The sequence below is a fragment of the Arthrobacter sp. THG-b23 genome, assembly GCF_059091265.1.
Genome location: NZ_JBNHGM010000001.1, coordinates 281098 through 336897 on the forward strand (window position 1 = coordinate 281098; position 55800 = coordinate 336897).

The 55800-nt window shown below is 69.3% G+C and carries 53 protein-coding genes, 1 pseudogene and 2 riboswitches (1 of these 56 only partly in view); of the genes and pseudogenes, 22 read left to right on the forward strand and 32 right to left on the reverse strand.

Annotated elements, in window-relative coordinates; all coding sequences use genetic code 11:
- Window positions 1-592: the start of an MFS transporter gene (locus AC5RVD_RS01360; protein WP_494125701.1), read on the reverse strand. 713 nt of this gene lie to the left of the window's left edge; the window shows 592 of its 1305 coding nt (coding positions 1-592); it begins with the start codon at window positions 590-592; its stop codon lies off the left edge, out of view.
- 345 nt (window positions 593-937) lie between these two features.
- Entirely contained in the window at window positions 938-2284 is a 1347-nt protein-coding gene (locus tag AC5RVD_RS01365; protein ID WP_494125702.1) for an NAD(P)/FAD-dependent oxidoreductase, read from the reverse strand.
- Window positions 2285-2540: 256 nt separating this feature from the next.
- Between AC5RVD_RS01365 and AC5RVD_RS01370 the strand changes: the two genes are divergently transcribed.
- On the forward strand, window positions 2541-3206 hold the full coding sequence (locus tag AC5RVD_RS01370) for a hypothetical protein (RefSeq protein ID WP_494125703.1): 666 nt from the start codon (window positions 2541-2543) through the stop codon (window positions 3204-3206).
- Here the strand turns inward: AC5RVD_RS01370 and AC5RVD_RS01375 are convergent.
- From AC5RVD_RS01375 to AC5RVD_RS01405, 7 genes are all read right to left on the reverse strand, one after another.
- On the reverse strand, window positions 3187-4614 hold the full coding sequence (locus AC5RVD_RS01375) for an L-serine ammonia-lyase (RefSeq protein ID WP_494125704.1): 1428 nt from the start codon (window positions 4612-4614) through the stop codon (window positions 3187-3189). The genes AC5RVD_RS01370 and AC5RVD_RS01375 overlap by 20 nt on opposite strands.
- A 79-nt stretch (window positions 4615-4693) precedes the next feature.
- Entirely contained in the window at window positions 4694-5845 is a 1152-nt protein-coding gene (gene gcvT / locus AC5RVD_RS01380) for a glycine cleavage system aminomethyltransferase GcvT (protein WP_494125705.1), read from the reverse strand.
- A 15-nt stretch (window positions 5846-5860) separates the two neighbouring features.
- Entirely contained in the window at window positions 5861-8740 is a 2880-nt protein-coding gene (gcvP, locus tag AC5RVD_RS01385; RefSeq protein ID WP_494125706.1) for an aminomethyl-transferring glycine dehydrogenase, read from the reverse strand.
- A 170-nt stretch (window positions 8741-8910) separates the two neighbouring features.
- Window positions 8911-9010: riboswitch (glycine riboswitch) on the reverse strand.
- Window positions 9011-9110: 100 nt separating this feature from the next.
- Window positions 9111-9623, reverse strand: a complete 513-nt coding sequence (locus AC5RVD_RS01390; protein WP_494125707.1) for a mycothiol transferase — start codon at window positions 9621-9623, stop codon at window positions 9111-9113.
- Window positions 9624-9741: 118 nt separating this feature from the next.
- Window positions 9742-10794, reverse strand: a complete 1053-nt coding sequence (locus AC5RVD_RS01395; protein ID WP_494125708.1) for a S66 family peptidase — start codon at window positions 10792-10794, stop codon at window positions 9742-9744.
- Between the two features lie 36 nt (window positions 10795-10830).
- Entirely contained in the window at window positions 10831-12330 is a 1500-nt protein-coding gene (locus tag AC5RVD_RS01400) for an MFS transporter (RefSeq protein WP_494125709.1), read from the reverse strand.
- 57 nt (window positions 12331-12387) lie between these two features.
- Window positions 12388-13071, reverse strand: coding sequence for a GntR family transcriptional regulator (locus tag AC5RVD_RS01405; protein WP_494125710.1), 684 nt, complete (start codon window positions 13069-13071; stop codon window positions 12388-12390).
- A 149-nt stretch (window positions 13072-13220) separates the two neighbouring features.
- Between AC5RVD_RS01405 and AC5RVD_RS01410 the strand changes: the two genes are divergently transcribed.
- The gene (locus AC5RVD_RS01410; protein WP_494112778.1) at window positions 13221-13457 is read left to right on the forward strand and encodes a hypothetical protein; all 237 of its coding nucleotides are present in this window, start codon (window positions 13221-13223) and stop codon (window positions 13455-13457) included.
- 69 nt (window positions 13458-13526) lie between these two features.
- Window positions 13527-15416 (forward strand): glycogen debranching N-terminal domain-containing protein, encoded by a 1890-nt coding sequence (locus AC5RVD_RS01415; RefSeq protein WP_494125711.1) that lies wholly within the window; start codon window positions 13527-13529, stop codon window positions 15414-15416.
- A gap of 109 nt (window positions 15417-15525) precedes the next feature.
- Here AC5RVD_RS01415 and AC5RVD_RS01420 read toward each other — a convergent pair whose 3' ends face one another.
- Together AC5RVD_RS01420 and AC5RVD_RS01425 are read right to left on the reverse strand one after the other, a co-directional pair.
- Window positions 15526-16683 (reverse strand): baeRF2 domain-containing protein, encoded by a 1158-nt coding sequence (locus AC5RVD_RS01420; RefSeq protein WP_494113174.1) that lies wholly within the window; start codon window positions 16681-16683, stop codon window positions 15526-15528.
- A 256-nt stretch (window positions 16684-16939) separates the two neighbouring features.
- Complete coding sequence (locus tag AC5RVD_RS01425) at window positions 16940-18124, reverse strand: TerC family protein (RefSeq protein WP_494113175.1); 1185 nt, start codon at window positions 18122-18124, stop codon at window positions 16940-16942.
- Between the two features lie 328 nt (window positions 18125-18452).
- On the opposite strand from AC5RVD_RS01425, the gene AC5RVD_RS01430 reads away from it, so the two are divergent.
- Window positions 18453-18791 (forward strand): hypothetical protein, encoded by a 339-nt coding sequence (locus AC5RVD_RS01430; protein ID WP_494113176.1) that lies wholly within the window; start codon window positions 18453-18455, stop codon window positions 18789-18791.
- Here the strand turns inward: AC5RVD_RS01430 and AC5RVD_RS01435 are convergent, their stop codons facing one another.
- Genes AC5RVD_RS01435 through AC5RVD_RS01445 form a run of 3 tightly spaced genes read right to left on the reverse strand, consistent with a single transcriptional unit; the run spans window position 18792 to window position 22590 of the window.
- Complete coding sequence (locus AC5RVD_RS01435) at window positions 18792-19649, reverse strand: glycosyltransferase (RefSeq protein ID WP_494125712.1); 858 nt, start codon at window positions 19647-19649, stop codon at window positions 18792-18794.
- Window positions 19646-21196, reverse strand: a complete 1551-nt coding sequence (gene rfaE2 / locus AC5RVD_RS01440; RefSeq protein WP_494125713.1) for a D-glycero-beta-D-manno-heptose 1-phosphate adenylyltransferase — start codon at window positions 21194-21196, stop codon at window positions 19646-19648. The genes AC5RVD_RS01435 and rfaE2 overlap by 4 nt, the downstream gene beginning before the upstream one ends.
- Window positions 21193-22590, reverse strand: coding sequence for an aldehyde dehydrogenase family protein (locus tag AC5RVD_RS01445; RefSeq protein WP_494125714.1), 1398 nt, complete (start codon window positions 22588-22590; stop codon window positions 21193-21195). Before AC5RVD_RS01445 ends, rfaE2 begins: the two co-directional genes overlap by 4 nt.
- Before the next feature lie 369 nt (window positions 22591-22959).
- Here AC5RVD_RS01445 and AC5RVD_RS01450 point away from each other — a divergent pair, with 369 nt between their 5' ends.
- The gene (locus tag AC5RVD_RS01450) at window positions 22960-24150 is read left to right on the forward strand and encodes a glycosyltransferase family 9 protein (protein WP_494125715.1); all 1191 of its coding nucleotides are present in this window, start codon (window positions 22960-22962) and stop codon (window positions 24148-24150) included.
- On the opposite strand, the gene AC5RVD_RS01455 is transcribed toward AC5RVD_RS01450, so the two are convergent.
- The 7 genes from AC5RVD_RS01455 to AC5RVD_RS01485 all read right to left on the reverse strand — a co-directional run bounded on the left by AC5RVD_RS01455 (window position 24116) and on the right by AC5RVD_RS01485 (window position 30890).
- Complete coding sequence (locus AC5RVD_RS01455; RefSeq protein ID WP_494000785.1) at window positions 24116-24817, reverse strand: SDR family oxidoreductase; 702 nt, start codon at window positions 24815-24817, stop codon at window positions 24116-24118. The two genes, AC5RVD_RS01450 and AC5RVD_RS01455, sit on opposite strands and share 35 nt — an antisense overlap.
- Before the next feature lie 72 nt (window positions 24818-24889).
- A complete protein-coding gene (locus AC5RVD_RS01460; protein ID WP_494125716.1) occupies window positions 24890-26251 on the reverse strand; it encodes a PfkB family carbohydrate kinase in 1362 nt (453 codons plus the stop codon).
- Window positions 26248-27030, reverse strand: coding sequence for a D-sedoheptulose-7-phosphate isomerase (locus AC5RVD_RS01465; protein WP_494125717.1), 783 nt, complete (start codon window positions 27028-27030; stop codon window positions 26248-26250). The genes AC5RVD_RS01460 and AC5RVD_RS01465 overlap by 4 nt, the downstream gene beginning before the upstream one ends.
- A complete protein-coding gene (locus tag AC5RVD_RS01470; protein WP_494125718.1) occupies window positions 27027-28289 on the reverse strand; it encodes a glycosyltransferase in 1263 nt (420 codons plus the stop codon). Before AC5RVD_RS01470 ends, AC5RVD_RS01465 begins: the two co-directional genes overlap by 4 nt.
- Window positions 28286-29290: a glycosyltransferase gene (locus tag AC5RVD_RS01475; protein ID WP_494125719.1), complete on the reverse strand. Its 1005-nt coding sequence runs from the start codon at window positions 29288-29290 to the stop codon at window positions 28286-28288. Before AC5RVD_RS01475 ends, AC5RVD_RS01470 begins: the two co-directional genes overlap by 4 nt.
- Window positions 29287-30354 carry a glycosyltransferase family 9 protein gene (locus AC5RVD_RS01480; protein WP_494125720.1) on the reverse strand — a complete coding sequence of 356 codons (1068 nt, stop codon included), beginning with the start codon at window positions 30352-30354 and terminating at the stop codon, window positions 29287-29289. The genes AC5RVD_RS01475 and AC5RVD_RS01480 overlap by 4 nt, the downstream gene beginning before the upstream one ends.
- Window positions 30351-30890, reverse strand: a complete 540-nt coding sequence (locus tag AC5RVD_RS01485; protein ID WP_494125721.1) for a D-glycero-alpha-D-manno-heptose-1,7-bisphosphate 7-phosphatase — start codon at window positions 30888-30890, stop codon at window positions 30351-30353. Before AC5RVD_RS01485 ends, AC5RVD_RS01480 begins: the two co-directional genes overlap by 4 nt.
- Before the next feature lie 153 nt (window positions 30891-31043).
- On the opposite strand from AC5RVD_RS01485, the gene AC5RVD_RS01490 reads away from it, so the two are divergent.
- Window positions 31044-32060, forward strand: coding sequence for a glycosyltransferase family 9 protein (locus AC5RVD_RS01490; protein WP_494125722.1), 1017 nt, complete (start codon window positions 31044-31046; stop codon window positions 32058-32060).
- Here AC5RVD_RS01490 and AC5RVD_RS01495 read toward each other — a convergent pair.
- Window positions 31993-32769, reverse strand: coding sequence for a sigma-70 family RNA polymerase sigma factor (locus AC5RVD_RS01495; protein ID WP_494125723.1), 777 nt, complete (start codon window positions 32767-32769; stop codon window positions 31993-31995). The genes AC5RVD_RS01490 and AC5RVD_RS01495 overlap by 68 nt on opposite strands.
- 187 nt (window positions 32770-32956) lie before the next feature.
- Window positions 32957-33697, reverse strand: a complete 741-nt coding sequence (locus AC5RVD_RS01500; protein ID WP_494125724.1) for a DUF427 domain-containing protein — start codon at window positions 33695-33697, stop codon at window positions 32957-32959.
- Window positions 33698-33779: 82 nt separating this feature from the next.
- On the opposite strand from AC5RVD_RS01500, the gene AC5RVD_RS01505 reads away from it, so the two are divergent.
- On the forward strand, window positions 33780-34250 hold the full coding sequence (locus tag AC5RVD_RS01505) for a carboxymuconolactone decarboxylase family protein (protein WP_494113190.1): 471 nt from the start codon (window positions 33780-33782) through the stop codon (window positions 34248-34250).
- Between the two features lie 79 nt (window positions 34251-34329).
- Here AC5RVD_RS01505 and AC5RVD_RS01510 read toward each other — a convergent pair whose 3' ends face one another.
- A complete protein-coding gene (locus AC5RVD_RS01510; RefSeq protein ID WP_494125725.1) occupies window positions 34330-34728 on the reverse strand; it encodes a RidA family protein in 399 nt (132 codons plus the stop codon).
- Window positions 34729-34889: 161 nt separating this feature from the next.
- Between AC5RVD_RS01510 and AC5RVD_RS01515 the strand changes: the two genes are divergently transcribed.
- The 7 genes from AC5RVD_RS01515 (at window position 34890) to AC5RVD_RS01545 (ending at window position 39962) form a co-directional block, all read left to right on the forward strand.
- Window positions 34890-36128, forward strand: coding sequence for a pyridoxal phosphate-dependent aminotransferase (locus AC5RVD_RS01515; RefSeq protein WP_494125726.1), 1239 nt, complete (start codon window positions 34890-34892; stop codon window positions 36126-36128).
- Between the two features lie 177 nt (window positions 36129-36305).
- Window positions 36306-36968 carry a septum formation family protein gene (locus AC5RVD_RS01520; protein WP_494125727.1) on the forward strand — a complete coding sequence of 221 codons (663 nt, stop codon included), beginning with the start codon at window positions 36306-36308 and terminating at the stop codon, window positions 36966-36968.
- A gap of 68 nt (window positions 36969-37036) precedes the next feature.
- A complete protein-coding gene (locus AC5RVD_RS01525) occupies window positions 37037-37408 on the forward strand; it encodes a glyoxalase superfamily protein (protein WP_494125728.1) in 372 nt (123 codons plus the stop codon).
- A gap of 430 nt (window positions 37409-37838) precedes the next feature.
- On the forward strand, window positions 37839-38087 hold the full coding sequence (locus AC5RVD_RS01530; RefSeq protein ID WP_494125729.1) for a hypothetical protein: 249 nt from the start codon (window positions 37839-37841) through the stop codon (window positions 38085-38087).
- 191 nt (window positions 38088-38278) lie between these two features.
- Window positions 38279-38668, forward strand: coding sequence for a VOC family protein (locus tag AC5RVD_RS01535; protein WP_494113196.1), 390 nt, complete (start codon window positions 38279-38281; stop codon window positions 38666-38668).
- 51 nt (window positions 38669-38719) lie between these two features.
- Window positions 38720-39016, forward strand: a complete 297-nt coding sequence (locus tag AC5RVD_RS01540; protein WP_494125730.1) for an acylphosphatase — start codon at window positions 38720-38722, stop codon at window positions 39014-39016.
- Between the two features lie 403 nt (window positions 39017-39419).
- Complete coding sequence (locus tag AC5RVD_RS01545) at window positions 39420-39962, forward strand: AMIN-like domain-containing (lipo)protein (RefSeq protein WP_494113198.1); 543 nt, start codon at window positions 39420-39422, stop codon at window positions 39960-39962.
- Between the two features lie 110 nt (window positions 39963-40072).
- On the opposite strand, the gene AC5RVD_RS01550 is transcribed toward AC5RVD_RS01545, so the two are convergent.
- A complete protein-coding gene (locus AC5RVD_RS01550) occupies window positions 40073-41953 on the reverse strand; it encodes a penicillin-binding transpeptidase domain-containing protein (protein WP_494125731.1) in 1881 nt (626 codons plus the stop codon).
- 174 nt (window positions 41954-42127) lie between these two features.
- On the opposite strand from AC5RVD_RS01550, the gene AC5RVD_RS01555 reads away from it, so the two are divergent.
- The 7 genes from AC5RVD_RS01555 (at window position 42128) to AC5RVD_RS01585 (ending at window position 47659) form a co-directional block, all read left to right on the forward strand.
- Window positions 42128-43054: a diacylglycerol/lipid kinase family protein gene (locus AC5RVD_RS01555; RefSeq protein WP_494113200.1), complete on the forward strand. Its 927-nt coding sequence runs from the start codon at window positions 42128-42130 to the stop codon at window positions 43052-43054.
- 165 nt (window positions 43055-43219) lie between these two features.
- Window positions 43220-44038, forward strand: coding sequence for an amino acid ABC transporter substrate-binding protein (locus AC5RVD_RS01560; RefSeq protein WP_494125732.1), 819 nt, complete (start codon window positions 43220-43222; stop codon window positions 44036-44038).
- A 43-nt stretch (window positions 44039-44081) separates the two neighbouring features.
- On the forward strand, window positions 44082-44741 hold the full coding sequence (locus AC5RVD_RS01565) for an amino acid ABC transporter permease (RefSeq protein WP_494113234.1): 660 nt from the start codon (window positions 44082-44084) through the stop codon (window positions 44739-44741).
- On the forward strand, window positions 44728-45534 hold the full coding sequence (locus AC5RVD_RS01570) for an amino acid ABC transporter ATP-binding protein (protein ID WP_494125733.1): 807 nt from the start codon (window positions 44728-44730) through the stop codon (window positions 45532-45534). Before AC5RVD_RS01565 ends, AC5RVD_RS01570 begins: the two co-directional genes overlap by 14 nt.
- Before the next feature lie 152 nt (window positions 45535-45686).
- The gene (locus AC5RVD_RS01575; RefSeq protein ID WP_494113203.1) at window positions 45687-45899 is read left to right on the forward strand and encodes a hypothetical protein; all 213 of its coding nucleotides are present in this window, start codon (window positions 45687-45689) and stop codon (window positions 45897-45899) included.
- Between the two features lie 86 nt (window positions 45900-45985).
- The gene (locus AC5RVD_RS01580) at window positions 45986-46855 is read left to right on the forward strand and encodes a prephenate dehydratase (RefSeq protein ID WP_494125734.1); all 870 of its coding nucleotides are present in this window, start codon (window positions 45986-45988) and stop codon (window positions 46853-46855) included.
- Between the two features lie 130 nt (window positions 46856-46985).
- Window positions 46986-47100: riboswitch (SAM riboswitch) on the forward strand.
- Window positions 47101-47152: 52 nt separating this feature from the next.
- Window positions 47153-47659 carry a flavin reductase family protein gene (locus AC5RVD_RS01585; protein ID WP_494125735.1) on the forward strand — a complete coding sequence of 169 codons (507 nt, stop codon included), beginning with the start codon at window positions 47153-47155 and terminating at the stop codon, window positions 47657-47659.
- 33 nt (window positions 47660-47692) lie between these two features.
- Here AC5RVD_RS01585 and AC5RVD_RS01590 read toward each other — a convergent pair.
- From AC5RVD_RS01590 to AC5RVD_RS01620, 7 genes and pseudogenes are all read right to left on the reverse strand, one after another.
- Window positions 47693-48754 (reverse strand): annotated as a pseudogene (locus AC5RVD_RS01590) (aldo/keto reductase).
- Between the two features lie 211 nt (window positions 48755-48965).
- Window positions 48966-49982, reverse strand: a complete 1017-nt coding sequence (locus AC5RVD_RS01595) for an alpha/beta hydrolase (RefSeq protein WP_494125736.1) — start codon at window positions 49980-49982, stop codon at window positions 48966-48968.
- Window positions 49983-50103: 121 nt separating this feature from the next.
- Entirely contained in the window at window positions 50104-50481 is a 378-nt protein-coding gene (locus AC5RVD_RS01600; protein WP_494125737.1) for a hypothetical protein, read from the reverse strand.
- A 112-nt stretch (window positions 50482-50593) separates the two neighbouring features.
- On the reverse strand, window positions 50594-51526 hold the full coding sequence (locus AC5RVD_RS01605) for a cytochrome b/b6 domain-containing protein (RefSeq protein ID WP_494125738.1): 933 nt from the start codon (window positions 51524-51526) through the stop codon (window positions 50594-50596).
- 144 nt (window positions 51527-51670) lie between these two features.
- Window positions 51671-52378: a FadR/GntR family transcriptional regulator gene (locus AC5RVD_RS01610; protein WP_494125739.1), complete on the reverse strand. Its 708-nt coding sequence runs from the start codon at window positions 52376-52378 to the stop codon at window positions 51671-51673.
- Entirely contained in the window at window positions 52375-53685 is a 1311-nt protein-coding gene (locus AC5RVD_RS01615) for an MFS transporter (RefSeq protein WP_494125740.1), read from the reverse strand. Before AC5RVD_RS01615 ends, AC5RVD_RS01610 begins: the two co-directional genes overlap by 4 nt.
- 198 nt (window positions 53686-53883) lie before the next feature.
- On the reverse strand, window positions 53884-55107 hold the full coding sequence (locus AC5RVD_RS01620; RefSeq protein WP_494125741.1) for a glycerophosphodiester phosphodiesterase family protein: 1224 nt from the start codon (window positions 55105-55107) through the stop codon (window positions 53884-53886).
- Between the two features lie 200 nt (window positions 55108-55307).
- Between AC5RVD_RS01620 and AC5RVD_RS01625 the strand changes: the two genes are divergently transcribed.
- A complete protein-coding gene (locus tag AC5RVD_RS01625; RefSeq protein WP_493989720.1) occupies window positions 55308-55691 on the forward strand; it encodes an RNA-binding S4 domain-containing protein in 384 nt (127 codons plus the stop codon).
- Window positions 55692-55800 lie beyond the last annotated feature (109 nt).

The following is a 55800-nucleotide window of genomic DNA, read 5'->3' on the forward strand; positions in this document are numbered from 1 at the left end:
CGGGAGGCGCCTTCGCCGCCGTCGTTTCGGTGCCCCGTCTCGGGAGTTGGCGCAGGCCGTAGAGCAACAACCCGACGGCGACGACGGCCGCCAGGGCGGTGGCGCCTTGCCAGCCGGCCCACAGCGCGGCGACGGGGAAGAACAAGCCCGAGAACAGTTGGCTGCCCTGGACGCCGGACTGCTTGACCCCGATCCAGCCCGGGCGCTTGGGCGCAGGAACCTGGGTCATGATGATCCGGTTCGTGGTCGGGTTGGAAATGGCCTGCGTGGGGCCCGCCAGCAGCGCGGCGATCACCAGGACCAGGTAATGGTGGGACAGGGCGGCGACCACCAGGGCCACCGCCGTGCCGGCGAAGATCAGGACCAACTGGGAGCGGCTGGAAATCCGGTCGCTGAGTTTGCCCAGCCACATGCTGGAGACAGCGGCGCTGGCGAAAATGGTCGTGGCCAGCAGGCCGAATTGGCCCTCGCTGATGCCCAGGTCGTCGATGACCAGCGGGCTGACGGCGCTCAGGCCGTAGTTCAGCAGCGGGCCGACGCCCATGGCGCAGGTCAGGACGAAAAGCAGTGCGCCACTGGGGTGTTTGGACATACTGCTCTCCTCGCTGCCCGGGTCGGGCTCCGTCCAGCAGGCTACTCCCCGCGCGGGCCTTCCGGCGGCAGGCTTCGCAGCAGAACGGTCTCCCACCGTAACAATGGAGAGCTGGCTCACGTTTGGCCGCGCCGGCTGGACTCCGGCCGCCCTGGTGGTGCACGGACGGGCGCGGGAGGGTGCGGATTCGGGGGCTCCGCTGGCAGCCGGTGGGCAGCCGCTGTGCTGGCGGCGGAGGCCCTGATATCAGCTCAGCCGGCAGCCCGGGCCAGGGCCCTGCCTGCGGCCTTGCCTGCTTGCCCGGGGCCTGCCTGCTTGCCCGGGGCCTGCCTGCTACCCGGGGGCTTACGTCCGGCCCTTCTGCGTGTCGGCATGCGCCTCGACGAAGGCGCGCCGCGGATGCTGGGTGGCCCCCATCGACGTGATGTCCCGGCCGCCGAACACCAGCGGGCTCCAGCCTGCCAGCAGGCGCCATTTGTGGATCCAGGTGGGCAGCGCCATGCCGTGGTAGCCCATGGCGACGTACCAGGCGGGCTTGCCCTTCAACTCGTAGCCAAAGATCTTCGCGGCGCCCCGGCCGACGCCGTAGGTCGCGACCGTGCCCAGCGATTTGTGCCGGTACTCGGCCGGCGGCTGGCCCTGCACGGCGTTGACCACGTTTTGGGCGAGCAGCTTGGCCTGGCGGACCGCATGCTGGGCGTTCGGCGGGCAGTAGGCCGGCTGCTTCTCCGCCGCCAGGTCGGGTACCTGGGCGCAGTCGCCGGCGGCCCACGCGCCTTGCACCACCTGGCCGGCATCGTCGATCACCTGCAGCCGGGCGTTCGCGTTCACGTGTCCCTTCGGGCCGCGCGGCACGTTCGTGTCGTCCAGCACGGGATTGGGCTTCATGCCGGCCGTCCAAATAATGAGGCCGGCCGGGATGCGTTCGCCGGTGCTCAGCTCGGCCACCGAGTCCTCGCAGGACGGCATGGTGGTGTTCAGCCGCACATCGATGCCGCGCTTGCGCAGCTGGCCCAAGGTCCACTCCGAGAGATTCGGTCCGACCTCGGGGGCTACCCGATCCAGTGCCTCGACCAGCACCCAGCGCAGTTGCGAGCGGTCCAACTCCGGATGCGCGTCCACGGCCAGCTTGGACAAGTCGCTCAACTCGGTCAGGGCCTCGACGCCGGTATAGCCGCCGCCGACCACCACGAACGTGAGTGCCCTGGCCCGTTCCTCCGGGTCGCTGGTGCCGGCAGCCAGCGCCACGTTGTCGAGCACCTTGTCGCGGCAGTAGATAGCCTCTTCCACGGTCTTGAACCCGATGCCGTGCTCTTCCAGCCCCGGCGTGGGAAAGGTTCTGGTGACCGCCCCGACGGCGAACACCACGTGGTCGTACGCCACCGCAAATTCGTCACCGCCGATCTCGCGCACCTGGGCGTTCTTGGCCTGGACGTCCAGTGAAACCAGCTTGCCGCGGACGATGTCTACCTTCTTCAGCGCGCTGCGCAGGTTGACCGTGACGATTCGCGGTTCGATCTCCCCGCCGCCTACCTCCGGCAGCAGCGGCTGGTACGTCATGTACGAGTTGGGCTCAACAACGGTGATCCGTGCGTCCGACGGTCCCAGCCGCTTGCGTATCCCCCAGGCTGTGTAGAGGCCGACGTAGCCGCCGCCCAGGATGAGTACGTGAGGCGTCGCTGAAGTGGTCATGGTCCAGGTTTCCTCCCTGTTTGTCGACAGTGATTGAGTGGTCCTGGTGCATTCCTCGCCGGCAATTTCAGGGCCGGCCTGCGGCCAGACTAGCACCGCCCCAGACGCAGCTGAACCCTCGGTCCGGCCCGGCTTCCGGCAGGGCCGCATTCGCCGGCCCGTTCCTCCGGCGTGCCCTCCGCGCCCGGGGCGGGCGGCGACCTACAATGTGCTCAGGTGCCCCGATTAGTGGGGCTGTCGTTGGGGAGTAGGAAGCGTGGAGGCGGCTAAGCACACCGTGCGCGGGCGGTCGCTCCGTACGTATCGCCAGGCCCGGACCACGCTCTGTGGCGTCATGGTTTTCTGGATCTGGTTGCTCCTGGGAGCCGCGGCCTTCGTCGCCGGCATGTTTGATTCCCCCGCCAAGGTCTTCCTGGCCATGTACGCCGGCGCCGTTGCCGTGCTGGTCTCCATCCCGGTCGCCTTGCTCGCCGCCATCCTGATGGTGCTCAACCGGCCCGCGGCGGATGGCCGGCGCCCGGCCATCCGCCGGCTTACAGCCGCGGCACGCACCGCCGGCGCGGCGATCTCCGCGCTGCCGTGGGGTGAGGCCGCCGGTCGTGCCAGGGATCTAGGCAGTAAGATCGCCCCGGCCGCCCGCAGGATCGGCGCTGCCGCCAAGTCCGGCGCCGGGCAGCTGGGCGCCGGCTCCGGACAGTGGCGCGACGCCGTGGGGCGCCGGCCGGGGACGCCGCTCAGCCGCCGCCCGCACCTGCCCGGTCGCAGGCTGCCGAACGTCCTGCCTCAGTCTTGTCCGGCGCCCGAAGGCCGGTCGCCCCGCGCCGGCCTCCGATGCCGCCGCGGCGTCCCGCCGGCCCGCCGGCCGTCGACCGGTCGGGACAGGACCTGGAGGATGTCGCTTCCTAGCACTCCACGACGTTGACGGCGAGACCGCCGGTGGCGGTTTCCTTGTACTTGTCGCTCATGTCGCGCCCGGTCTCGCGCATGGTCACGATGACCTGGTCCAGCGACACCCGGTGCGTGCCGTCACCCATCAGCGCCATCTTGGCCGCGTTCACGGCCTTGGCCGCGCCGATAGCGTTCCGTTCGATGCACGGGATCTGCACCAGTCCGCCGATCGGATCGCAGGTGAGCCCCAGGTTGTGCTCCATCGCGATTTCGGCCGCGTTTTCCACTTGGGCCGGGATTCCGCCGAGGATTTCGGCCAGTCCTGCGGCAGCCATCGACGACGCGGAGCCGACTTCGCCCTGGCAGCCGACCTCGGCACCGGAAATGGATGCCTGCTCCTTGTAGAGGACCCCGACGGCGCCGGCGGTCAACAGGAACTTCACGACCACCTGCTCCTTGTCCTCGCGGGTGGCCTGTTCCATGCCGGGTGCATAGTGCGTGGCATAGAACAGCACGGCGGGGATGATGCCGGCGGCCCCGTTGGTGGGCGCGGTGACCACCCGCCCGCCCGAGGCGTTTTCCTCGTTGACGGCCAGCGCCACCAGGTTGACCCATTCCTGCCAGTACTTGTGGTCCCGGTCCGGGTCTTCCTTGCGCAGCCGTTCGTGCCAGGCGGGGGCCCGACGACGGACGTTGAGTCCGCCGGGCAGGTCGCCTTCCCGGCGGATGGCCGAGTCCTTGCACTCTTCCATGACGTTGTAGATGTGCAGCAGCCCGGCCTCGATCTCCTCGCGCGGGCGTGAGGCCTCTTCGTTGAGCATCATGATGTCGCTGATGGCCAGGCCGGTGTTGCGGCAGTGCTCCAACAGCCCTGCCGCCGTGCGGAACGGATAGGGCAGCTGCTGCTTGGAGGACTCCAGTTCCTCGCGGGCGGCTTCCTCCTCGCCGCCGCGGACAATGAAGCCGCCGCCCACCGAGAAGAAGGTGGCTTCGTGCAGGAGGCGGGACTCGCCGCCGTCGGCCGATTCCAGCACCTGGAACGTCATGCCGTTGGTGTGCCGGGGCAGCACGGTCAGCGGGTGCAGCACCATGTCCTGCACGCCGTAGTCAAGCGTCCGGCCGGCGGCGCCGGGCAGTTCCGCGCCCAGCCGCAGCCGGCCGGAGGCGGCGATGTCCGCCAGCCGCTCTTCCACCTGGGCGGGCAGGATCTGCTCCGGTTCGAAGCCCTCCAGCCCCAGCAGCACGGCGGTGAACGTCCCGTGTCCGCGTCCGGTGGCAGCGAGCGAGCCGTACAGGTCCACGCGCAGCCCGTCCACCCTGTCGAGCAGGCCGGCCTCGGCCACCTCCCGCACGAACACGGAGGCAGCCCGCATCGGGCCCACCGTGTGCGAACTGGAGGGACCGATGCCCACGGAGAAAAGGTCGAAAACGCCTACAGCCATGTCATCCCTTTCCTTATTCACGCAGCTCTCTGGCACAACGGGTCCGCAGTGCCGCGGCTGTTTGCCTGCCGGGACGCGGTTACTTGTCCCGCCGGTAGAAGGGCAGCTCGACGACGTCGAACGGCTCCGGTTTGCCGCGCAGGTCCACCTCCACCCGGGTCCCGGGTTCTGCGTACTCGGCGTCCACGTAGGCCAACGCGACCGGGTAGCCGAGGGTGGGGCTGGGCTGGCCGGAGGTGACTTCGCCGATGGTCCGGCCGTCTTTCAGGACCGGGTAGTGGGAGCGGCCGGCGCGCCGTCCGGCGCCCTTGAGCCCCACGAGCTTGCGGGCCGAGCCCTTCTCCTTCTGCGCCTCGAGCGCCTCGCGGCCCACGAAGTCGCCGTCCTTCTTCAGCGCCACCACGCCGCCCAGGCCGGCGTCGAACGGGCTGGTCTCGAGGGTGAGCTCGTTGCCGTAGAGCGGCATGCCCGCTTCCAGCCGGAGCGAGTCGCGGCAGGCCAGCCCGGCCGGCAGCAGGTCGGAGCCCCGCCCTGCTGCCAGCAGGGCGTTCCAGAGCGCGGCCGCGTTGATGTTGGGAACGTAGATCTCGAAGCCGTCTTCGCCGGTGTACCCGGTCCGGGCCAGCAGCAGCTTGAGCGGCGCCCCGGACACGGTGAAGTCCACCTCGTCGGCGGCGTAGTACTTCATGTCCCGCACCGCGGCGTGCTGGTTGGCGGGCACCAGTTGGAGCAGGATCTCCACGGACTTCGGTCCCTGCACCGCCACCAGCGACGTTTCGGCCGTGGCGTCTTCCACCGTGGCGTCGAAACCTTCGACCCGTGCGGCGAGTTCCGCGGCGACCGTCGGGGCGTTGCCGGCATTGGGCACCACCAGGTAACGGTCCCCGTGCTGGTTGGCGGGACGGCGATAGATGATCAGGTCATCGATGATGCCGCCGTCGGCGTTGCAGATCAGCGAATACTTGGCCCGGCCCTCGGTGACGGCGGAGAGCTTGCCGACGAGTGCGTAGTCCAGGAACTTCCCGGCCTCCGGGCCGGTGACCCAGACTTCGCCCATGTGCGAGAGGTCGAACAGGCCGGCGCTGTTCCGCACGGCGCGGTGCTCGGCCAATTCGCTGCTGTACTTCAGCGGCATCATCCAGCCGCCGAAGTCGGTGAAGGAGGCACCCAACCGCTCGTGTTCCTCGTAGAGCGCGGTGTGCCGGGGCATGGTGGTGGTCTCGGTAGTCATGCGGTGCTGACCTCTCTAGTTCTCGAAGGCTTCGGGCGGCGGGCAGCTGCAGATCAGGTTGCGGTCGCCGCCGGCGCCGTCGATCCGTCCGACCGGGGCGAAGTATTTGTCCACTTGCAGGCCCGGTACCGGGAAGGCGGCCTGTTCGCGGGTGTACGGCCGGTCCCAGTCGGAGCTGACCACGGCCGCGGCGGTGTGCGGCGCCAGGCGCAGCGGGCTGGCGTCGAGCGGGAAGTCGCCGGCGATCACCTGGTCGATTTCGCCCTTGATCGCGATCATCGCGTCGATAAACCGCTCAATCTCCGCCAGGTCCTCGGACTCGGTCGGCTCCACCATCAGGGTGCCTGCCACGGGGAAGGACAGCGTGGGCGCGTGGAAGCCATAGTCGATCAGGCGCTTGGCCACGTCCTCGGCGGTCACCCCCGACTTGGCGGTGAGTTCGCGCAGGTCCAGGATGCACTCGTGCGCGACCAGCCCGTCGTTGCCGGTGTAGAGCACCGGGAAGTGCTCGTTCAGCCGGGCGGCGACGTAGTTGGCGGCCAGCAGGGCGCTCTTCGTTGCCTCGGTCAGGCCCTCGGCGCCCATCATGGCCACGTAGGCCCAGGAGATCGGCAGCACGCCGGCGGAGCCGTACTCGGTGGCCGAGACCGGCACGCCCTTGCCTTCGTGTTCGGCCAGCGCGGCGTTGCCCGGCAGGAACGGCACCAGATGCTCGGCCACCGCCACCGGCCCGACGCCGGGGCCGCCGCCGCCGTGCGGGATGCAGAAGGTCTTGTGCAGGTTCAGGTGGGAGACGTCGCCGCCGAACTTGCCCGGCTGGGCGAGTCCGACCAGCGCGTTGAGGTTGGCCCCGTCGATGTAGACCTGGCCGCCGGCTGCATGGACCGCCTCGCAGACGTCGCGCACGTCGGCGTCGTACACACCGTGCGTCGACGGGTAGGTGATCATGATGGCCGAAAGCGCGTCCGCGTGCTGGTCGATCTTCGCGCGCAGGTCGGCGTGGTCGATGGTGCCGTCCGGTGCCGTGGCGACCACTACAACCTTCATGCCGGCCAGCACGGCCGAGGCCGCGTTGGTGCCGTGCGCGGAGGCGGGGATCAGGCAGACGTCGCGCTTGTCGTCGCCGTTGGCCAAGTGGTAGCGGCGGATGGCCAGCAGCCCGGCATATTCGCCCTGCGAACCGGCGTTGGGCTGGATGGAGACGCCGGCGTAGCCGGTGATCGCCGCGAGGCGTTCCTCCAGGTCGGTAATCAGTTCGCGCCAGCCGGCGGTCTGGCTGGCCGGGGCGAACGGGTGGATGGAGGCGAATTCCGGCCAGGTCATCGCTTCCATTTCCGCGGTCGCGTTCAGCTTCATGGTGCACGAACCCAACGGGATCATGGTCCGGTCCAGCGCCAGGTCGCGGTCGGAGAGCCGGCGCAGGTAGCGCAGCATCTGGGTCTCGGAGCGGTGGCTGTGGAACACCGGATGGTCCAGGTAGGACGAGCTGCGCAGCAGGTCGTCCGGCAGCTCGAAGCCGGCGCTCCCGGCCGTTTCGGCGGTCTTGCCGGCGGCGTCCTCCACACCGAAGGCCTCCGCGACCAGGGCGAGGTGCTCCGCCGTCGTTGTTTCGTCGGCGGAAATGCCCACGTGGTCGGCGTCGATGCGGCGCAGGTTCACGCCCTTGGCCTCGGCGGCGGCGGCGATTTCCGCGGCCTTGCCGGGAGCCTTCACCGTGAGGGTGTCGAAGAACCGGTCGGCCACCAGCGAGTAGCCGGCGCCGGTGAGCACGCCGGCCAGGGTGCGGGCGGCCTCGTTGGCGTGCTGCGCAATTGCCTTCAGTCCCTCGGGTCCGTGGTAGACGGCGTACATGCTGGCGACGACGGCCAGGAGGGCCTGCGCGGTGCAGATGTTGGAGGTGGCCTTCTCGCGGCGGATGTGCTGCTCGCGGGTCTGCAGGGCCAGGCGGTAGGCGGGGCGGCCGGCGTCGTCCTTGGACACGCCCACCAGGCGGCCGGGCAGCGAGCGCTCCAGCCCCTTGCGCACGGCCATGTAGGCGGCGTGCGGGCCGCCGAAGAAGAGCGGCACGCCGAAACGCTGGGTGTTGCCGACGGCGATGTCCGCGCCCTGCTCGCCCGGAGGCGTGATCAGGGTCAGGGCCAGCAGGTCGGCGGCCACGGTGACCAAGGCGCCGCGCTCCTTGGCCTGCGCGATCACCGGAGCGTGGTCGAACACGCGGCCGGAGGCTCCCGGCTGCTGCAGCACGATGCCCGAGATGTCGCCGTCGGGCAGGCCGGCGGAGAGATCGGCAACCACTACGTCAAAGTCCAGCGCCTCGGCCCGGCCCTTGACGACGGCGATGGTCTGCGGCAGCAGGTCCGCGTCCAGCACGGTCTTGCCGGCGGACTTGGACTTGTTGGACCGGCGCATCAGCAGCACGGCTTCGGCCACTGCGGTGGCTTCGTCCAGCAGCGAGGCGTTGGCGATCGGGAGCGCCGTGAGGTCCTGGACCATGGTCTGGAAGTTCAGCAGCGCCTCCAACCGGCCCTGCGAAATTTCCGGCTGGTACGGGGTGTAGGCGGTGTACCAGGCCGGGTCCTCCACCACGTTGCGGCGGATCACGGCCGGAGTGATGGTGTCGTAGTAGCCTTGGCCGATCATTTGTACGGCCTTCACGTTCTTCGCGGCGAGGGCGCGCAGGTCCCCCAGGACCTGGGACTCGCTGCGGGCGGCGGGCAGGGCCAGCGGTTCCTGCTGGCGGATGTCTGCGGGCACGGCCGCGTCCACCAGGTCGTCGATACTGCCATAACCCAGCTGCTTGAGCATGGTTTCCGCGTCGTTCCGGCGCGGACCGATGTGGCGGTCGGTAAAGGAAGCGCTGCCGGGCCGGGTAGTGCTGGTGGACTTAGCCGTCATGTGAGGAACTCCAGTTATCCCCGGCTGGGCGGACCATGCCGGTAGTGAAGGGTTCCTCCCCGCTCTGTGACTGAACCTGAGAGATTCCGCAGGGGTGGCCCAAGGGGCCGACTCCTGCTTGCACCGTCGGTGAGCCGGTCCTGAACGGTCCGGCTGCTTTCCAGAGTTGCCTCTCCGCGGCGGTACAGGGGCCTGAGAGATTCCTGGGGAGGTATTGCTCCTACGGCGCCTGCTGACTGAAACCCAGCAGGACTCTCCCGCCGCATGTCGAAGGCTGTATTCAGTTGTTTCTGACTCCTTGAATGGTAGTCGAGCGGCTGGCGGGCAACAAGGCGGCGGCGGCCATGGCCCGGTTTAGCGGCCGCGGCCGCTAGGCTTTCGCGCGCGAGAGCATGCCCTTCACGTACGCGGCCTGCCCGACGTGCTCCAGGCAGTCGTCCAGGACGCTGACCAGCCGGACCCCCAGGCTGACGTGCGGGTCCCACCGGGTGTCCACGATCCGGTCCAGGTCGTCCTCGGTCAGTCCGGCCAGGTACTTCAGGGTGCCCGCATGGACGTCGTCGTAATAACCGCGCAGCAACTCGGCCGATTCGACCCGCACGGCCGCTACCTGCTCGGACGTGTGGCCGTAGCCATGGTCTTTCCGGGGCAGCGGCAGGTCGAACCGCTCCGCCCAGCCGGTCAGCCAGTACTGGTCCGTGCCGGCGACATCGGCAATATGGTCGTCCTGGATGCGCGTCAGATGCCAGAGGAGCCAGGCGATCGAGTTGCTGTCGCCGCCTGGCCGGGCGGCCAACTGTCCGGCGTCCAGCCCGTCCAGCACGGTGTGGACGCGTTCCTGGATCCTGCCGTAGGCATCGGCGAGCAGGTCATTGAACTTCATGGCGCCTCCTCGTGGTCGATTGTGGCGCCAGCCTACCGTCTGGTGCCACAGCGAGGAATGCGTGCCCCGCGTGAAGGCGTGGGGACGGCGCATCCCCGCCCGAACCGCCTCGAAGCCGTCAGCTGTAATCCGCCGTGATGGTTCGGTTCCGGCCGTCGAGCCGCATCGTTCCGCCGTAGGGGACGATCCATTGCGGACGGGTATGACCGAACGGGACCCCGACACAGACGACGGCGTGTTCGTTGTAGCGCTTCATCTCGGCGAGGACCACATCGCGTTGGGCGGCGCGGAGCCCGGCCCGCTCGTCCGCTGGAGGGACCATGTCGTGGGTGCTCACCGGCGGCCGCGCCACGACCACTCCCTCCACGACCGACAGGACCCCCCGTTCGCCCAGCGCCCGGACCCACCTCTTGACCCATGCCGCCGGAGGAGTCTCCTCGCTCGACTCAAGGATCAGGATCGATCCCTCGAGGGATTCCCGAGAAGGGAGCCGATCGGCCAGGGCCAGCTGATCGATGACCTCCAGGCACCCGCCCCAGGTGCGGCCGGCCGCTTCCCGCTCCGGTCCCGCCCAGGTCCACGGCTGCGTGGGTTCCCGTTGGCCGAATTCGACAAGGGCCTGGGGCGTCAGCCAGTCCGGCCCAAAGTCCTCGGACTCGCCGGGATCCACAAGTTCCAGCTCGGCGCCCGTGAACAGCGCTGCCTTCAGCGACGCCAGGTGCACGTCGTCAACGTGCGGGCCGGCTCCGAGGTGCACTTGGGTCGAGCCCCCGTAGTAGCCCGCTATTCCGAGCGACCACAGCCAGTTCAGGAGGTTCGTGTTGTCGCTGTAGCCCATGAAGATCTTGGGGTTCGCGGCGGCGAGACCGGCGTCCAGGTGGGGAATGACGGCTATCTGGTCATCGCCGCCGATCGTCGCGAGGATGGCCCGGATGGCCGGGTCCGACCACGCGGCATGGAGGTCCGCAGCGCGTTCCGCGGCGGAAGCGCCAAGCTTTCGGGTCGTCGGGTATTCCACGGGGATCAGTCCCGTTTCGGCGATGAGACGACGCATCGCCTGCTCGTGGACATCCGGTGCGAATCCGGGGGCCGCAAAGGACGGAGAGAGAATCGCGACCCGGTCGCCCAATTCAAGCTTGGGCGGCGATACGCGGGCATGGCTCGTCGGCATTTCCCCATCCAACCACGGGCTGTCCGTCGGCAGCCGCTACCGGTCCCGGGCCGAGTCCTCCAGATAGCGGGGCCGCCGCACGATGACCAGGCCCACAGCAAGGATGAGCAACGCAGCTCCCAGCAGGCCGAAGGAAGCACCCCAGCCGCCGCTGACGTCGCGCAGCAGCCCAAACATCAGCGGACCGGCGCAGGCGACGGTGTATCCGATCCCCTGCGCGAACCCGGAGAGCGCCGCCGCACCGGCCGTGGTGCGGGTCCGGAGGTTGACCAGCAGCAGCGCCATGGCATAGGTGCCCTGGCCGAGCCCGGCCAAGGTGATCCACAGCCACGTGCCAAACGAGGGTGACAGCAGCAGCCCGGCGTATCCGGCCGCGTAGAAGCCGATGAACAGCAGGCCCAAGCCCAGCGGATTGCGCAGCCGCGCCGCGATCAGCGGCACCAACAGGCTGGTCGGCAGGCCCAGGATGGCGTAGTAGGCCAGCATGGTGCCGGCCGTCGGGGGCAGCATCCCGCTGTCCACCAACAACGGCGGCAACCACGTGAACATGGCAAACGTGTTCGACGAGGTCCCGGCGAACACCAGGGCCAGCCCCCAGGCGACCGGCGAGCGCCAGACGCGTACCGCCGTCGTTTCGGCGGAAGCGGCCGCGGCTCCCGCTGCGGAACCCGTGGGCTCCGCATCGGGCGGCCCGCAGGTCGCCCCGGGGCCGGCCGCCACCCCGGAGCGGGCATCACCGGGGCCACCTGCCGTCCCGGGACCCACGGCCGGCCCGGGCCCGGCCGCGTGCCGGGCGCCGCCGTCCTCCGGCGGGAGGATGTCCAAACCGCCGGGGCGGTAGGGCTGCAGCACCAGGCGCGCGGTCCGACGGCGCCAATGTTCCGTCCACGCGGTCATCAGCCACGGCACGAGCGCGGCCACGCTCACGGCCGCCCACACTCCGATCGAGAACCGCCAGCCGGCAGCCTGCTCAAGCGGCACGGCAAGCAGCGGGCTGAACGCCGTGCTGACCGCCAGCAATGTCACGTAAAGGGCGGTGATGAGGCCGATCCGGTCCGGGAAATAGCGCTTCACCAGCGGCGGCAGCAAGATGTTGCCGATCCCGTAGCCCGCCATGGTGAGGCCGGACAGGACCAGGAACGACGGCACGTCGGAGACCATCGCACGGCCGAGTTGGCCGATCGCGGCCATGCCCAGTGCCACGAGCAGCAGCGCTTCCAAGCCGATCCGGCGCATCAGCACCGGAACGGCGAACCCGGCGGCGGCGAAGGCTGCGGTGGGCAGCATGCCCAGCACACCGGCGGAAGCCGTGCCGAACGGCAAATCCGCGGCAATATCCGCCAGCACCGGCGACACACCGGAGACGGCCAGCCGCAGGCTGAACGCGAGCAGCAGGACGCCGGCGAATACGGTCAGCCGGCCGGCAAACGGGGCGGAGCGCCGCTGGGCGGGGCGCGGCCCGGTGCGGGTCTCCGGAGGCGGCGGGGAATCGGGGCTCGGTCGGTTATCGGCAGTCAGTTGTGCGGGCGAGGGCAAGCGTGGTCCATGGGTCGAAAGGCCGGGCGGGCGGCCGGGATCAAAACCGGCCGGGAATCACTTTATCCCGTCGCGGCCCGGTCGCCCGGCAGGCGGGCCAGGAACCTCCTGGGCCAACCCTTCGGCGAGGATCCAGAATGTTTGCCGCAGCCGCTCCACTGCCGCCTCGGGCTGACCCTGCTGGAGATACTGCACGGTCTCGCGCCAGCCGTCGGTCCAGAGAGGATAGGCGGCGGCATGTTGGAAGAGGTGCAGCCGGGCGAGCGAGCGGTCGAGCACATGCGTGTTCACGGCCTTCAGTTCCTGATGATCTGCCGCCCCCAGGATGACGGCCACCAGCCTGCCGACCGCGCGGTAGGAGGCCAGCGTGTCCTCGCGGTTGATCGCCCCCTGCAGGTCCTCCGCCAGCGTGGCCATGGTGTCGATCTCGGCGGGCGACAAACGCGGGGCAGCCCGCTCGAACAGCGCGACCAGCACCACGCCCATCACATCCAGAAGCTGGATGGCCTGCTGTGGACCGGGATTGGCAATCCGGTGTTCGTGCCCGGTGGCCTCGATCAGGCCTTCTTCCGTGAGGACGCCGACGGCGTCGCGCGCCAGGGCTTCCTCCGCATCGATGCGCCCGGCGAGCCCGGCAACGGTCACCCTGGAGCCTGGCTGCAGGCCGCCGGCCAGGATGTCCTCCCGCAGTTTCCGGACCGCCTCGTCGCGGCCCGCCCGTCCGGGCCCGCTGCCCCTCATCATGACCTCCTGCCGGATTATGACTGGCGTCACATATGAGTAATGTACGCGAAAAGGTAGATCGGGGTCACGGGGCTGGCTACTCTGATGGGACCTGCGGCACAGCGTCGTGCGGCAGGTTCTAAACGTGCAGTCAGGACGTGCTCAGCATGAACGCCACCTATACCGCCACCGCAACCGCCAACAGCAAGAACCACCAGGACTGGGGCCGGGCGATGGCCGCCGCCTTGGCCGATCTGGTGCAGCAAAGCGAAAGCGGCCCCGCAGGCCCCCGGGAACTCTATGGCGATGAGCTGCGCCTGGTCATCGAAGAGACGACGGACGGGGTCCTGATCCACCTGTCCTGGACACCCGGCGGGCGGGACGCCTCCGGCACCGTCGGCTGAACCCATCCCGGCCTATGGACGGCCGGCCGCAGATTGTTCCGGGACTGCCGATGCTGCCAAGATGAGTAAATGGTCTACCGCCAGCCGTATCTGCACGATCTCACGGGAGTCTTCGCGGCACCCGTCCAAGCCTGGAGCGAGCCCCACGGGCAGATCAGGGGTACCGGAGCCCAAGGGGTCTACTGCGGGGACGACCGCGTGTTGGCCCGCTGCCTGCTGGCGGTGAACGGGCAGGAACCGGAGTGGATTTCCACCCAGTCGCGCTCGGCCGGACGCGCCGACTTCTTCGCATTCATCCGGACCACGGCGGACGGGACGGATCCGCTGGTGACGTTGAACCGCTCGCGGGCGGTGGAAGCCGGCCGGCTGGCCGAGGCGCTCACGTTTACGTCGGCCCTCGAGGACGAGTTGGAGCTCCGGGTCCGCGTCGACCTGGTGGCCGACGCCATTCCGCTGGAACAGGTGCGCGCCGGGGCCGCGGGCGAGGCCGGCTCGGTGGCCCCGGGCGAAGCCGCCTGGAGCTGGCGGGACAATACACGCGCCGCGCTGACGGCCGAAGGTGCCCGGGTCAGTTTTGACGGCAGCCTCATCCGGCTGGAGTGGACGGAGTTGCTCAAGCCGGGCGCCGTCGTCGTGCTCTCCTGGAGTCTTGAGCTTGACGACGACGATGCTCCCCTGGCTGCCGCGGCCGCGCCCCCGCTGCGCACGCCGTCGCTGGCGGGGGATCCCCGGCTGCAGCGGCTGATGAGCCGGTCCATCACCGACCTCAACAGCCTGCGGATGGCTGGACGCCAGACCCCTGGCGATGTCTTTTTGGCGGCGGGTGCCCCCTGGTTCCTGACGCTGTACGGCCGGGAGGCGCTGGTTGCCGCCCGGCTGCTGCTGCCGGTCGACGCCGCGGTTGCGGAAGGGACGCTGCGGGCGGTGGCGGCGTGGCAGGGCACGGCCGAGTCGGCCGAATCGGGAGAACGGCCCGGCCTGATGGTCCAGGAGGTGCGGCAGCGCCGCCTGGCGATGCCCGCCGATGCCGTGGTCCGGCAGCTTCCCCCGGTCCTGTACGGGTCGCCCGACGCCACGCTGCTGTGGATCGTACTGCTGCACGACGCCTGGCACTCGGGGATGCCGGAGGACGCCGTCCGGGACCTGCTGCCCCATCTGGAGGCTGCGCTGGACTGGCTGCGCATCGACGGCGACCCCGACGGCGACGGCCTCCTGGAGACGCCGGTTCCCGCCCTGCAGGGGCCGGGGCACCAGGGGTCCGGCGACACGCGCGCCGCGTACCGCTATCTGGACGGCCGGGCGGCGACCGGGACGGTCGCGTCGGCCGAACTGCAGGCCTATGCCTACGAGGCGGCCCGTGCCGCAGCAGTGTTGCTGGACTACTTCGGCGAAGCGAACGCCGGCGCCGAGTGGCGGGATTACGCGTCCCGGCTGGCGGAGAACTTCCGCAGCCGGTTCTGGTGCACCGACGACGCCGGCCCTTACCCGGCGATGGCACTCGACGACAAAAAGCAGCGGGTGGACGGCGTCGGGTCCGGCATGGGACACCTGCTGGGCACGGGGCTGCTGAACCCCGAGGAAACCCGGACGGTGGTTGCGCGGCTGATGGATCGGACCTTGTTCTCCGGCTACGGCGTCCGGACCCTGTCCACCGCGAACCCCGGGTTCTGGCCCACCCGCCGCCGCTCAGGGGCGGTCTGGACGCAGGAGACCGCCTGGATTGTGATGGGGCTGCTGCGCACCGGCTTCCAGGAACAGGCCGCACAGTTGGCGGCAGGGCTGCTCGACGCGGCCGAGGGATTCGACTACCGGTTGCCGGAGCTCTTCAGCGGGCAGGCCGCGGTGGAGGTCCGCCCGGCGCTGCCGTATCCGTCCGCCTGCCGGCCGCACGCCGGGGCGGCCGCGGCGGCGGTGCCCGTGGCGCTGGCCCTGGGCGGTTTCAGCGCCACGGCCGTTTAGCCACACGCCGCCGGGCAGGCGGTCCGTCCCCGCCGGGCGGCGGGCGTCCGCTCGGCGCGCGGCGCCCGGGCGCTCCGGCGCTCCGGCGCTCTCGGCACGCCGGAGGACCTTAGCCTCGCGGCACGTCGGGGCCGGTGGGCCAGCGGAGCAGCGCCGCTATGCTCTTCCCTCCCGGCAGGGCCCCTTCGGGGACCATGGTCACCCGGGCGTCGGTCAGCGCCGCTGCGCGGACCAGCGCCGCCGGGGCAGGAACCTTGGCCAGCAGGTCGCCGTTGACGGCTTGCTCGCCGGCCGTAGCGATCCACGGTTCGGCCGTCAGGGCATGCACCTGATGATCGGCGAGGGCGTCGTCGTTCATCAGCAGCGTGCCAACCTGCGCCTGCTGCAGCGCCCGGACGCACTCGCCCAGGCCCGCCGTCCACTCCGGATGGGCCTGCCCCGTTTGGTTGGCCAGGCGGTCCAGGATGGCTTTGCGCTGCTCGGTCCACACATGGGCCACCCGGGCGGCTATTTCCGCACGGAGCGCTTCCTTGTCCGCTCCGCCGGTGCGGGTGTGCGAGTCGATGGTGGATTCGATCGCACGGCTGGCTTCGGAAAGCTGGTCGACCACCAGCTCGCGGGCCCGGATATCTCCCGCCACAATCAGCAGCCGCGCCTTGCTGGCCTGCACCACGCGATCGATCTCGGCGGCGATTTCATCGGCGTTCTTGCGCCAAATCTCTTCGGTGCGGTGCTGATAGCGGCCCTGGGACCAGCCGCCGCCGGGGACCTTGGTGAGGTTCTCCCGCTCGCCCTCCACCGTCCTCGTTTCCACCACGCCGTTCCGGCGCGCGTACTGCAGGTGGACCTCACCGCCATCCCGGCCCACCTCGGCCACCACGTATGGGAAGTCGTCGCCGCGGGCCTTTAACAGGGGCACCAGGTCGGGAATCGGGCCGGCCTGAACCACCTCCGGACCGGACAGCGCGCCCGGGAGCACCTCATTGATCTCGGCCTCACCGCCGCGCACCAGCACGAAGCGGCCGACCGGAGACGGAACGCCGGTGGCCGGGGAAACGGCGTCGATCACGGCTTCTATGTCCGCCTTCGCGGCGCCCTGTTTCTCGAGCGATTCCCGCAGCCTGTCCGGCAGCACATCCCCGGCCCGCAGGGAATCCACGGTGCCCGTACTGGCGTCCACGTAGACCGTGATCCAAGGGCCCGGCTTCTTGTACAGTTCGGCGTACCTCTTGTTGGCTGCGTGGGTCGTGTTGACCTGCTCGGTCATCGTGATCACCTTCCCTGCGATTGGAACTGCGGGTTTTCTTGATCAGTAGCCCTCACCGTAGCACCGGACGTTTTGCCCTTGAAGAGGCGGCGGACCTGTCCTCACCGGCCCGGCGAATCAGTTCGCCGGGCCGGTTTGCCGCCGTCGTCCGCGGTCCGGTGGGGTGCGGGAACGGCGGTCCGGGCCTGCCGCGCCGCCGGTGGGACGTCCTTTTTGGGGAGTCCCGATTCCTGGGCCCCGGCCGGCCCAGGCGGCCCTAGCTCCTCTGGTATTCCGCGTGCTGGCGGTGGGCCTCGGCCACCTGTTCGCGGATGATGTCCACGTCCTTGGCCTTGTTGCGGTACTTCGGTTCCATTTGCACGATCTGGCGTTCTTCTTCCACCAGCAGCCGGTAAATGCGTTCACGTTCTGCCGGATCAGCGGTGTAGGAGAGATCCATGTAGTTGACCGCGTGCCGGCGTGCGTTGTTGATGGCGTTCTGTGCCTTGCCCGCCTTGCTCATCAGCGAGGCCACGACGGTGACCACCAGGATGCCGATGATGACGGTGAGCGAGAGTCCGGTGGTGATCTCGACCACCGGGACCGGGTTGCCGTCGTTGACGAAGGGCAGGTTGTTCTCGTGCAGTGCGTGCAGGATCAGCTTCACCCCGATGAAGGCCAGGATCGCGGCCAGGCCGTAGGACAGGTAGATCAACCGGTCCAGCAGGCCGTCGATCAGGAAGTACAGCTGGCGCAGGCCCATCAGCGAGAAGGCCGTGGCGGTGAAGACAATGAAGACGTTTTGCGTCAGGCCGAAGATCGCGGGAATGGAGTCCAGCGCGAACAGGATGTCCGTGCCGCCGATGGCCACCATGACCAGCAGCATCGGCGTCATCGCCTTCTTGCCGTCCTTGATGGTGAACAGTTTGTCGCCGTCGTAGTAATCCGTGGTGTGGAAGAACCGCTTGGCCAGCCGGATGATGAAGTTGTCCGCCTCGCCGCCGTCGTGTCCGGGCTTGAGCAGGTTGCCTGCCGTGATAATCAGGATCAGTCCGAAGGCGTAGAACACCCAGGCGAAGGTGTTGATCAGCGCCGCGCCCAGGAAGATGAATCCGGTGCGGGCGATCAGCGAGAACACGATACCGAACAGCAGCACTTTTTGCTGGTCTTCGCGCGGCACCTTGAAACTGGCAATGATGATGAGGAAGACAAACAGGTTGTCTACCGAGAGCGCCTTCTCGGTGATGTAGCCGGCGAAGTACTCGGAGCCCATGTCCACGCCGCCGTAGATCAGCACCAGGATCCCGAAGACGATGGCGATGCCCACGTACAAGGCGGACCAGATGGCGGCTTCCTTCAGCGACGGCACGTGCGCCTTGCGGATGTGGAAGAAGTAGTCGAAGGCGAGCAACGCGAGGATAACGGCGATTGTGATGCCCCAAATCAGGGGAGAAACGCTCATGTGTTTCCTTCCGTAAGCGGGTAGCGGTGAGCCCGCAAGTCTCTCCTCCGGCACGGCCGGCCACTGCAACCGGCCGGGCGTCGGTGCCCTACGTGTTGACGGCTGCAGCGCATCTGGATACTCCCTTACGCACCTGCCAGTCTAACGACGACGACGGTGCACGGCTAACCGGCCGCGGGCGGATCCGGGGCGGCCGGGACCGGATCGCCCGCCGGACGGGGCCGGACTCCTGCGGACTATGCACCGCATTTCGGCTGTGACAGGCTGGGGGCCCGGGCCGCCGCCCGCGATTGACCGGCGGCCGACCAGCGCCGAAAGGAGCACCGCCATGTCCTATTACCTGGAGTACATCATCCCGGCCGCGCCGGACGAGGGAAGCTTCGAGTTCCCGATCAGCGAAGAACACCGCGGCTATACAGTCCCGCTGAGCGAAACGGATGCGGAAATCGTCCGCACGGACCAGTTGCCCGCCCGCAGCGAGGTGTTCGGGGCGTCGCTGGCGGAGGCCAAGGAAGCGGCGGAGTCCATCCTGTCCAACAGCAAGGCGGACACGGCGCAGCTCTATGACGACCCCGACGATTCGATGCAGCCCGGCGCCGGCACGCTGGTCGCCAGCTACACGGTCGGCGGCGGGTGGGAGGACGCCGGGCAGGTTGCGGCCGGCTGATCAATCCCGCAGCACGACGTCCGCGGCTTCTGTTGAGCGGTCGGTGACGGTGGTCGGCGATTCCAAGTGCACGGCACCGGAGGGCAGGATGCCGGCACCGCCGTAGCGTTCCATGACCCTTAGCTGCGCCACCACATCTTCGCCGGCGTGGGCCGCCGGCAACTCCTCCCAGAACCCGAAGCCGCCGCAATCCAGCAGCGCGCTCCTCCGGTACAGCACGCAGCCGCCGGCCCACGCGATCTTGTACAGCCGCCAGCCGCCGTCCGGAATTCCCAGCTCGGCGGCGATATGCGTCAGGTTTGCCGCGTTGTGCAGTTGCCAGCGGCCGAACCGGTCGTCAGCACGCCGGATGCGCTCGGGGCGCACCGGACCGTCCCACAGTTCGAAGGGTTCCTGCTCCCCCGGCCGTACGTCGTCCAGGTAGGACATGCCCTGCACCGCGGCACCGATGAACCCACAGCCCGCCTCGCGAATGGCCGCCGTCATCCGGGACAGCATGCCCGGTTCCAGCCACACGTCGTTGTCCAGGAACAACACCAGTTCAGCCGTGGCAAGCCGGAGCAGGAAGTCGCGCTGCTCGGCCAGCCCGCGCCGGGGCAGATTCCGTTCCAGCCGGACCGAGCGCCCTTGGGCTTCCAGCACCCTGATCATGGCACCGGCGGCCGGGTGCTCCCAGCCGGCGGCGCCGTCGGTCTGGTCGCTGATGATGACCGAGAACGCCGGACCGTCCTGTGCCGCCAGCCCGGCGAGCGTTACCGCCAGCTCCGCTTCCCGGCCGTAGCTGGGCACCAACACGTCCAGCTCAGGCCCTGATTCCGCTGAAGCCAGGGCCCAGCTGGCTGAACTCCGGCGGCTCACGCCGAATCGGCTCCCGAGGCGGGCGCCGGATCCGCTCCCGCCTCCGGCGCGGTACCTGTCCCGGCCGCGGGCGCGGAGCCGCGGATCCGGCGGACCACCGCCGTGGTGGAGTGGTCGGAGACATAGTCCAGGATGCAGACCTCGCCTCCGCAGGCTTCCACCACCGCCGCTTCCTCAAGCATCTCCGGGGAGTAGTCCCCGCCCTTGGCGTAGATGTCGGGGCGGATCGCTTCGATCAGCGGGATGGGCGTGTCCGTGTCGAAGATGGTCACGTAGTCCACGCAGCTGAGGGCAGCGATGATGCCGGCCCGGTCGGCGGCCGGGTTGATCGGCCGGTCCGGTCCCTTCAGCCGCCGGGCGGACGCGTCGCTGTTCAGCGCCACGACCAGCACGTCGCCCAGCTGCTTGGCCTGGTTCAGGTAGCGGGTGTGCCCGCGGTGCAGCACGTCGAAACACCCGTTCGTCAGCACGATGCGCTTGCCCGAGGCCCGCTCGGCGGCGACCGCCTGCCCGAGCGCCTCCGCACCCAGCGCGGCGTCGGAGAAGCTGCCCAGGTGCGCGGCGAGGTCGGTGGTGCCGCAGACCGACGTGCCGCGCCGGCGCACCACCACATCCGCGGCGGCCTGGGCCAGGTCCAGGCTCGTGCTGAGCTGCAGTCCCGCGGCCCGCGCCAGCGTCAGGCAGGCCACGTACGTGTCGCCGGCGCCCGACGCCTGCTTCTCGGTGACGGGGCTGGCCCAGGTGCGGTGGGTTCCGCCGTCGGGCGTCAGCAGGAAAGAACCGTCCTTGTCCAGCGTGACGACGGCGGCGCCCGCCCCGGTCGCCTGCAGCAGCTCCCCGGCATGGTCGGCTATGGCGGCGGCCCGGTCCGTGTCGGGATCCAGCGTCATGCCCAGCAGCGCGGCAGCTTCCGCAGCATTCGGAGTGACCAGGTCCGGCGCGATCGCCGACCAGGGCCGCGGGTCGTGGGCGTCGACCACCAGCAGCCGGCCGTCGCGGTGACGGGCCAGCACGCTGCGCAAGGCATCGCCCAACGCACCGGAACCGTAGTCGCAGACCACCACGGCGTCGCTGCCGGCGAGCGCGTCCGGCACGGCTGCGGCCAGCCGTTCCTGCGCCGCTTCCGGTACCCGCTCCGTGCGCTCGTCCAGCCGCAGCATGATCTGGTCGCCGCCGATAATGCGGTACTTGGTGGTGGTCAGGACGTCCTCGTGTTCCACCAGCCCCGAAATGTCCACCCCCGCACCCTGCAGGAGGGCACCCAGCCGCCGTCCGGCGTCGTCCCCGCCGATCAGGCCGACAATGCGCACCCGCGCCCCGAGGGCGGCGAGGTTCATGGCCGTGTTGGCGGCGCCGCCCGGGGCGTACTCCCGCTTGGTCATGTCCACCACCGGGGCGGGGGCTTCCCGGCAGAACCGTTCGATCCGGCCGCTGAACCACCCGTCCAGCATCACGTCGCCCACCACGGTGACCTGCGGTGCGGCCTCTGCCAGCCGGGCCGGCAACCAGCCGGCCAGCCCGGAAACGTCCGACAGGGGCGTGCTCATGGCCGCACCCCACCGGGCAGGCCGACGTGGACCACCTTCACCGCGCTGAACTCGTCCAGCAGTTCGGGGCCGTAGCCGAACCCGTCGCCGCTGTCCCGGCGGGGCTGGGCGGAACCGCCCGGCGCACCGCCGAAGACGGCGTTAATCTTAACCGTGCCGACCTGGAGCGCCGCAACGGCCCGGTGCGCATGCTCCAGGTCCGGGGTCAGCACCGTGGCGGCCAAACCATACCGGCCCTCCGCCGCCAGCTGCAGCCCGTCGTCAAAGCTGTCAACCACCCGGACCGGGGCCACCGGGCCGAAGGTCTCCTCCTGCATCACGGTCATTCGGTCCGTACAGTCCAGCAGCACGGTGGCCGGATAATGGGCGCCCGGCCCCTCGGGCACCGAGCCGCCCTCGGCAGCCGTCGCACCGAGCGAAAGCGCCTCTGCCACCTGGGCGTTGACGCTGTCCCGCAGCCTGCGGTCCACGAGCGGTGCCATCAGTCCGGCGTCGTTGCGTGTTCGGGCCTCGGCGACGAGCGCTTCACAGAACGGGCCGTCGACGTCGCGGTGCACGTAGATCCGCTCCACCGACGTGCAAATCTGCCCGCTGTTGGCGAACGCCCCGATGGCGGCCTGCTCCGCCGCCCACGCCGGATCGACGCCGGCGTCGACGATCAGCGGATCGTTTCCGCCGTTCTCGCGGATCACATGGGCGCCGGTGAGCGCCGCCGCCCGGGCAATCCGGGCGCCGGTGAGGCTCGATCCGACGTGCGCGATCACGTCGACATCAGGATGGCCGGCCAGCGCCGCTCCGACCGCGGGTCCGCCCGTCAGCGTCGTGAAGACCCGCGGCGGCAGCACGTCCGAAAGAATCCGACCGAGCAACTCGCCCAGGTGCGGGCAGCGCTCGCTCGGTTTGTGCAGGACGGTGTTTCCCGTGGCCAGGGCGGCACCCAGCAGCCCGGCTGCCACCGCCACCGGATCGTTCCAGGGCGTGAGGACAGCCGCCACGCCCCGCGGTTCGTTCACCGTGTAGTCGGCGGCAAGCGAACCGCCGCGCAGGCTGCGGCCGCGGTGCACGGGGCCCAGCTGGGCGTACTGCCGCAGGGTCCCGGCCCCGGCCAGCACGCCCTCCAGGGCTTCATGTTCCGGCCGACCGGTTTCCCGCGCGTTCATCTCGGCCAGCTCCTGCGAGTGCTCCTGCAAGGCCGCCGCGGCCGCTTCCAGCAGTTCGCCGCGGGCGGCAGCATCGGTGGCTGCCCAGCCGGGTTGGGCAGCCTTGGCGGCGGCGACGGCGGCCAGCACCTCGTCGGGGCTCGTTTCCTCGAGCCCGCCCACCAGGCTGCCGTCCCTCGGGTCGTGCACCTCCAGTAAGGCGAAATCCCGGGCAGTATCGGAATCGGTGGTCATATTGCTCCTCCCCTCCACGGCGGCCTGGGCCTGCCCGTTTGGTCTCTGGCCAAAGTCCACGGCACGCAGCGGCAGTCCGGTGCCCGCCACGGGCACGCCGACACCGGCAACAATGCGTGGTACTGGTTCCCTACCCCGCATCCCGCGGGTTCAGACACATCGCGCGGTTTCAGGCATCGGTGTGCAGCCGGTTCCCGCTGGCCGGTTCGTGCCTCCGGACCCGGTTCGGGCTCTGGCCAGCGGCTCGAAAGCACCCTAGGGTGAAGTTCACGAGGGGCCCGCGGGGGCGGGTTCACAGGGGTTGCGGCAGACCTGAAACCCGCGCGTCGGGTGGAGGCGCCGCGCGGGACATTGATCCAGGAGGTGGAGATGGCTGGTTCTCCCACAGGCGGCGCCGCTTTCGGTGGCCAAAGGCTCAGTACCGAGGCCCGGCATGGCCGGGGCATCGGACCGGTGTTGGAGCCCTTCGAGGGTGTGCGGAAGATTGCGGTGCTCCGGGGCGGAGGACTGGGCGACGTGCTTTTTTCGGTTCCGGCACTGGAGTCGCTGGCTGCCGCCTATCCGGAGGCCAGCTTGACCCTGCTGGGCACGCAGGCCCACGCCGCGCTGTTTCGCGGCAGGCCCGGCCCGGTGCACCGGGTGGAACCGCTGCCGTTCGCCCACGGGGTTCGCCCGGGACCGGAGGATCCGCAGGCCATCGCCCGCTTCCAGCAGCGGATGCGCGCCGAGCAGTTCGATCTGGCCGTGCAGTTGCACGGCGGCGGCCGGAACTCGAACCCGTTCCTGCTGGAACTGGGCGCGCGGCACACGGTGGGTACCCGGACCGAAGACGCGGCCGCGCTCGAGCGGTCCATCCCGTACCTGTACTACCAGCACGAGGTGTTGCGCGCGTTGGAGGTGGTGGGCCTGGCCGGCGCGGCTCCGGCCGCGCTGCAGCCGGAGCTGCAGCCCATGGCCGACGAAGAGGCGATGCTGGCCGGGCTGCTCGAAGAAGGCAGGCCATCGCTGGTGACCATCCACCCGGGCGCCACCGACCCGCGGCGTCGGTGGCCGGCGTCGGAGTTTGCCCAGGTGGCCGCGTGGGCGGCCGACGACGGGTGCCAGGTCCTGGTCGTAGGCGACCAATCCGATGTGGCGCTGGCCGAGGAAGTGGTCGGCCTGGGCCGCGGGGCGGCCGGAACCGGCAGCGGCGGCAGCATCGACTTCGTGGCCGGCCGGCTGGAGCTGGATGAGCTGTCCGCCGTGCTGCGCGCCAGCGACGTGATGGTCGGCAATGACAGCGGGCCGCGGCACCTGGCGCAGGCGGTGGGAACGCCCACGGTGGGCATCTACTGGGCCGGCAACATGATCATGGCCGGGGCACTCGGCCGGACCATGCACCGGATCCACATGTCCTGGATGACGCAGTGCCCGGCCTGCGGCTCCGATCTGAGGCAAGTGGGCTGGACAGCCGAACGCTGCAGCCACGAATTCTCCCTGACGGATCAGGTCCGCGCAGAGGATGTCTACGCGGACCTGCGCCAGCTTAGGGCCACGAGTCTTCTTCTTCGTGGCAAATGACCATCTCGCGCACCTCGCAGCCCTTCGGCTGTGACAGGGCGAAGATGATGGCATCGGCCACCCGTTCCGGATCGTTAAGCCGGGAGTCGTCCTGCGGCTTGTACTGCTCGGTGCGGTCGTCGAAGAACCTGGTCTTCATGCCGGCCGGAATCATGGTGGTCACTCCGACCTGCCCGCGGGTTTCGGCCGCCAGCGCCCGGCTGAAACCGACCACGCCGAACTTGGAGGCGCAGTAGGCGGTGGCGTCGGAGACGGCCTTGATCCCCAGCGACGAGGCGACCGTGATCACCCGCCCGTGGGAGGACATCAGGTGCGGCAGGGCCGCGCGCACCACGGAGACAGTGCCCATCAGGTTGACGCCGATGACCTTTTCCCATTCTTCGGCCGGTACATCTTCCAGGCGTCCGCAGCGGTCAATCCCGGCAGCCGTCACGACGGCGTCCAGCCCGCCGAGGGTATCGGCGGCCTGCTGCACCGCCGCTTCGACGGCGGCGCGGTCGGCGACGTCCACCTCGATGCTCTTGGCCCGGCCCACCCGGCTGACGTCACGGTCCAGCACGACCGGCGTGCCGCCGGCGGCAAGGACCGCCTCCACGACGGCGGCTCCGAGTCCGGATCCTCCGCCGGTGACCAGGACGCGCCCGGGGTTCGTTGGTGCAATGCTCATGTTTTTCCTCCTCAGGTTCGGGGATGGTTCTTCGGTCCAGGGCCCGCCGGATCGGCGGAGCGGTCCTGTGTTTCAGCCGACCTTCGCCAGGGCGGCGGCCAGGCCGGTGGTGGAACGCGCCGGGTAGTAGGGCACGGTGACGGTTTGCCCGCCCCAGGACTGCAGCAGCCGCGCTTCGGGCAGTTGGTTCGCGGTGTAGTCGCCGCCCTTGACCCAGATGTCCGGGCGCAGCCGTTCCAGCGCCGCTTCGGGGGTGGCCTCGTCGAAGACCAGCACCGCGTCCACGCACTCCAGCGCCAGCAGCAGCTCGGTGCGGTCCTCCTGGTTCATGATCGGACGCTCTTCGCCTTTGAGGCGGCGGACCGAATCGTCCGAGTTGAGGCAGACGATCAGGCAGTCGCCCAGCTTCCGGGCGGCGGCCAGGGTCCGGGCGTGGCCGGCGTGCAGCAAGTCGAAGCAGCCTCCGGTGGCTACCACGGTGCCACCGGCTTCGCGGGTCTGCGCGGCAACGCGCATGGCGTCTACCCCCGGCCCGCGCAGCGGGACCGGGGCCGTTTCCCGCCGAAGCGATGCCACCCCGCCTGCGGCGAGGAAAGCCGCCGCCTGCCTGACGGCCTCTTCCACCGCGGCGGTCAGCGGCTGCCCGGAGGCCAGCGCCACCGCCAGGGAGGCGGCGAACCGGTCCCCCGCTCCGCAGGTGTCGGCCGGGTCCAGCGTCGGGGCGGGAACGGCCTGCGGCAGGTCGCCGTCCGTCTGGATCAAGGCTCCTTCCGCGCCCAGCGTGACGACGACGGCGCCGCTGTTCCAGCGTGAACGCAGTTCCGCCGCGGCCAGTGCCGCTTCCCGGGTGCCGCTGTCCCGCTGTCCGGCGATGCGCAGGGCTTCGGGCAGGTTCGGCGTCGCGGCGGCCACGCCCTCGACCGGGGCCGGGCCTGCCGGGTGCGGATCCCACACCACGGGGATCCGGTGCACCAGCGAGGCCAGGGCGTCGCGCAGCGCGGGTGCGGCCGCCAAGCCGCGGCCGTAGTCCGCCACGACGATGGCGTCGGCCGTCCCGAGCGCGTCGAGCATGTCCGGTGTCGGGACCGGCACAGGTGCCGGGGCGCAGCCTTCGTCTACCCTGACCACCGACTGCCCGCCGGCCCGGATCCGGGTTTTCACCGGCGTTGGGGCGCCGGATGGCCCGGCGACCACGCGGACGCCGTCCAGGGCGTCGTGCAGCCGGGAGGAAGCGCCGTCGTCGGACATTGCCGTGACCAGGAGGACGTCCCGGCCGTCGCGGGCCAGCATCCGTGCCACGAGCCCGGCTCCGCCGGCGCGGTAGGTCGTTTCGGCAGCATCAACCACCGGTACCGGTCCGTCCGGACTCAGCCGGGTTGCCGCACCCTCCACGTCGGCATCGAGCAGTACATCGCCCACCACCACGATCCTCATGACCGGCCTCCCTGCCCGCGCCCGCCGGCGGTGCCTGCCTCAAGGCGCGCCACCTCGGCGTCGAAGGCCCGGCAGATGGCGTGCAGCGCCATGAGGTGACCTTCCTGCACATTGGCCGGCGCCGCCTCCACGGCTACGTAGTCGTCGCACAGCAGGGTCAGCGGATTCGGTGCCTGGCCGGTCAGCGCCCAACAGGTCACGCCGATGCTGCGGGCAGCTTCGGCCGCACGCAGCAGGTTCCCGCTCTTGCCGCTGGTGGTCAGCAGGAGCAGCACGTCGCCGGCCCGGCCGTGGCCCAGGACCTGCCGGGCAAACAGCTGGTCGAAGCCGTAGTCATTGGAGATGGCCGTGACCGCCGAGGTCTCCGCATGGAGCGAGATGGCGGAAAAGGCCCGGCGTTCGCCGTCGAAACGCCCCACCAGTTCGGCGGTGAGGTGCTGGGCTTCCGCCGCGGAGCCGCCGTTGCCGGCCGCCAGCAGGCGTGCGCCGCCCATCAGGCGCCCGGCCAGTTCGGTTCCCCAACCGGCCAGCTGGCCGGCCTGGGCGCGCAGCGACTCCACCGCCGGCGCCACCTCCTGCAGGTGCGCCAGGACCGCGTCCACCGCTTCGGTCCCGGCCTGCCTCGGGCCGGCCGCCGGCACCGGGACCAGGGCGGGTCCCGCGGGTCCCGGCCCGGGCGGCCGCACGTAAGCCTCCGTTCGGGCAGGGGCGGCGGGGGCGGCCGCGGCCAGCGCCGTGGTTCTTGCTGCCGTCTTGGCGCGGCCGGCTGGGCGCTTCATAGTGCCTCCCCTTCCAACTGCCGGACGCCGGCGGCGACTGCGCCCGAGCCCCTGCTGACGGCCAGGTGATAGGCCTTCTCGGTGTCGGCGGCCACCCGGTCCCAGGAGTAGCGGTTGCGCACGCGCTGCTGGCCGGCGCGGCCGAGCTCGCGGCGCAGCTGGGGGTTCGCCAGCAGCTCGGCCACCGCGTCTGCCACCGCCACCGGATCGCGCGGCGGTACGTGCAGGCCGGTCTTGCGGTCCACCACGGTATCGATCAGCCCGCCCACCGAGGCCGCGACCACCGGTACGCCGCAGGCCATCGCTTCCAGCGGGACAATCCCGAACGGTTCGTACCACGGCGCGCAGATGACGACGTCGGCGCTGCGCAGCACCGCCGGGATTTCGTCCCGCGGCAGCTGGCCGCGCAGCACCAGCTGCTCTTCCACGCCGAGCTCGCGGGCGAGGCCGCGCAGCCGTTGCGCTTCCGGGTCGGACGCCAGCCCGGTTGCACCGGAGGCGCCGCCGACCACGATCAGTTCGACGTCGTCCAGTCCCTGGTCCTTGAGCAACCGCAGGGACTGCACGGCCAGGTCGATGCCCTTGCGCGGAACCAGCCGGCCCAGCGTGACGATACGGTGGGCGCGGCCGCGCGGCTCGGCCTCGCCGTCGGCCTTGAAGAGTCCCAAGTCCACGCCGCAGGGGGCAATGGAGATGTTGCCGCGCTGGATGTCCATGGCCGCCAACTCGAACACTTCGTCCGAACACGTCGCAATGATGCGGTCCACGCTGCGGCCGACGGACGGTTCCAGCCAGGCCCGCTCGGCCGGGCTGGTGTCCTGCGCGCCCTGGTGCCGCCGTTTCACGGTGCCGAGCGCGTGGAAGGTCTGCAGCACCGGCACCGGCGGGCTGCCCGGGCGGCGGGCGGCGTCCAGGGCCGCCACCCCTGACATCCAGAAGTGCGCGTGCACCAGATCCGGCGGTGTGTCGGCCCAGTCCGCGCTGATCCCGTCGGCCAGCTGGCCCATGAAGGGCAGCAGCTCGTCCTTGGCGACCGGCTCGGGCGGTCCGGCGTTGAGGTGGACCACTTCCACCCCCGGCCGCATGGTCACGCGGGCGGGAAGCAGCGGGTCGTCGCGGCGGGTGTAGACGCGCACGCTGTGCCCGCGCCGGGCCAGGGCGGCGGAGAGGGCCGCCACGTGCACGTTCTGGCCGCCGGCGTCCACGCCACCCAGCGCGGCCAGCGGGCTGGCGTGTTCGGAAACCATCGATATCCTCACGGCTCTCTCCTCTCGTTGGCGGCAATGGCCCGTCCGGTGCGCGTCGTGGTCTCTGCCAGCAGAGAGTCCCAGTTGTCCAAAAAGGCCTGCAGCCCGTAGTTCCGCAGTGCCGCCTCGCGGGCCACGGCGCCCCGCGCAGCGGCCTCCTCCGGGTCCCGCAGCAGCCGGGCCGCCTCGAGCCGCAGTTGGTCCACATCCGCTGAGATGGCGCCGGCTTCCGGCGGTACGGCCCGGACCGCCTCGGTGCTGGCCAGCACCAGAACCGGCATGCCCAGATGCATGGCTTCCAGCAGCGCCAGGCCCAGCGAGGTCCAGCGCAGCGGGTGCAGGTAGAGGCGGCAGCGGGCCAGTTCCGCGTGCAGAAGCGGGCCGGGCAGGTCGCCGCGCACACGCAGCCGGTCCGGGCCCAGCCCGGTGGCGGCGCCCAGCTGGTCGGCGCCCATGCCGAACACTTCCAGCGGTCCTGTCTCGGCGAAGGCCGGCAGCAGATCCGTTCCGGTCACGCGCCAGCGGCGGACCGGCTCGTTGACCACCACGCCCTGGCGTTCCAGTTCCCCGGTGTAGAGCGGACCGGGATCCACGATGCCGTGTTCGATCACCGTGGTCCGCGCCGTTCCGCAGTCCCAGAACAACCGGTTGAAGTAGGTGACATGCACGACGGTCATGTCCTGCTGGTCGGCCAGCGGGTGCAGCGAGTTGGGCACGTCCCCCTTGGGTGTGTTGTGCTCCAGGAACACCGCCGGGATGTCCCGTCCCGGCCGGCGGCCCAGCAGCCGCTCGCATTCCTCGATCTCCTCGGGCCGCTGCAGCACCACGACGTCGGGTTCTTCATCGCGCAGCCGGTCCGGGTGCACGTCCCGGACCGACGACGGCCAGTCGCGGCCGGCGCGGCCGAGGCCCCAGGGCCCGCCCTCGGCGGTGGCGGGCAGCAGGTATTCGTGGCGGCCGCGCACAAAAGCGTCGGTCCAGCCGCCGTGGACATGCCAAAGCAGGATCTTCATGCGTTCCTCGTCTTTCTCCGGGCGGACAGATACGTCACGCCGCGGGTCAGCCGCTGTACAGCCTCGAGCACTTCTTCGGGTGCCACCTCGGCCAGGCAGGGATGTCCGGGAACCGGGCAGGTACGTGCCCGGCTGAGCCGGCAGGGCGCATTCTGGTCGCCGAGCAGCTCCAGCGGAACCCTGTACGGCGCCCAGCGGACCGCCGGAACCACCGGCGCGAACAGGGACACCACCGGGGTACCCACGGCCGCGGCCAGGTGGGCCGGCCCGGTATTTCCGGTCACGACGGCGGACGCGCCGCCCAGGACCCCGGCCAGGCTCCGCAGGTCGGTCTTCCCGCCCAGGTCCAGCGCGCCGGGGACGGCGACGGTCGCCGTCAGCTCCTGTTCCTGCGGGCCGCCGGTGACCACCACGCGGTAGCCGGCGCCGATCAGCAGTTCGACGGCGGCGGCGTGGTGCAGCGGCGGCCACGCCCGCGCCGGAACGGAGGCACCGGGGTGAACGACGATGTAAGGCTCGCCGCCGGTCAGGTCCGAGGTATCCGGAATGCCGCGCACCTGGAGCCGGCCGTCGTCGTCGGCAGGAAGCCGGTACCCGGCGGCAGCGGCGATCTGCAGCGCCCGCTCGGCCTCCGGCTGGTCCTCCGGGAAGTCCTCGCCGGGCCGGAGCCGCTGATCCAGCAGCGACCCGGCGTAATCGACGGAAGCGCCGGTGATACGGCCGACGCCGGCCAGCCGCAGCAGCAGCGCCAGCGGCAACGGCGACTGGTGGAAGGACGTGAGGATGACGGCCTCGGAGATCTCCGAGGCCCGCACCCAGTCCGCCAGCGCGGCGACGTGTTCCCGGGTTGCCGGCGGCGCGGGGTCGACGATCCACGGGCTGGCCCAGCTGAAAACGCCTGCGACGCCGGGCAGCAATTCGGCGGCGGCTTTGCCCTGCGGGCCGCACAGCATCATGACGTCGCGGGGATTGCCACCGTGGCCTGCCGCGACTGCCCGCACCGCCGGGCCCGCCAGCAGTACGTCTCCGACGCTGTCCATCCGCGCCACCAACACACGGCTCACCGCCGGCCCTCCAGCAGCAGCGACACCGCGGCGGCGAGGTCTTCGGCGACCACGGCGGCGGCCTCGACCTCTTCGCGCCGGGTCACCGGGGTCGGTACCAGGACGCCGGTGGCGCCGGCGGCGGCAGCGGCCTCGACGTCGGCGCCAATGTCCCCGACGTAGGCCACCTCCGCGGGATCGAGCCCGAGCCGGCGGCAGGCCGCCAGGATCATGCCGGGCTGCGGTTTCCGGCAGGGGCACCCGTCGTCCGGGTTGTGCGGGCAGATCTCCCAGACGTCAAACGGTCCCAGCAGCTCTTCCACCCGCATGTTGACGGCGTCGACCTGTTCCCGGCTCAGCAGGCCGCGGCCGATGCCCGACTGGTTGGTGAGCACCCCGCACGGCAACCCGGCGGTGCGGACCGCTTCGACGGCTTCCCGCGCGCCGGCCACAACCCGGACCTTCGCGGGGTCCGGGTTGTAGGGCACGTCCGTGACCAGCGTGCCGTCCCGGTCGAACAGGATGGCCCGCGGCGGGTATGCGGCAGTTGTGCTCATACCAGCACTGTTCCCAGCACGGCTGCGACCTAAACACTTCTCCTGCTACTACTTTTGTGTCGCACACTTCCCGCCGCGGCAACGGCTGCCGCTGGCAGCGTACGGTGCGGGCATCTGGGAGGATGGGCACAGCCGGAAGGAAGGACGGGTGCAGTGGCAGAACCTGAAGGACTTGAACGGGACGGGCGCCCGGAACTGCTGGTACTCCGGGCGCTCAAGCTGGGCGACCTTTTGGTCGCGGTTCCGGCGTTGCGGGCACTGCGCGCGGCCTACCCCGAACACCGGATCATCTACGCCGCCCAGGCCTGGCTGCGGCCCATCCTCGGACTGACCGGCTCGGTGGACGACCTGCTGGCCACCCATGGACTCGATGTCCCGCTGGCGCTGGCTCCCGGCCGGGTGGAGATCGCCGTGAACCTGCACGGCAACGGGCCGGAGAGCCGCGGCCGGCTGGAAGCCCTGCAGCCCGCCGTGCGCGTCGGCCACCGGGCCCCCGGATGGGATGGCCCCCAGTGGCCGGAAGGCGTGCACGAACGCGAGCGCTGGGCCCGGCTGCTGCGGTGGCACGGGATAGACGCGGATCCGCTCGACTACCGGCTGGACAAACCCGCCGTCCAAAGCCCCTGCCCGGGAGCGGCGGTACTTCATGTCGGTGCCGCCTACGGCAGCCGGCTGTGGCCGGCCGAGCGCTTTGCCGCGGTCGCCCGGGAACTGGCAGCCCAGGAACACCGCATCCTGTTCACCGGCAGCACGGCGGAACGGCCTCGGGCACAGGCGGTGGCCGAATTGGCCGGGCTGGGTCCGGACACCGTGGTCGCCGGCACCCTTCCACTGGCGGAGTTTGCCGCGGCCATCGCCGAGGCCGCCCTCGTGATTTCCGCCGATACCGGGGCCGCCCACCTGGCCTCGGCCTATGCCCGGCCGTCGGTGGTCATTTTCGGGCCGGCACCCGTCAGCGTATGGGGTCCGCCGCCCGGGCCCCATACGGTCCTGACCGACGAGAGCCTGCGGTTGGGCGACACGTTCTCCGCGGACCCGGACCCCGCCCTGCTGGCCGTCGGCCCGGACGACGTCCTGGCCGCCGTCGCGCAGCTGCCGGTAGCTACGCCGTCCGCATCCGCTGCCGGGCCGGGGCCTGCCGTTCCCCCAGCACCCGGTGCTGGAGCTTGACCAGGATCCTGGCCAGCGCGCGGGAGACCTGCATCTGCGTCATGCCGATACGTTCCCCGATGCGGCGCTGGGACTCCTCCTGGAAGTAGCGGTAGAAGAGCAGCTGCCGTTCCTGCGGCTCCAGCTCGCGGATGGCGCCCCGCAGCATCAACAGTTCCTCGGTCCGTTCGGTCCCGCCGTCGGAGGCAGCCAGCGTCTCGGCGAGGCCCTGTCCGTCGGGGGTCCCCTCCAGTGATTCCGGCCGCAGGCTGCCGTGGCAGTTGAGGGCTTCGGCGACCGTTTCCGGGCTTTCGGCGAGCGCGTCGGCCAGCTCCTGCAGCCTGGGTTCGCGGCCCAGCCGCTGGGCAAGTTCCGACGTCATTTTGATCGCCGCGGTCCGCAGGTCCTGGAGGTGGCGCGGCGGGCGGATCATCCACGAGCTGTCCCGAAGGTAGCGCTTCAGCTCGCCGTGGACCGTGGGGGCTGCGTAGGCGCGGAAGTCAGCGCCGTGGTCGGGGTCAAAGCCGCGGACCGCCTTGAGCAGCCCCAGCCGCGCAACCTGGTTTAGGTCATCGAGTTCCCTGCCGGGGCCCGAATAGTTGCGGGCTATCCCCTCGGCAATGCCCAGGTGTCCCAGCACCAGCTCCTCTTCCAGGGCGGCGCGCAGGGATCCCCTGGCGCGTCTCGCCTTGCGGAATAAAACCTGTATGTCTTTCTCGTTGTGTTGCATCAGAAGCCCACCCTCTGTTGGGAAGTGCGCGACCAGAACCGCTTCTCCCCCAAGAGAACATAAGCATGCTGATTATGCAACAGGTCACCGCCGAAAAAATGCGCAAAAGTCTTTTCTTCTCCGCGGAGAAGAAGGTATAAGCAGCAGAAGCAGGCCGGTGGCCGCTCAGGCGGGTTTCGTCAGCGGATCAGGACCAGGGTGTGTCCGGCTTTTCCTGCGCCTGGCCGTCGACCACCAGGTCCACCTTCTCGTTGTAGAAGCAGAAAAGGTCGCGGATCTTGGGATTCTCCGGGATCGGATCCGGATAGCTCCACACCACATCGTGAACGATGTTCTCGCCGACGCGAACCGACCAGTACCGGGCCTGGCCCTTGTACGGGCAGCTGGTCACCGCGTCGCTGGCTTCCAAAAGGTCAGTGCGCACGTCGTCGGCTGGCAGGTAGTAGCGGACCGGCAAGTGGGTCTCAAAGAGCATCAGCGGCCGAATGCTGTCAGCTATTTTCTCGCCCTCAAGGTAGACCTGGACCCGGCGCGAACTGCGCAGCGTGTCCACCCGCTTGTAGGGATCGCGGGCGTGCACCAGCGCGCGTTCGTCTTCCTCGTACCATTCCAACTGGCGCCACGAGAACGTCACATGCCCGGCCAGCGGGCTCAGTTCACCCGACGGGTCGGCATGCTCCCACGCCCCGGCTTCGGCCCGCTTGCTGCCAATGGCGACGTCCCATACCTGCTGCCCCGCCCGCCCGGTGTGCGGATTGGACAACGCTCCTTCCACCACGTCCTCCCGCGGAACGTAGTAAGTGGGCAGGCTGCCGGTGTCGTACTGGATCAGCAGCCTGGCCCGGGTGCTGTCCGCCACCAGGCTTCCGCCCAGCCGCACCCGGATGCGCCGCGCGGTCGGTTCCGTGAAGGGCCTTCCAAATTCCATGTGGCACACGCTACTCCGATCGGGCCGCCCCGGGCAGTGCTGTCAGAATGGAGGTCACCCCCCAGCAACAAGGAGGCTTTGAGTGAGCACCGACGAACGTCCGGCCAGGTTTTACATCGACAAGCAGACACCGGCGGCCCACCGCGCCCTGAACGGGGTCGCGCTCAAGGTAGCCGACGCCGCCGAGGCAGCCGGCCTGGACAGGAAATTGGTGGAACTGCTGAACCTGCGCATCTCGCAGATCAACGGCTGTGCCTACTGCCTGAACATGCACACCCGGCTTGCCCTGGGCGAAGGCGAGACCGCGCAGCGGCTTTCCGTGCTTCCGTCCTGGCGGGACACCGAGGTCTTCACGGAGAAGGAACGGGCCGCACTGGCCCTGGCCGAGGCGCTGACCGAGCTGCCGGACCACCACAGCCAGGAGCGCGCCTACTCCGCAGCCCGCGAGGAACTTACCGACGACGAGTTCTCCGCGGTCAGCTGGATCACCGTCGCGATGAACGCTTTCAACCGCGTTTCCATCATCAGCAAGCATCCGGTCCGGCCGCAGTAGCCGCCCCGGGCGGGACACGCCGGCACATCGCTGGGCGCGGCTCGCGACCCCGGTGCGCCCCGGCGGCACCGGGCCGCGGCTATTCAGGCTGCGACGGGACCTGGGCGAGCGCGTCGATCTCGACCAGCACGCCGGGCCGGGCAGAGCCCACCTGCAGGACGGTGATCGCCGTCGGCACCGGGCCCCACACCTCCGCGGCCGCGGCGTACCCCTCGTTCGCGTCCTGCCCGGCCGCGAGGTAGATGTTCAACTTGGCCACGTCCCGTTGCGTTGCTCCGGCCTCCTCGAGGACCGCCAGCACGTTGCGCATCGCCTGCCTGGTCTGTCCGGCAAGATCGTCGCTGACCATGTAGCCGTCGGCATTGATGCCGTTCTGGCCGCCGACGATCAGCAGCCGGCCGGGCCCGTCCACGAGCACGCCCTGGGAAAAGGCCGGACTGCGGTACATTCCGGCTGGATTGATGTGCGTGAGGGTCATGGCTTTCCTCCGTTTTCCGGCCCCGGTGCGCTGGACGGGCACCACGTGCCGGTGCCCGAGCGGGAGCGTATCCACGGTAGGCGGTTGCAGCACCGGGCACCAGACCCGCACAGTGGTGAAGCCCACATGAACGCCTGATGGACTGTGTGAAAAAATGGGGCATGCGTCCGATGCAACATTCCAGCAAACTCCAGAACGTCCGGTACGAACTTCGCGGCCCTATTTTGCACGCGGCCAAGAAGATGGAGGCGGAGGGCCACCGCATCCTGCGGATGAACCTCGGCGACCCGGCGCCGTTCGGGCTGGAGGCGCCGGAGTCGATTGTGGTGGACATGATCCACCACCTGCGCGGCGCCCAGGGCTACAGCGATTCGAAGGGAATCTTCTCCGCCCGCACGGCCATCTCGCAGTACTACCAGACCAAGGGCCTGATGCAGATCGGCGTGGAGGACATCTTCATCGGCAACGGCGTGTCCGAGTTGATTTCCATGACGCTGCAGGCGTTCCTGGAAAACGGCGACGAGGTGCTGATCCCCGCGCCCGACTACCCCCTGTGGACGGCTTCGGTCACGCTCTCCGGCGGCAAGGCCGTGCACTACCTCTGCGATGAGGACAATCACTGGTGGCCCGACATGGCGGACGTCGAAGCCAAAATCACCGACCGGACGCGGGCGATCGTGCTGATCAACCCAAACAATCCCACCGGCGCCGTGTACCCGCGGCACGTGCTGGAACAGTTCGCGGCTCTGGCACGCAAGCACGATCTGGTGCTGTTCTCCGACGAAATCTACGAGAAGATCACCTACGACGCCGTCCACATCCACACCGCCTCCGTGGCCCCCGACCTGCCGGTGCTGACCTTCAGCGGGCTGTCCAAGGCGTACCGGATGCCCGGCTACCGCGCCGGCTGGGTGGCGATCAGCGGGCCGCGCGCCGAGACCGCGGCCTACCGCGAATCACTGGAGCTGCTGGCCTCGCTCCGGCTGTGCTCGAACGTCCCGGCGCAGCACGCCATCCAGACGTCGCTGGGTGGCTACCAGTCCATCGGCGACCTGGTGAAGCCCGGGGGCCGGCTGCACGAACAGCGCGACCTGGCCTGCCGGCTGCTCAACCAGATTCCGGGGGTCAGCTGTGTCCCCGCGGCCGGGGCGATGTACCTGTTCCCCAAGCTCGATCCGGCGGTCTACCCCTTCGAGGACGACGAGAAGTTTGTGCTGGACCTGCTCGAGGAGGAGAAAATCCTGGTCTCGCACGGCACTGCCTTCCACTGGCCCACGCCGGACCACTTCCGGTTTGTGATCCTGCCGTCGGTAGAGGATATCGAAGAGGCGGTGCGCAGAATTTCTTCCTTCCTGGCCATCCACCGGAAGAAGACGGCCGACGCCGCTGCCGCCGTCTAAAGCCTGCCTACCCGCCGGGTGAAGGCATGCCGCGCTGCCTAAGCCAGCGCCCGGTCGGTCGCGTCAAGCGCGTTGGACCTGTGAGCCGAGCCGCCCGGACCAACGGCGCTTGCCTGCTAGGCTGCCGACAAGTTCAGCCGCCGGTCGGGCGGCTGCAGTGCCGGGCATCGGGGGAACATGCAGACCAGGCAGACGGCCGCCCTTATTGCGCTGTGCGCGCTGCTGCTCACGGGGTGCTCGGAACCGGCGGCGGAGACGGGAGCCTCAGCGGCAGGGACGGAGAGTCCGACCGAGGCAGCCTCCGGCGGCGGGTACGCAGCCGGTTCGGCCGCCGGCACATCCCACGGTCCCATCCGGCTGGCCTCGCCCCCGCAGGGTCGCCCGACTGTAGCACCCGCGGAGACCGTCGGAGCAGAAGATCCCGAGGGTACGAGTGCCTACATCGACGACTTCCTGGCGACCCAATGGTCTTCCGGCGTCAGGCCCATCGCCTTGGGTGAGGCGTCCCTCGGCGACTGCGTGTTCTTCGATTGGGAGTACTCCTCCGGCCCAACGACCACCGCGTTGTTTCCGGTGCCCTGCCAGGAGCCGCATGAAGGCGAGATTTTCGGGACCGTCACGCACGCCGGCGACATGTATCCGGGCCAGTTGGCGTTTGACCGCGAGGCCGGACCCCGATGCGGCGACGTTATTTTCCAGTTTCTCGAAGCGCGGTTGATCCCTGACGGTACGTACCGGCTCTTGTTCCCCACGCAAGCGGACTGGGATTCGGGTGAGCGCACGTCCGTTTGCCTGTACCACCCCGGCTCCCTGTTGGAGCGCGGCTATTTCGGGAATTAGCCGGCATGCCCCGCAGTCCCGCGCCGGCCCCTACCGCCGGGTGCCCTGCCGGCGCTAGCGTGTCGGTCATGGAGATGAAACTCGAGCTGGTGGCCGTGCCGGTCACCGACGTCGACCGGGCCAAGAAGTTTTACGTGGAACAGGTTGGCTTCCATGCCGACCACGACCACCGGGTAAGCGACGGCCTGCGGTTCGTGCAGCTCACGCCGCCCGGCTCGGCCTGTTCCATCGTGATCGGCGAGGGCATCACGGAGATGGCGCCCGGCTCGCAGCAGGGGCTGCAGATGGTCGTTGCGGATGCCGAAGCGGCCCGGGGAGAACTGCTCGGCCGCGGCGTCGCCGCGAGCGCCGTGGACGCACAGCCGTGGGGGAATTTTGTCTACTTCAGCGACCCGGACGGCAACACTTGGGCGCTGCAGCAGCTGCCGGCCAGGGACTGAACCTACCGCTCGCGCGCTGGCCCTGAGGCTTCCGGGCTGGCCCTGTGGCCGCCGCAGCGCCCGCAGGGAATTGCCCGTCATCTGCCGTGGCCGAAGCCTGGGTTCCGCCCGCCGCCGTCGAGGAAGCCCGGAAAAACTTTTCTTGCTCCGGCGGAATAAACCGGCGCGCCGGGCGTGTTCCTTAAACTGAGACTGCCAACGGACAGCTGAGGAACCACCGAGTTTTGCAGCAGGAGATCAGCGGAGAAGCTCTTTCCCGCGCCCTGCAGGATCGATGCCCGCCTTTGCTGTTAGCGCTCACCAGCACCCGGCATGAGCCGGCGCATTTCGCCTACCGAGCAGTCCCCGAACTTTGCCACGGCAGGGTCAGCCCCACGGCTGATCCGCCTGGTACAGCACGCCCTTACCGCCACGACACAGGAGGTCACGCATGACACCATCCGCACCCGGTCAGTCCCCGCTGGTCAATTCCACCCCCACCAGGATCCGCAATCTCGGGCATCTGCGCCGCGGCGATTCGGTCGAGGCCCGCATGGACAACGCCGTCCAGTACCGGGGCCGCGTGGACCGCACCGCTCCCGGCGTCGGCCTGGTGTGGATCCGCGATGACGTGGACGGCTCACGCCGCGCCATCAGCACGCAGGATTGCACCGTCTGGCGGCTGCCGCAGAAGGGCTGACGCCACCACGGGGCGGCACAGCCCCACCACGGAGCGGACGGCTTCGGCACTCACCACAGCGCCGGCGTCGTCCGTTGCTGCGTTAATGACCCTTCCGGGTTCACGTGCTTGTCCCGGCGGCCCGGGCGGAGTTGAATGGGTGCCAGCATTCCGGCCGGCCACCGCCCCGGCCACCGCCTTCGGAGCATGCCATGGCCGTCTCGTTCAACCACACCATCGTCTACGCCGCAGACAAGAAAGCGTCGGCGGAATTCTTTGCGGAGATCTTCGGCCTCGATCCGCCGCAGCCGATGTTCGGACACTTCATGACGGTCCTGCTGGAGGGCGGTGTGGCACTCGACTACGCGGACACCGGCGGGAATGTTCAGCCCCAGCACTACGCCTTCCTGGTCACCGAGGACGACTTCGACGGGATCCTCACCCGCATCCGCTCCGCCGGAATCGACTACTGGGCGGACCCTGCCCGCAGCCGGCTCAAACAAATTAACCGCAACGACGGCGGCCGCGGCGTCTACTTCACCGACCCGAACGGCCACTTCCTGGAAGCCATAACGCGCCCCTACGGTTCCGGCACCGCGTGAGGCGGGGCAGCGCCGTCGTACGCTGGACGGATGTCCGAACAGGAGCGAAGCATGCACCAACAACAGGAAGCCGCCGGAAGCGTCCGCCTGAGCGCGACGGTGAGCGGCCGTGTCCAGGGAGTGGGCTTCCGTTACTGGACACGCGAACACGCTGAACGACTGGGGCTGGTCGGCTCGGCCGTGAACCAGGCAGACGGCACCGTAGGTGTGGTGGCAGAGGGGCCCCGCGACGCAGTGGAGCAATTTGCGGCTGCGCTCAAGTCCGGCGCGGCGCCGGGGCGCGTGGACGCTGTCGAAACGACGTACGCCCCGCCGGGGGGCGGATTCACCGGCTTCGAAGTGGGCTGAGTTTTCACCGGCCTGCAAGCGCCCCGAGGGCTCTTCCCAAGCGGGACCTTGGTGTGACGTTTAAATCGAGCCGGCCCCGCGGCATATTCACGCGGGACCGGCTCTTGGGGGTTCGCCGGCCCGGCAAAAAAGTGGGGGTCCGAACCGGCTAATGCTGGAATTATGCCACTCGCCGTCCTTTAAATTGCAGGGTTGTGATTTATGTTACGAAATGGCGTAACACTTCCTTGTCGCGGTCTTTGATTACGGGCGGGCCGTGTTTCCGGTTACCGAAGGATCAAGAAAAGCGTGCCCGGGGCGCGGGCCGTAACGGTTTCGGCGTTATCGCGAAGGCGCCGGGTCCCACCGCGGAAAACGCCCCTATTCTGAGTGCATCTGTCACCCCCATGAAAGGCGGTGTGCCATGCGCAAGCTCCCCACATGGCTGTCCGTTATCCTGCTGGTTCTCGGCTTGGGACTGGTGGCGCCCGGCCCCGCCACCGCAGCGCCCTACTGCGGCATTACCTGGGGCTCAACGCCGGAGTGGGCGCCGGGGACCACCACGGCCCCCATTACCAACGTCCGCACCGGCCGGCATGCCTGCTTCGACCGCATGGTCGTGGACCTTCGCGGCGATGTGGCCGGCTACTCCGTGAGGTACGGGACGGTGCGGGCCCAGGGCTCCGGCCATGCGATCCCCTTGCGCGGCGGCGCCGACCTGGCGGTGGTCGTGAAAGCTCCGGCGTATGACGCCAACGGGCGCGCCACCTACCGGCCCGCCAACCCGCGGGAACTGGCTAACGTCGCCGGCTACACCACGTTCCGCCAGCTCTCCTGGGGCGGCAGTTTCGAGGGGTACACCACCATCGGCCTCGGCGTGCGCGCCCGCCTGCCGTTCCGGGTCTTCACCCTGGATGGCCCGGGCAGCATGTCCCGGTTGGTGATTGACGTGGCCCACCGCTGGTAGGCCTGAAGCGCTACAGGCCGGCCGTTATCCGGCCCTCCGCTGACGACGGCGGTGCCCGCGTTCGGTGCCTTCACGCACCTCGGGCGGGCACCGCCGTCGTTGCTCAATGCCTAGCCGGCGGCGGCTTCCAGGAAAGCCTCGGCCAGCGGGCCGGCGGTTTCGGAGCCGAGCTCGCCGTCCTCCACGAACACCGCAATGGCCAGGTCCCCGTGGCCGGCGATGACCCAGGAGTGGGTCTGCGGCGGGTCCTGCGAGCCGTACTCTGCGGTGCCGGTCTTGCCGATGGCGGGTTTGCCGGGCAGGTCGGCCAAATTGGTCAGGTAGCCGTCCACCACTGCCGAGCGCATCATGGTGCGCAACTGCTTGGCCTCCTCGGCAGTCAGCTCCGGCACTTCCGGGAGCTCGGCCTTGGGGTCGTGCCCGTCCACCAGCGTGGGCACGACCGATCCGCCTTCCACCACGGCGGCCATCAGCGTGGCCAGCGCCAGCGGCGACGTCTGCACCCGTGACTGGCCGATCAGCGAGGCCGCGTGCGCGGTCCCCTTGGTATCCTCGCGCGGCACGTGGCCCATGAAGGCCTCGATGCCGGGGTTCGCCTTCATGCCAATGCCCAGGGCGCCGGCGGCATCCGCCAGCTGGTCCTGGGAGAGTTCCTGGTGCTCGGCGATGAACGCCGTGTTGCAGGAGTGGGCGATGGCCTCGGTCAAGGTGATCTCCCCGGTGAAGGCCGCGGGATAGCTGTCCGCGTTCTCGAAGCTGCGGCCGTCCACCACGAGTTCCGGATCACAGGTGACGGCGGAGGCCGGTGTCATGCCGTTGCGCAGCAGGCCCAGCGCGGTGGCGATCTTGAAGGCGGAACCCGGGGCGTACTGGCCCAGGAACGCAGTGTTGTAGCCTTCGCTGTCCGGGCCGTTCGCCGCCGCCAGGACGGCACCGGTCGACGGCCGCAGCGCGACGATCGAACTCGGCGAGTCGATGTCGGCCAGGATCTCCTCGGCCTCCGACTGCAGGTCCGGCACCAGCGTGGTCTTCACGTTTTCGCCGTCAACCGGATCTTGGCGAAACAGCTGCCGGGACGGCGCTTCGGCGCCTTCTTCGGCAGGCTGCCCGACGGCGGAGACGGTGACTCCCGGCGTGCCGGAGAGCTCGGTGTTGAAGGCCGCCTGCAAGCCGGACGAGCCGACGGTCTCGCCCGCCCCCACCGTGCCTTTGGACTTCTCGATGTCCTCGGCCGTGGCCTCCCGCACCGATCCCAACACCGGCGCGGCGAACGTGCGGCTGGGCGCCAACGGGATCTGGTCATCCACCGCCAGGAAGCCGTCGACGTCCTTCAGCTTCTTCTGGTCCAGGTCGTCGAAGGCGTCCTCGCGCAGCGTGATGGCATCCACGAAAGCTTTCGGTCCGTAGGCGGCAACCTTCTCCGCGTAACCGGCGGCGTCGATGTCCACCAGCTTGGCCAGCGCCCGCGCGGAGTCCTCGGCGGCCGATTTGTCCAGGCCTGTCTTGTCGATGCCGACGATTTTGACCGGGCGGTTCTTGACGATCGCCTTCCCCTCGGCGTCGAGGATCTGGCCGCGTTGCGGCTCCTCGGTGGACAGCACCAGCCGCTCGCCCTCGGCAAGCGAGGGCTCCAGGATTTCGGGCGTCCACCGGACCTGCCAGGCGTCCTCGGCGTAGTGCAGGTCCGCCCTCGTGGTGTAGCTCCAGCCCTGCTCCGCATCCGGCACCGGCCAGTCATAGGAAAGGGTGGCCCGAAAGAGGTTGGATTCGACCTCTTCGACGCCGGTCACGGTGACTTCGGGCTCCCACGGGCCCATGCCCTCGGTCAGCCCGGCCAGTTGTTCCTGCACCTGGGCGCCGGTGGCATCGGCGAAGGCGACGTTCGACACGTCGTTGGCCGTCAGCCCTTCCGCCAGGGCCTGGGCGGTCGGATCCGGCGACTCCCGCTCCGGGGCGCAGGCAGCCACCGCTACCGTCATCAGCAGGGCCATGATGAGTGCAAGTGCGCGCCGAAGCAATTCTTCTCCCGGATCCGAGGGTGTCCTGTTAGAACCTATAAGCGGCCAGCAGCGATGTCGAGCCGGGCGGCGCGGGCCGGATGGTGCTTGAATGGGTTCCGTCGGGACGTCGGCCTTGGAGCCGGCAAACAGGACAGTTAGGACACCATGACCGAATCCGCTCCCCCAGGTTCCCGCCGTGCCGCGGTGGTCTGGAACCCGTCCAAAAAGTTCAACTTTGACCTGGTGGCGTTGGTCGAGGGCCTGTGCGCCGAAACCGGCTGGCAGCCGCCGCTCTGGCTCGAGACCACGCTGGAGGATCCGGGCGCCGGCCAGGCGCACCAAGCGCTGGAAGCGGGGGTCGACCTGGTGATCGCCGCCGGTGGCGACGGGACGGTGCGCCGGGTGGCCGGCCGGCTGGCGGCAACGGACACGCCGCTGGGCGTGATCCCTTTGGGCACCGGCAACCTGCTGGCCCGCAACCTGGACCTGCCGGTTGACGACCCGGAGACCGCTGTCGGCATCGCGTTGGCCGGCCGGGACCGGCGGATCGACGTCGTCCGGGCCACCGTGGACAAATCGGGCGGCGATTCCGTGTTCCTTGTGATGGCCGGTCTCGGGTTCGACGCTGCTGTCATCGGCGGCACCGACGACGGCCTCAAGGACCGTATTGGTTGGCTGGCGTACGTGGAAGCCGGCCTGCGCAACCTTCCGGGCAAGCCGGTCCGCGCCACGCTCACTATCGACGGCGGGAAGCCCATGACCTTGCGAATGCGCAGCGTGATGGGCGGGAACTGCGGCAAGATCCAGGGCGGATTCGAGATGTTCCCCGGTGCGCAGCTCGACGACGGCCTGCTGGACATCATGACCATCTCCCCGCGTGGCCGGCTGGGCTGGCTAGGCGTGCTGGCCGGGCTCGCCAAACGCGGCCGGAGCGTGGATCCTTCAGTTGACTACTATCAGGGCAAGCACGTGGAGATCTACGCCGGCCGGCCCCAGGAGATGCAGCTGGACGGGGACCATATTGGCATGGGTTCCCGTTTGATGATGCGCGTCGATCCGGGCGCACTCGTGGTGCGGGTGGCGGCGGAATAGAAGCATAACGACGCCGGTGCGCGCCTCCGGGAGTGCCGCTGCTCACATTGCCGACACAGTTCGGAACATATCTTGAGGTACCCGTTGTTGTACGTGCTAGCGTTCAGCGTTTGCCGGTCACCCGCCGGTTGGCTTTTCGTCCCACACCACAAGGGGTTTTCCACCATGATTCGTCGTCGTTTGTCCGTCCTCGGTGCCGCCGCAGCAGCCGCCCTGGTGCTGGCCGGCTGCAGCACGTCCTCGCCGTCGGAGTCGGAGCCGGCGACCTCTGCCGCCGCGACCACGCTGCAGGAGATCCAGGACGCAGGCGTGATCACCGTGGGGACCGAGGGGACCTACCGCCCGTTCAGCTTCCACGAAAACGGCACCGGCGACCTGACCGGTTACGACGTCGAAATCGTCACCGCGGTGGCGGAGAAGCTCGGCGTCGACGTGCAGTTTGAAGAGACCCAGTGGGATGCCATCTTCGCCGGGCTGGACGCGGGACGTTTCGACGTGATCGCCAACCAGGTTTCGATCAACGAAGACCGCCTGGCCAAGTACGACTTCTCGGATCCGTACACCGTCAGCACCGGCGTCGTCGTCGTGAAGTCGGACAACAACGACATTTCCTCCCTGGCGGATCTGGAGGGCAAAACTTCCGCCCAGTCCCTGACCAGCAACTTCTACAAACTGGCCAAGGCCGCCGGCGCCGAAGTGCAGGCCGTGGAGGGCTGGGCGCAGGCGGTTTCGCTGCTGGAGCAGGGCCGTGTGGACGCCACCGTCAACGACAAGCTGACCTACCTGGACTACCAGGCCACCAACAACAACAAAGCCATCAAGGTAGCCGCCGAAACCGACGAAGAGACGCAGAGCGCCTTCGCCTTCCAGAAGGGCAGCGACGACCTGGTGGAGGCCTTTAACACGGCGCTGGAGGAGTTGCGCGCGGACGGGACGCTGGCGGAGATCTCCGAGAAGTACTTCGGCGCGGACGTCAGCAAGTAGAGGGGCTGGGTCTAAAGGGAAACGCTAACGTAGCCGTATGGACATCGACTGGGAGCTTGTCGGCAGTTCGCTCTGGCCTATCGTCCAGGGCGGGCTGACCGGCACCATCCCCCTCTCGCTGGCCAGTTTCGCCATCGGCCTGGCGCTAGCGCTGGTCGTTGCCCTCATGAGGTTGAGCCGCAACCGGCTCCTGGCCGGCATTGCCCGCGCCTACGTGTCGGTGATCCGCGGCACCCCGCTGCTGGTCCAACTGTTCGTGATCTTCTACGGCCTCCCGTCGATCGGCGTGGTGCTCGACCCGTGGCCGAGCGCGATCATCGCGTTCTCACTGAACGTGGGCGGCTATGCGGCAGAAATCATACGCGCCGCGATCCTCTCGGTCCCCAAGGGTCAGTGGGAAGCCGGCCACACCATCGGGATGGCCGGCACCACCACCCTGCGCAGGATCATCCTGCCGCAGGCTGCGCGCGTATCGGTGCCGCCGCTGTCCAATACCTTCATCTCCCTGGTCAAGGACACCTCCCTCGCCTCGCTGATCCTGGTGACCGAGGCGTTCCGTGCGGCGCAGGAGATTGCGGCGTTCAGCCAGGAGTTCATGCTGCTCTACATAGAGGCCGCGGTTGTCTACTGGGTGTTCTGCCTGGTGCTGTCCGCCGGGCAGTCCCGACTGGAGAAGAGACTGGAACGCTATGTCGCCCACTGAAATCCCTGCGGCCCCCGCGCCGCAGCCCGGCGCCGCAGCCGGGCCCGTGCTCTCCGTGGAGGGGCTGCGTAAGTCCTTCGGCAGCAACCAGGTGCTCAAGTCCATCGACCTGTCCGTCCAGACGGGCGGGGTGCTGGCCCTCATCGGGCCCTCCGGATCGGGCAAAACCACAGTGCTGCGTTGCCTGAACGGCTTGGAAACCCCCGACGGCGGCCGGGTCGCCTTTTCCGGCGGCCCAGCCGTGGACTTCGGTTTGCCGGTGAACCGGAAACAGATCGCCGCCCTGCGTGACCGCAGCGCCATGGTGTTCCAGCACTACAACCTGTTTCCGCACATGACCGTGCTGCAGAACATCATCGAGGGCCCGGTCCAGGTCCAGAAGCGGCCCAAGGCCGAAGCCGTGCGCGAGGCCAGGTCGCTGCTGGACCGCGTCGGGCTGTCCGGCAAGGAAGACCAGTACCCGCATCAGCTCTCCGGCGGGCAGCAGCAGCGGGTCGGCATTGTCCGGGCCCTGGCGCTCAAACCCTCGCTGCTGTTGTTCGACGAGCCAACGTCGGCGCTGGATCCCGAACTGGTGGGCGACGTGCTGCACGTGATCAAGGAACTGGCCGACGAAGGCTGGACCATGGCCCTGGTGACCCACGAGCTGGCCTTCGCCCGTGAAGTGGCCAGCGAAGTGGTGTTCATGGACGGCGGCGTGGTCGTCGAACGCGGGCACCCCGAACAGGTGCTGCGCGAACCGAAGGAAGAGCGCACCCGGCAGTTCGTCCACCGGCTGCTGAACCCGTTCTGACGCCACGCCCCTCCAAAATTCATCTGATGTCCATTGGGATGGCAGAATGTAAACTTCCATGCACCGTTCCGCATGGCAGGCTCGTTCCGGCCGGAAGCTTCCATCCCGCGTTTTCTCCTCTGCGGAAACCTCCGGCCACGAAAGGCAGAACCATGGCCACCTCCTTGGCTACCAAGTCCTTGACGGCACAGACGGCTTCCGAGGCGCACGATCTTCTCAATGCTGCGGTCGACGAGTTGCAAAAGATCGCGGCCCTCGACGGCGATTGCGGCATCCTGGTCACGCGCACCGGCCCCGGACAGTTCACCGTGGAGCTGAGCGACGACGTGCCCTACGGCATCACCCAGGAATCCCATCTTTACTGAGCCGCCTGCGGGCCGGTCATGTTATGTGACGCCGGCCGGACCTCCGGAATGAAGCAACGACCGGCCCCGGTGGAATAATTTCGCCCATGGCTCCAGCAATTGCGTACCAAGGCGAACCCGGCTCGAACTCCCATATGGCTTGCCTGGAAGTGCGCCCCGGTTGGGAAGCGGTGCCGTGTGCCAGCTTCGAGGACGCCTTCGCCGCCGTCACGGGCGGCGAGGCCGAACTGGCCATGATTCCCATCGACAACTCGATCGCCGGCCGGGTGGCGGACATCCACGCACTGCTGCCCAAGACCACCCTGCAGATCGTGGAGGAATTCTTCCTGCCGATCCGTTTTAGCCTGCTGGGCATACCCGGGGCCACCGTGGAGCAGGCCAGGGAGGTGCACAGCCACATCCACGCGCTGGGCCAGTGCCGCAAACTGATCCGCAGGCTCGGGCTCACTCCGGTGATCGCCGGCGACACCGCAGGTTCGGCCCGAGAGGTGGCCGAGTGGAACGACCCGGCCAAAGTCTCGCTGGCGCCCCCGATGGCCGCCGAGCTCTACGGCCTGGAAGTCTTCGCCGAAAATGTCGAAGACGATCCGACGAACACCACACGGTTCGTGGTGCTGGCCGACCGCCGGCCGGTCCCGTCCCGCGAAGATTTGCCCGGCCCGGCCGTGACCAGCTTCGTGTTCCGCGTGCGGAACGTGCCGTCGGCGCTGTACAAGGCCCTGGGCGGATTCGCCACCAACGGCATAAACATGACCAGGCTGGAGAGCTACATGGTGGGCGGCGAGTTTGCCGCCACCATGTTCATGGTAGACGTCGAAGGCCACCCGGACGATCAGGCCATGGTCCACGCCTTCGAGGAACTGGACTTCTTCACCTCGGAAATCCGCATTCTGGGCGTCTACCCGGCGCATCCGTTCCGCCAACAGACCGTGCGCCCCGGCGGCGTCGCCCAGTAGCAGTCGGGCGCCAGCCGTCGGGCAACAGCCGTCAGGCGGCAACCGTGGGCAGCCGGAAGTAATACGCGGCATTTGACGAAGTGTTACCGGCGTTTGACCCAGGCCCTTCCCCGCTCTTAGCGTGGAGACGAATCAAGAGTGCCAACTGCACAGCCCTGGCTGGTTGGCCGGCAACCCTCTACCGTAGCGGGGTGCTCCAGGTGATGATTCGGCCCGCCGGGTATGTCGGCAGGCAAGTACGCGTATCCTCCCGCAGCAGCCCGGCAGCAGCGGATGCGCCCAAGCCCCAAGGACGCCATGTCGCTACACAATGACCTGACACCAAACACGTTGCGCTCCGCCTTCGGCCGCTTCCCCTCGGGTATCGCGGCGCTGTGCGCGATCATCGACGGCGAGCCCCAGGGCATCGTCGCCTCCTCGTTCACCGTCGGCGTCTCCCTCGAGCCGCCGCTGGTGATGTTCGCCGTGCAAAACACCTCCCGGACCTGGCCGGTGGTCCGCCGGGCCGACCGGATCGGCGTCTCGGTGCTCGGCACCGGGCACGACGGCGTCTGCCGCCAGATCGCGTCCAAGAACGGTGACCGCTTTGCCGGACTCCGCCTGCACGGCACGGACGACGGCGCGCTGTTCCTGCACGACGCGGCGCTGTGGCTGGACTGCTCGGTGCACCAGGAGGTCCCGGCCGGGGACCACCACGTCGTGCTGCTGCAGGTGCACGGCCTGTCCACGCACGACGGCACCCACGAGCCCCTGATCTTCCACGATTCCGGGTTCCGCCGGCTGGAACAGCCAGCCTTCGTCTAGGCGGAAAGTTCCCGCACCGGCGGCAGCCGGCAGCTAGGGCAGCGGCCTGCCCCGGGCCGCCACCCACAGGGAGTACCACTCCTGGCGGGTCATCGCCGCTCCGACCGCCTCCGCCTGGGCGCAGGCCCGGATCCGGTCCGGGCTGCTGGTACCGATGACCGGCCGGATGCCCGCGGGATGCCGCAGCAGCCAGCCCAGCACCACGGCTTCCGGAGGGCAGCCCTTGTCCCGGGCAAGTTCCGTGACCAGGGCAGCGGCCGAATGGTCCGCGGAGAGTGGGGCATCCGCCCGTGCGGAAGCATCCGTTGTCACAGCCCCCTCTGCCGGCCGGGCGTGATTCTGACCGGTCCCGGCGGCGGGCGTTCCCGCGCCGGCCGCCGCCTCGGCCAGGCCTGCCGCACGGCCGCTGTAGCGGCCCTAGGCCAGCGCGCCCCAGGCCTGCAGTTCCACCCCGTTGGCGGCGCAGTATTCCAAGGTGCCGTGCGGGAAGCTGGTGCCCGTTCCGTCCGGGTGGTTCACCAGCACGCCGGACTCCAGCCAGTCGCGTCGGTACAGGCTCATTTCCAGCTGGTTCACCGCCAGCGGCTCGTCCAGCGCCGACTGCAGCCAACGCATCTGGTCGCCGGACATGTTCGAGACACCAAGCCGGCGGACCTTCCCGGCCATCCGGAGCTCGTTGAACGCCGCGGCGATCTCTTCGGCCGGCGCCAGCGGATCCGGCCGGTGGATCAGCAACGTGTCCAGGTGATCGGTATGCAGCCGGCGCAGGCTTTCGTCGGTGCGGGCCAGGATGGCTTCGCGCGAGGAGTCGTACTGCCCGGCCAGGCCCGGGACCGGCAGCCGGATGCCGCATTTGCCCTGCAGCTGGATCGAGTCGCGCAGCTCGGGACGTTCGGCCAGCACCCGCCCGAACGCCGCCTCGGCCTTGCCGTGGGCGTAGATGTCGGCGTGGTCGAACGTCGTGATCCCGGCCTCCAGCGCCGCCGCGACGGCCGCATGCGCGGCGGCGACGTCGGCCGCTTCCAGCGGCCCGCTCCCCCAGCCCCCGCCCAAACCCATGCACCCGAAAATGAGCCGGGATCCGGCCTCGTCCATTGGTAGTTCCCCCTTCGCTGGGCAGGTTCCCAGCGTACGACGGCGACGCCCGGGGAGGCATCGGCGCCGGCAACCCGCGGTGACGCAGACACCGAAGATCTTGCCTCGTAGCACTTTCGGGGCCCTGCCCGATGGCCCCACTCGCAGCACAGGCTAATCCCCCCGGCCCCGTGCGGCGGTTCACCAGTGGCGGCTCAGCGTGTCCGGAGCTTCACCCGGTGTGGCGGCGGAGGAACGCCACGCTGCGCTCCAGCACCTGCCATGCCGCCTCCAGCTCCAGGTTGAACTGGAACTGGTGCCCCAGCCCGGCGTCCGTCTGGGGGAAGAACTCCTCCACCACCGCGCCCTTGGCCCGCAGCGCTTCGACCAGCCCGAGCGAGTGCGGCAGCAACGGGTCGGTGTTGCCTGCAGAAACGAAAGCCGGCGGGTAGTTGGCGCCCACATGCCGGGCAACGGAGGCCAGGGCGATGTACGGCCGCTCCAGATAGTCCTTTGCCCCGGTGTAGGACCACAGCACCGTCCGCAGGTAGTTCTGGTTCCCGGCTTGGTCCGCCCCGGCGAGCGATAGATCGTACGCCCCGCAGTGCAACAGCACGGCGCGCAGCCGGTCCGGCCTGGTGGGCGAGGCAATGCCCAGCCTCTTGGCATAGTCAGGGTCGGCGATGACCAGCGCCAGTTGCGCAGCGATCTGTGCGCCCGCCGAGTCCCCGGCCAGCACGATCCGCTCGGTATCGATGTGCAGCCGGTCGGCATTGTGCTCCAGGTAGCGCAGCGCGGCGGCTGTTTGGCGCACCGGGGCCGGGTAGCGGCGCACGTGGGCCAGCGAATAGTCCACCCCCACGGCGGTGAAGCCGTAGGAGGCGAGGATCCGAAGGTAATTGGCGACGTCGTTCTTGGTGCCGGAGATCCAGGCCCCGCCGTGAATCCAGACGATCGTGGGAAGGCGCAGCGAATCCTCGGCCGCCTTGTCCGGGAAGAACACGTCCAGGTGGGTATGCCCGTGGTTGCTGAGGTACTCCTGATCCAACACTTCGCTGATGCCGTCCGGCACGTGCCTTGCCATGGCGCGGGCCGTGCGCCGGCCGTCCCGCTCGGACAGCACCCGCAGCAGCACCGCCAGCGGCCGGGGACTGAAGCGCAGCCAGAAGACCAGGCCGCCGGCAAGAACCGCCGGGACGGTGACGAGCACGGCAATGGCTGTCAGTGCGCGGCGGAAACGGACCTGCATTGCTTCCTCCCGATCGGCCGGTAGTGAACCAATCGTGAGGCCGCCCCGCCCGCAGGGCAAGCCCCTCCCCCGCCTCCGCCAACGGCCGGCACGCCCCGCCGGCCAAGGGCAGGGAAGCCTGTCAGCCGAGGGCAACCACCAGGCTCAGCGCGGCCAGCGCCAACGCGACCGGCGTCATGGTCCACCGCTCGGGCTTGCTGCGCGAGATCGCGTTCATGAGGACGCCGACGAACAGGTACACCGTCAGGATCCAGATCAAGACGAGCGACGCGGTCTCCGGCAGCGTGTCGAGAAGCTGCGCCCGGTCCATGATGATGAACGCGAAGAACGCATACAGGACTACCGAGACCGCGCTTCCAAGGCGCAGCTTCGCCGGCAGCGTACGGTGGCTTCCTCCCCAGGCGAACCGGCCCAGCGGCAGGCCCGCGGCAAGCAGGATCTGGAAGACGGCCAGCAGCGCGAAGACAGTGCACGCGGCGATGGCCGCAACGGTGATCATGGGAGCAGTGTAGCGGTGCTCCCTCCGGCAGCGGTCAGGCGGCCACGCGGTCTGAAGTCGCGCCGTCAGCCGCTGGCGGCCTTGCCCGTCAGCCGCTGGCGGCCTTGCATGGTCAGCGGCTGGTGACCTTGCCCGTGAGCGAGGCGATGGGCCGCAGGAAGATCGGCCGGGCCAGGAACCAGGCCGCCACCGTCACCGCGATGGAGGCCGCGAAGATCCAGAAGCCGGTCCATCCGCCGTCGTCCGTAGCCGCGTACATGTGGTTGAGGTTGCGCAGGGCTCCGGTGGCCAGCACCAGGGTCACGTGCACGATGATGAACACCACGAAGTACACCATCACCGGGAAGTGTATGGCCCGGGCCGCCTCAATCGGGAAGTACTTGTTGACCGCTGCCCGCTTGGGCCAGGCGGCGGAGGTGCGCAGGCCGGAGACGATGGCCAGCGGGGCGGCGATGAAGACGGTCGCGAAGTAGGTCAGCAGCTGCAGCGCGTTGTAGTTCACCCACCCGTTCTCCAGCGGCCAGTCCAGCGAAGCGTACTGCAGCACGGCGGAGAGCGCGTTCGGGAAAATGTCCCAGCTGGTGGGCACGATCCGCATCCAGTGCCCGGTGGCGAAGATCAGCACCATGAAGACGATGCCGTTCAGCACCCACAACGCATCCAGGGTCAGGTGGAACCACAGATTCAGGGTGATCTTTGTCGGCGGGTTCTTGGTCTTCACCAGGCCCTTGTTGTTGCGGGTCCAGTACGCCGGCGAGCGCGTGCCGGCGCGCACCTGCAGGCCGGTGCGGATGATCAACACGATCAGGAAGAAGTTGAGGAAGTGCTGCCAGCCCAGCCAGGCGGGCAACCCGACGGGCGCGGACTCGGGCAGTTCGGAGCGGCCCGGGTAGGCGGCCAGGAAGTCCTGGACATCTGGCATCGTCCGCAGCCACTTGGCCAGCAACACCAGCAACAGAAGCACGACGACGGCGGCGGCCACTGCCGCGGTGATCTTCAGCCACGTCTTCCGGGTGCTTCCGGACGGTTTCGTCGAAGTGGACATCGCCAGCTTTCCTCGTTCCCTGCTTCCCGACAGTCCGGGCTTCGTGATTCAAGGTACCCCGCCTGCGCCGCATCGTGCCACAAGCCCGGCCGTGGCGCCCAAAGCCCCGCCGCCGCCCGGCGCTGGCGGGGCGCTGGCGGGGCGCTATTGGCCTTTCTGCGGCATCCATTTCAGGCAGTAGCGCAGGTTGGCGGTGACGGTCCGCACCGCGGCTTCTTCGTCTCCGGCCGCGATGGCCTCCGCGAGGTCCTCGTGTCCGGCGCGCAGGCACCCATCGAAGCCGTCCCGCAATCGCTGGGCCATCTTTGCCCCGTGGAACACGTCGCCAAAGCTGCCGTACAGCTCGTGCAGCAGCGGGTTGCCGGAGGCCTCGGCCACGGCCAGGTGGAAGTCCCAGTCCGCAGCAATCCAGCCCTCCAGGTCCTGCTCCGCCCAAGCGCGCCGGCGCCGGGCCAGCATTTCCCGCAGCGCCTCCACGGCGCCACCATCGGTTGACGGCTCCGACCGCACGGACTGCGCCGCCAGCCGCGCGGCCTGGGTGTCCAGCGCAAAGCGCACCTGAAGCACGTCCTCGTCGTCGTACTCGCGGTAGGCGCGGCGTGCGGTGCCGCTGATCTCGCTGGTGGCCCGCACGTAAGTGCCGTCGCCGCGGCGCACTTCGAGCATCCCGGCGTGGGCAAGCGCCTTGACTGCCTCGCGCAGCGTGCCGCGGGAAACGCCCAGACTTGCCATCAGTTCCGGCTCCGGAGGGATCCGGGCACCCAGCTGCCATTGACCCGTTGCGATGGACTCCCGCAGCCTGGACGTGACTTCCTCCGCCAGCGGCGGCCGCTGGAGCGGGCCGGACCTCACGCCCGCGCCTTCCGCGCCAGGCCGCTGACCGCGTGGGCCAGCAGCAGTTGCAGCGCCGCGCCGGCCACCAAAAGCACCAGCGGGATGGTCCAGTCGGCGAGTGCATCGTGCAGCAGGCCGAGGCCGAACGGGCCCAAGGCGGCGAAGAGGTAGCCCACCGATTGGGCCAGCGTGGACAGCGCCGTGGTTTCGGCGGCATCGGAACCGCTGCGGCTGATCACCAGCATCAGCAGCGGGAAAACGCCAAACCCCAGGCCGATCAGAACCGCGGGGAGCACGGCGAGTTCGGCGGGCAGCACGAGCAGGGCGAGATAGCCTGCCAGCGACGCCGTGCAGGTGATCATGAAGGCCGGCCGCAGCAGGCCCGGGCGGGCTGCCATCGCCAGCAGCAGGACGACGGCGGGGATGGACACCAGCTGGACCAGCGCGAGCAGCTGCCCGGCCCCCGCGGCATCCACCCCGCGCGAGATCAGGATGTACGGCAGCCAGCCCATCACGGTATAGACGAGCAGCGCCTGGATGGTGAACAGGCCGGTGAGCAGCGCGCCTTTGCGCGTGAGCAGTAGCGGCCACGGTGACGAGTGGCCCCGGGTCCGCATGCCTGACTCGCGCCTGCCGGCCAAAGCCATGGGCAGGAACACAGCCAGCCCGACGACGGCCAGCAGCGCCCAGGCGGCCAGGGCGAGCGACGGCGAGTCCAATTGCGCGGCCAGTGGGACGCTGACTGCGGCGGCCAGGGTGGCGCCCACGGACATGGAGATGGTGTAGGCGCCGGTCATCGTCGACGGCCGGTGAGCGAAGTATTTGCGGATGAACGCCGGCAGCGCCACGTTGCAGACCGCCAGTCCGGACATGGACACCACCGTGCCGGCCAGCAGCATCCCGACGGACTCGATCCCCCGCAGGCCCAGTCCGGCAATCAACAGTGTCAACGCGAGCGCGATGGCCCGTTCCAGTCCAACGCGGTTGCTCAGCCAGGCGGTCGCGGCTCCTGCCACCGCGAAGCACAGTACGGGAACGGTGGGCAGCAGGGCGGCGACCAGCGGCCCGTACCCCAGCAGCTGCTGCAGGTCGTGGAAGAGCGCGGCCGCGCTGGCAATGCCCGCCCGCAGGTTCAGCCCGATGAGTATCACGGCGGCCACGGCCGCGGCGATGAACCAGCGGCCGCGCGCGGCCGGGGCCGGGACCGGCTCCCGCACGTCCAACTCAGGTGCCAGAGCCTCGGCGAACTCCACCGCAGGGACGTCCTCCCCGCCCGGCTCCTGTCCGCCGCTGGCGCCCTCGAATGGCAGTCGGTTCGATGTCACCCCTAAACGTTAGACGTTTGATGTTTGCGCGGCAAAATGAACCGCTCCTTGGCTGGCGTCCGTTCGGGTGTCGGGGCTCCGGCGGAGGCGGAATCGCCCTCGTAACCCTCGGGGCTGCGACTGAAAACGACGCCGGCCCCTCGGGCGGGGTGGAAACCTGCCCGAGGTGCCGGCGTCGTCCGTAAAGACGGTTGCCGCTTAGTTGGCGAAGACGTCCTGCAGCGTGCCCTGCGGGGTCCACAGTGCAATGGAGTCGCCGCCGTTGTTCAGCAGTGACGCGGTGCCGTTGTTGTAGTAGGCCTCGGCGCTGTTGGTGCCGGGACCGGTGTAGACCCGCAACTCCGCGCCGGGGGCAAGCACGTAGCCCTCGCCCACAGCCAGGATATTGTTCGCCGCGTCGCGGATGATGTAGCCGCTGGCGTCGATGCTGTGGCTGGCGGTGTTGCGCAGCACCACGTGCTCGCCGGTTTCGGGCTGGACGTCGCTGCCGGCCGGGTCATTCACTGCGCCGGCGATTTCCAGGCCGGTGCCCGCGGGGAAGGGCTTCCGCCCGTCCAGGTAGCGCATGGTCTGGATCGGGAAGTCACCGGTGACGGCATCGACGCCGAGGTCAATGGAGTGCTGGACGGCCTCGGGCGAGTTGGCGGTGTAGACGCCGACGACCAGCCCGGCGGCCTTGGCGTCTGCTACATTCTGCGCCGTCAGGGTGCGGTAGTTGGTGCCGATCGAATCGGCAAAGGCCGCCCAGGATTCCAGCGTGGCCGGAGCCGGGACGGTGCTCGAGAGCTGTTGCAGCGCGATCTCGGGGGCCAGGTCGGCGAAGGTGCGGTTGGAGGCCTCGTCGAAGCCGAGGACTTGGACCTTGTCGGCGGCAACAAGCTTCTTCCAGGTGGCATCGGTGCGGAGCTCGTCGGCGACGAGCTGTTCGATGCCCGGGGAGTTCTTCGGCGACTTGATTTCGATGTACACGCCGGTCTTCACCGTGGCAATCTTCGCGGCGTCATCCAGGTGCGGGATCCGCTCCCCTTGGTACTTGGCGCCGAAGTAGGATCCGGCGTCGAGCTGCTGCAGTTCATCCCAGGTGAAGGAAGTGATGGGGTCCCCGGCACGCTCGGGGAATACCTCCTCCACGTTGGTGGTGCGGGCGGGGGTGTCGTCGTGGAACAGGAACGGCACGCCATCGGCGCTGAGCTGGACATCGATCTCGAAGAAGTCGGCCCCGGAGGCGCGCCCGTCCTTGAAGGCCGCGACCGTATTTTCGGGCGCGGTGCCGGCGGCCCCGCGGTGGCCGATCAGCAGCGGGGCTTCATCCTGCCCGCCGGGGTTGATCTGCGCGCCGGCCGCCGGGGCGGCCGCGAGGGTAGCGCCGACGGCGACGGCCGCGGCGGATGTGGTCAATGTTCGGAGCAGGCGAGATGCCATGGGATATGACGCCCTTCGTAGTGGTTTGCCGGGTTTCCCCCGCCATCGAGCTTCACAGCGCCAGTGAGCCTGCGGGCTAACCGGCTGTGAACAGAGGGTGAAAGGAAAAACCATGGCGCGCGTGGGAGGGACGGTGACGGCGGCGGCGCGATACGCCCGGCCGGGGCCGCCGCCGCGGCGGCGCTAGACTCGGAGGGGCCATGAACACTTCCGCCAATACCCCGAGCTCGGTGCGCGTCGATGCGTGGCTGTGGGCCATCCGCGCCTACAAGACCCGCTCCGCGGCCACCGCCGCCTGCCGCGCCGGACACGTCCGGTTGAACGGCAACCCGGTCAAGGCCTCCCAGCCGGTGGTACCGGGCGACACCCTGCGGGTGCGGCAGCCCGGCTACGAGCGCATCCTGGAAGTGCGCCGGCTGATCGCCAAGCGGGTGGGTGCCGAGGCGGCCTCGCACTGCTTCACCGACCACACGCCGCCGCGCCCGGCCATGCCGTCGCTCGGCATTCCGCAGCGCGACCGGGGCACCGGCCGGCCGACCAAGAAGGACCGGCGGGAGATGGACAGGCTGCGCGGCCCGCGCTAGGAACGGGAGCCCGGCAGCCGTTCGCCGGATACTTCAGGGCGTGCGGACGGTCCGGGCTGGATCGCACCGTGCCGGGCTACGGGTCAACCTAAAGGTGCCGGGCTTCTTG

Coding starts and splice junctions, on each gene's coding strand:
- AC5RVD_RS01365 (WP_494125702.1), bottom strand. CDS start 2,284: ATGACCACTTCAGCGACGCCTCACGTACTCATCCTGGGCGGCGGCTAC.
- AC5RVD_RS01375 (WP_494125704.1), bottom strand. CDS start 4,614: ATGGCTGTAGGCGTTTTCGACCTTTTCTCCGTGGGCATCGGTCCCTCC.
- gcvT (WP_494125705.1), bottom strand. CDS start 5,845: ATGACTACCGAGACCACCACCATGCCCCGGCACACCGCGCTCTACGAG.
- gcvP (WP_494125706.1), bottom strand. CDS start 8,740: ATGACGGCTAAGTCCACCAGCACTACCCGGCCCGGCAGCGCTTCCTTT.
- AC5RVD_RS01390 (WP_494125707.1), bottom strand. CDS start 9,623: ATGAAGTTCAATGACCTGCTCGCCGATGCCTACGGCAGGATCCAGGAA.
- AC5RVD_RS01395 (WP_494125708.1), bottom strand. CDS start 10,794: ATGCCGACGAGCCATGCCCGCGTATCGCCGCCCAAGCTTGAATTGGGC.
- AC5RVD_RS01405 (WP_494125710.1), bottom strand. CDS start 13,071: ATGAGGGGCAGCGGGCCCGGACGGGCGGGCCGCGACGAGGCGGTCCGG.
- AC5RVD_RS01410 (WP_494112778.1), top strand. CDS start 13,221: ATGAACGCCACCTATACCGCCACCGCAACCGCCAACAGCAAGAACCAC.
- AC5RVD_RS01415 (WP_494125711.1), top strand. CDS start 13,527: ATGGTCTACCGCCAGCCGTATCTGCACGATCTCACGGGAGTCTTCGCG.
- AC5RVD_RS01420 (WP_494113174.1), bottom strand. CDS start 16,683: ATGACCGAGCAGGTCAACACGACCCACGCAGCCAACAAGAGGTACGCC.
- AC5RVD_RS01425 (WP_494113175.1), bottom strand. CDS start 18,124: ATGAGCGTTTCTCCCCTGATTTGGGGCATCACAATCGCCGTTATCCTC.
- AC5RVD_RS01430 (WP_494113176.1), top strand. CDS start 18,453: ATGTCCTATTACCTGGAGTACATCATCCCGGCCGCGCCGGACGAGGGA.
- rfaE2 (WP_494125713.1), bottom strand. CDS start 21,196: ATGAGCACGCCCCTGTCGGACGTTTCCGGGCTGGCCGGCTGGTTGCCG.
- AC5RVD_RS01445 (WP_494125714.1), bottom strand. CDS start 22,590: ATGACCACCGATTCCGATACTGCCCGGGATTTCGCCTTACTGGAGGTG.
- AC5RVD_RS01450 (WP_494125715.1), top strand. CDS start 22,960: ATGGCTGGTTCTCCCACAGGCGGCGCCGCTTTCGGTGGCCAAAGGCTC.
- AC5RVD_RS01455 (WP_494000785.1), bottom strand. CDS start 24,817: ATGAGCATTGCACCAACGAACCCCGGGCGCGTCCTGGTCACCGGCGGA.
- AC5RVD_RS01460 (WP_494125716.1), bottom strand. CDS start 26,251: ATGAGGATCGTGGTGGTGGGCGATGTACTGCTCGATGCCGACGTGGAG.
- AC5RVD_RS01465 (WP_494125717.1), bottom strand. CDS start 27,030: ATGAAGCGCCCAGCCGGCCGCGCCAAGACGGCAGCAAGAACCACGGCG.
- AC5RVD_RS01475 (WP_494125719.1), bottom strand. CDS start 29,290: ATGAAGATCCTGCTTTGGCATGTCCACGGCGGCTGGACCGACGCTTTT.
- AC5RVD_RS01485 (WP_494125721.1), bottom strand. CDS start 30,890: ATGAGCACAACTGCCGCATACCCGCCGCGGGCCATCCTGTTCGACCGG.
- AC5RVD_RS01495 (WP_494125723.1), bottom strand. CDS start 32,769: ATGCAACACAACGAGAAAGACATACAGGTTTTATTCCGCAAGGCGAGA.
- AC5RVD_RS01500 (WP_494125724.1), bottom strand. CDS start 33,697: ATGGAATTTGGAAGGCCCTTCACGGAACCGACCGCGCGGCGCATCCGG.
- AC5RVD_RS01510 (WP_494125725.1), bottom strand. CDS start 34,728: ATGACCCTCACGCACATCAATCCAGCCGGAATGTACCGCAGTCCGGCC.
- AC5RVD_RS01515 (WP_494125726.1), top strand. CDS start 34,890: ATGCGTCCGATGCAACATTCCAGCAAACTCCAGAACGTCCGGTACGAA.
- AC5RVD_RS01520 (WP_494125727.1), top strand. CDS start 36,306: ATGCAGACCAGGCAGACGGCCGCCCTTATTGCGCTGTGCGCGCTGCTG.
- AC5RVD_RS01525 (WP_494125728.1), top strand. CDS start 37,037: ATGGAGATGAAACTCGAGCTGGTGGCCGTGCCGGTCACCGACGTCGAC.
- AC5RVD_RS01530 (WP_494125729.1), top strand. CDS start 37,839: ATGACACCATCCGCACCCGGTCAGTCCCCGCTGGTCAATTCCACCCCC.
- AC5RVD_RS01535 (WP_494113196.1), top strand. CDS start 38,279: ATGGCCGTCTCGTTCAACCACACCATCGTCTACGCCGCAGACAAGAAA.
- AC5RVD_RS01540 (WP_494125730.1), top strand. CDS start 38,720: ATGCACCAACAACAGGAAGCCGCCGGAAGCGTCCGCCTGAGCGCGACG.
- AC5RVD_RS01545 (WP_494113198.1), top strand. CDS start 39,420: ATGCGCAAGCTCCCCACATGGCTGTCCGTTATCCTGCTGGTTCTCGGC.
- AC5RVD_RS01550 (WP_494125731.1), bottom strand. CDS start 41,953: ATGGCCCTGCTGATGACGGTAGCGGTGGCTGCCTGCGCCCCGGAGCGG.
- AC5RVD_RS01555 (WP_494113200.1), top strand. CDS start 42,128: ATGACCGAATCCGCTCCCCCAGGTTCCCGCCGTGCCGCGGTGGTCTGG.
- AC5RVD_RS01560 (WP_494125732.1), top strand. CDS start 43,220: ATGATTCGTCGTCGTTTGTCCGTCCTCGGTGCCGCCGCAGCAGCCGCC.
- AC5RVD_RS01570 (WP_494125733.1), top strand. CDS start 44,728: ATGTCGCCCACTGAAATCCCTGCGGCCCCCGCGCCGCAGCCCGGCGCC.
- AC5RVD_RS01575 (WP_494113203.1), top strand. CDS start 45,687: ATGGCCACCTCCTTGGCTACCAAGTCCTTGACGGCACAGACGGCTTCC.
- AC5RVD_RS01580 (WP_494125734.1), top strand. CDS start 45,986: ATGGCTCCAGCAATTGCGTACCAAGGCGAACCCGGCTCGAACTCCCAT.
- AC5RVD_RS01585 (WP_494125735.1), top strand. CDS start 47,153: ATGTCGCTACACAATGACCTGACACCAAACACGTTGCGCTCCGCCTTC.
- AC5RVD_RS01595 (WP_494125736.1), bottom strand. CDS start 49,982: ATGCAGGTCCGTTTCCGCCGCGCACTGACAGCCATTGCCGTGCTCGTC.
- AC5RVD_RS01600 (WP_494125737.1), bottom strand. CDS start 50,481: ATGATCACCGTTGCGGCCATCGCCGCGTGCACTGTCTTCGCGCTGCTG.
- AC5RVD_RS01605 (WP_494125738.1), bottom strand. CDS start 51,526: ATGTCCACTTCGACGAAACCGTCCGGAAGCACCCGGAAGACGTGGCTG.
- AC5RVD_RS01620 (WP_494125741.1), bottom strand. CDS start 55,107: ATGGCATCTCGCCTGCTCCGAACATTGACCACATCCGCCGCGGCCGTC.
- AC5RVD_RS01625 (WP_493989720.1), top strand. CDS start 55,308: ATGAACACTTCCGCCAATACCCCGAGCTCGGTGCGCGTCGATGCGTGG.